Below are 57,671 nucleotides of genomic sequence, written 5' to 3'. Positions count from 1 at the left end.
TGGTAATTTTAGGAATTTTAAAATCCGGGGCAGCTTATGTGCCTATAGATATAAATTATCCTGAGGAAAGAATATCTTATATAGAAAAGGATAGTAAATGTAAGGTGGTAATAGGTCAGGAAGAACTGGCAAAATTTAGTGCAAAGCAACAAGAACTGTCAACAGCAAATCTTGAAAAATATATTGAACCACATCATCTTGCCTATGTTATATATACCTCAGGAACAACAGGTAATCCAAAAGGAACATTATTAGAGCACAGAAATGTTGTAAGACTGTTTTTTACTGATAAACCTTTATTCGATTTCAATGAAAATGATATCTGGACTATGTTTCATTCTTATAGTTTTGATTTTTCGGTTTGGGAAATGTACGGTGCTTTGCTTTATGGCGGTAAGCTAATAGTGGTACCAAAAGAAGTAGCACAAAACACACCGGAGTTTTTAGAATTATTATACGATCAGTCTGTTACTATACTTAATCAAACCCCATCAGCATTTTATAACCTGATAGATTGTGAAAAGTCAATTAAAAAGCGTGATTTTAAACTAAGAAACATAATTTTTGGAGGAGAAGCACTAAATCCGTTTCTGTTATTTAATTGGCATAAAAAGTATCCTACAGCAAAGCTTATTAACATGTATGGCATTACAGAGACGACTGTTCATGTTACTTATAAAGAGATTGGCGAAAAAGAGATCAATTTTGAGCAGTCAAACATAGGAAAAACTATTCCTACTTTAAGCTGCTACATATTAGATGCCTCAAAACAGCTGGTTCCTGAAGGCGTGTTTGGAGAACTGTATGTGGTAGGCGCTGGTCTGGCACGAGGATATCTTAACCGTCCGGAACTGACTTTGGAGAAATTTACAAATAACCCTTTTATTGCGGGAGAACGCATGTATAAATCAGGTGATATTGGGCGATGGATATCTGGTGGTGATATTGAATATAAAGGCAGACAGGATGATCAGGTAAAGATCAGAGGTCACAGAATTGAGTTAGGTGAAATTGAAAAAGCCCTTTCACTCGAAAAAACAATACGCCAGTCTGTTGTAATAGTAGATAAGGATAAAAATATTGTGGCGTATTACATTTCGGATATTGTTTTGGACAAAAAGGTTTTACAGCAAAATTTAAGCGCTCTTTTACCTGATTATATGCTTCCGGGTTATTATGTTCAAGTAGAAGAAATTCCTTTAACAACAAACGGAAAGGTCGACAGATCATCTTTGCCGGCAATACAATTAAAGGATTTAATTAAGGAAGAATATGTTGCGCCAAGAACTAAAGAAGAGAAACTTTTGGTTTCTATTTGTTCAGATGTTCTGAAACATGATATGATAAGCATAAAGGACAGCTTTTATAATTTGGGAGGCGACTCTATTAAATCGATTCAAATAATTACGCAATTAAAAAGTGCCGGCTTTTATTTGAAAATCACAGATCTTCTGCATCATCCGGTTTTAGAAGATTTGGCAAAAATGATAAAATCTGATGTTAGTACTATTGAAAATACTGGAGATAACACTTTACAAAACGCTGTGGCAGGTGAAATAAAAATCAATCAGCAATCTGAACTTTCATTTAACCAGCGCGTTTATACAAAGCTTGATTTTTCGCAGGTAGTATTAAAATTTAAAGTTTCGGAATTTCAGGAAAATAATTTTGAAAATGAATTTAGGGATTTAATTTCCAGATTTCCATCCTTATGTATGCGATATGAACTTGAGGATAATAAGCTGGTTCAAAGATTTATTTTAGCGAAAGATCAAAAAATTAAATTCACCATTTTGAATAATAATGATGAGGATGAGATTTCTAAACAAATTGTTTCAAATTATAATAAAGCCTACGATATACTTAATGAAGAATTAATAAGAGTAAACCTTTTAGTAGATGCAAATACAGGTACGGCAGAGGTGTATTTATGTATTCACCATTCTTTACTGGATGATTATTCAACAAAAATAGTACATAAAGAATTAACAGATTATTTTGAAAATCATATCAATCTGCCAGGTGTTGCTTATGTCCATTATTTTAAATTCATCGAATGGCAGAAAAATTTTCTTGCTTCTGCAGATGGACGAAGAGAGAAAGAATATTGGACAAATACGCTCAATACTGGATTCTTATATGACCATGCGAGCAGCATTGAAAAAAACAATCATCCTGTTTCGCAAAAAATCAGGATTACAGGTGCCCGATTTGATGAAATAACAGCGCTGAGCAAAAAAATGAATTTGCCTGTTAATGCCTTATGTAATGGCTTATATCAATTTTTACTAACTAAAGCTGCTATCGAATTTAAAGATTTGTTTACAATTTTAGTAACCTGCCGTGAAGCCGTTATTCCGGGAATTAATTTAGAGTTATTACCGGGTGTTATCAATAATGGATTGCCTGTACCTTATAAAAAACTGAAAGGCCATTATGATTTTAATCAGGATTATATCTTTTCTGCTTACGAGAATTATTTAGAAGCAAGATTACATCAATTGACTCCTTATGAAATTATTAGAGAAGAAGTGCAGCATAATTTGCAAAAGGATATTGACCAAAATGTGGTGGGAAGTTATAATTTTTTACTAGATGAAAATTATGTTAAAGAAACAGGGACAAATGAGGTAAAAGTAACTGCAGAACACTATAAAACGTTATCAAATACGGTTTCGATGAAAGCTATTTTATTTAAGAACGCTTTAGAAATTGAAATTTTGTGCAGCAATGATATCTATGAAAAAAAGAAAAATGAGATTTCACTCGACAGCGGTTTAAAAGCATTGTTGGAACTGGTAACGGAGAAAATCGCAATATATTAATTCTACATTAATAATAAAAAGATATAAAAACATTGACATTCATAAACTAAATAAACATGGATACAAATAATCGGTTTCAGCTATTTCTACTCCACTTTGCCGGTGGCAGCGTTTACTCTTATGATTTCCTTAAAAAACATATAGATCCAAATATTGAATTTATTGCTCTTGAACTGCCCGGACGAGGAAAACGGTTCAGTGAAAAATTACTGAAAACAAAAAGTGAAGTAATCGAGGATTATTTTTCTCAGATAAAAAAACTTAGAAACAATGCTCCTTATGTACTATTTGGGCATAGTATGGGAGCCACGATAGGTCTTTCTTTAACTAAGAGACTGGAAGCAATTGGTGATCCTCCTGAAAAATTGATTGTATCAGGAAATCCGGGACCCGGGATAAAAAAAGAAGAAGATATCATTCGGTATTTATTAGATGATTTCCAATTTAAAGAGGTTCTCGAAAAACTGGGAGGCGTACCCAGAGAAGTGCTGGATAATGATGAGCTCTACGAATACTTTGCTCCAATAATGCGTGCCGATTTTGAATGTCTTGAAAAATACTTTTTTTCAGAAAAAGGAATACGGATTAATGTTCCAATTTTTGCGATGATGGGCAATGAAGAGGAACTCTATACCAGAATCGAAAATTGGGGCAATTTTACGAACACCGATCTTGAATTTAAAATTTTAAAAGGAAACCACTTTTTTATTCATGAACATCCTTTTGAATTAGGAAATATAATTATGAACTGTTGTCAGGCTTCTATTGAAAAATAAAGCAAAACCTAATATTGATTTAAAAATTAAAAAAATGCTAAAATTAAAACTTTCACAAATTCTTTATATACTGCTTTATGCGTTTCCAAATACCATTCTGAGTTTCGGAATTGTCTACATTATCAATAATGTAATTTCTGGAAAAGAAGAATTTCAAACAGATTATATGGGAATAGTTTTCGTATCAATTGTTATATATACGTACTTATTGAATATATATTTTCAAAAAAAGCTGAACATATATTCCTACGAGATATTATACAACAATGAAAAGAAAATTTTTAATAAAATACTAAACACTCCCCTGATAACATTAGAGAAAATGGGGTCTCAAAGATTTTACACTGCTATAGAAGACTTAAGAATATTTTCATCCCTGCCAGAAGTAGTTACACATACTATTAATTCACTGCTCATGCTGTTACTGTGCATTGTGTACTTATTTACATTATCTGTTTATGCCGCACTTGTAGTTATTGTTTTGATAGTCGTAATAGGAGGTATTTATTTTGTCGTAATCAATGCAATGTCGCAAAAGGTTAGTGAACTTAGAAAATATAATGAGCATTACTATAAATATGTAAATGATGTCATTGAAGGTTTCAAGGAATTGAAAATTAATATAGAAAGAAGACTGAATTTACTAAATGTTCATTTAGGCCCCAATAGAGAACAAGCAAAAGAACTTGACTTTAAAGTAAATTATATATTCTTATCGATTAATTTGATAAGTCAATACGGTTTTTATCTTGTCATTGCTGTCATTCTTTTTCTGCTGCCAAACCTTGATTTACTTAAAAAAGAAGATATAGTTTCTTACGTTGTTATTCTATTATTTATTACAGGACCTATCAATAACCTGATAAATATGCAAAATATTTATACCCGTTTTATTGTTGCAAACAACAGAATAATAAAGTTTCTGGAAGATTTTAAAAATGATAACAGTGAGGTTTCGGTTACACAGAATCTTGAATTTGATTCGCTGGAATTTAATGCAATTGGTTTTGACTACGAAGACAGTGCTAAAGAAAAATCTTTTTGTCTGGGACCAATTGACCTGACCGTTAAAAAAGGAGAAATGATCTTTATTGTGGGCGGAAACGGTAGTGGTAAAAGTACTTTTATTAATGTTTTAACCGGTTTATATAAACCTTCAAAGGGAGAAATACTATTAAACGATGCTCCCATTAATTCCGCTGTAGAATTACAAAATTTAACAGCAGCAGTATTTACAAACAATCACATTTTTTCACATAATTATGATAATTATAAACTAAAGGATAATGAAAAATACCAGGAACTTTTAAAGCTGTTGGAAATGGATAAAGTTGTTTTGGATGATAAAGAGGAATCTGCCAGACGAAATTTTTCTAAAGGACAAAGTAAAAGAATGTCATTGATATTCGCCCTTTTAGAAGATAAACCTATTCTGGTTTTAGATGAATGGGCAGCCGATCAGGATCCTCACTTTAGAAAATTTTTCTACGAAAATTTGCTAAGTAAGTTAAAAGCAGAAGGAAAAACCATCATTGCAGTTACACATGATGACACCTATTTTAAACATGCTGACAGGATTTTAAAATTTGATTTCGGAAAAATAATCAAGGACACAGCGGTTAAATCCACTGATAACAGAGCACTTGAAACGTTATGGCATTAAATATCATTTAAAAAACATTTTTATGAAATTAACACTATCACAACAGGATATTTACTTTGAACAGTTAATATATCCTACTGAACCAATATATAATATTGGTGCAAAAATTGAAATTAAAGGATCAATAAACAGTCAAATATTCCAGAAAGCATATATAGAGCTTATAAATCAACATGATGCTTATAGAACAAAACTTGTAAAAAATCAAGACGATGTTGATGTAACAATAATGCAAAATCATAATTCTGAACTAGGTTTTGTAGATTTTTCAAAAGATAAAAATCCTTATGATAACGCCAATCTGTACATGCAGGAAGAATTCTCTAAACCCTTTGATTTATTTGGAGATGGTCTTTTACATGTTTTTACTTTAGTCAAAGTAGACGAAGACTTTCATTATTTGTTTTCTGTATACCATCATATTATTACAGATGGCTGGGGAACTTCATTAATGTTTCAGCGATTGGTTCAAAATTATAATGAAATTTTAGAATTTGGCGCTGTACAAACTATTTATCCTTTTAGTTATGAGGAGTTTATAGAAGATGATGCGGTATATCAAACTTCAGACTCTTTTAGACAAGATGCTTTATATTGGAAAGATAAGTTTAAAAATTTACCGGAAAATTTGTTTGATAGAACGGCACATCAAACGGGTGTCAACAAAAGCCGCCGCAAGGAATTAATCATTAAAAGAGCGGTTTATAATCAGTTAAATGAAGTAGCAGCGGCATATAAATGCAGCACTTTTCATTTGATATTGGCGATCGTATATACTTATTTTGGAAGAAAACAGCAAAATGATGATTTTGCAATAGGCCTGCCTGTTTTAAACAGAAGTACAGCTAAATATAAAAAAACAGTTGGACTTTTTATGGGAATCTCTCCTTTGCGAATGAAAATTGATTTTAATCTGACAGTACAGCAATTTACTCAGGAATTAAAAAATCAATTAAGAAATGATTACAGACATCAAAGATTTCCATTAGGAAAACTTGTTCAGGAGCTTCAGCTGTTTCAGGAAAAAGAAAAATTGTTCAATATTACACTTTCATACGAAAAGCAAAATTATTCTAACGATTTTCAAGGTACAAAAACACAGGTTATTCCATTGAGCCATCAATCAGAAAGAGCAGCGTTGGCGATATACATCAGGGAATTTGATGAATTGAAAGATGTAAGAATTGATTTTGATTATAATCTGAATTATTTTGATGAATCAGCGATAATAGAAATTACCAATCATGTTGATAATCTAATCGTTGAGGTTTTAAACCATCCTGAAAAAAAACTTAGAGACTTAAAATACCTTTCTGAAAATGAATTGAAAAAAGTGCTGGATGCATTTAATGATACACAGGTAAATTATCAACAAGAAGAAACTATCGTTAGCTTATTTAGAGAAAAGGCCTTTAAAATGCCGGGTAAAATAATATTAAAAGATCATTACAGATCATATTCCTATTTCGAACTTGACAAATTATCCAGTCAAGTCGCAGAAAAACTTATGGGTATCTATGGCGAGGACGATCAATCTCCAATAGCTGTTTTAATGAGCAGATCTGCCAATATGGTAGTAGTTTTATTGGGAATATTAAAAGCTGGCAGATCATACATTCCTCTTGATCCTGTTTTTCCAGAAGACAGATTGCGCTATATTATTGAAAATAGTGCCAGTAAAGTACTCATTAAGCAAAGAGGATATGAACTGGCCGGATTAGAGAATGTAGAAGCACTTAAGTTAGAAAATATCTTTGACGGATTAGAGGAACTTCAAGGCGTGGTAACAAAAAAAATTACACCAGCTGATACGGCATATATTATTTATACATCTGGTTCAACCGGAAATCCAAAAGGAGTCGAAATAGGGCACAGATCATTGCTGAACTTTTTAACCAGCATGCAACAGAAGCCTGGAGTGACTATTACTGATATTTTATTTTCGGTTACGACATACTCTTTTGATATCTCAATTTTAGAATTTTTTGCCCCTTTATTGTCTGGTGCCACTTTGTATATTGCAAGTCAGGAAACATTGCAGGACCCTAATTTAATCATTGAAAAATTAGAAGAAATCAAGCCTACCATAATTCAGGCAACACCTAGTTTTTATCAAATGCTTTTTAATGCAAATTGGAAAGGAGATCAGGGATTAAAAATATTGTGTGGTGGCGATTTGTTAAGCGAGTCATTAGCCGAGAGGTTACTAAACAGCACTTTAGAAGTATGGAATATGTACGGCCCAACAGAAACTACTATATGGTCCAGCATAAAAAAAATAGAACAGCCTAAAGACGCTTCAAATATTGGTAAACCAATAAATAATACTAAGATTTATATACTCGACGAATATTTATTTCCACAGCCAGTAGGCACCCAGGGAGCAATTTATATTGGCGGAGATGGATTGGCAAAAGGATATTACAATAATATCGCACTCACAAATGAAAAGTTTATTGTAAATCCATTTGATCATAATGGTTTATTCTATGAAACAGGCGACGTAGGGAAATGGAATTATAAAGGTGAAATTGAATTTTTAGGAAGAAATGACAACCAAGTCAAAATTCGAGGATATAGAATTGAATTGGGTGATATAGAAGCGCAGCTGAACACCATTTTTGGAATAAAAGAATCAGTTATAGTGGTAAAAAAGGGGAGTCAGGAAGAAGCCTTTTTGGTAGCTTATATTTTAACAGAAAATCAGGAGCCTGATACAGAGGCAATCCTTAAAGAGTTAAAAACGAAACTGCCTTATTATATGATTCCAAATGCAGTGGTTGCATTAACAGAATTCCCGCTTACGCCAAACCAGAAAGTAGACAGGAAATTTTTGTCACAAAAGACGGTAGAACAAAATCTGGATAATTTTAAAGAACCAGTTTCAAGTTTAGAAATTCAACTTTCTAAATACTGGAAAGAAGTATTAAATGTTCAAGAACCAATAAGTCTAAATGATAATTTTTTCGTTCTTGGCGGACATTCACTAAAGGCACTTAAATTAACAGGACTTATAGCGAAGGAACTTTCGTTTGATATTTCCTTAAAGACTATTTTTGAATATCCAACAATCGAATTGCTTGCTAATCATGTGCAAGAGCTGCGTCCGGAACAATCATCAGTTATACCAACAGCCCAAAATAAAGTTTTTTATGATCTGACGCCTTCTCAATACAATATCTGGCTGGCATCTCAGGAAACTAATTTTTCAATTGCGTACAACATGTTTTCTGCCTATAAAGTCGAGGGCAGCATAGATTTAAACCGAATCACAAATGCCATCAATAGCATAATTCGCAAGTATGAGATAATTAGAACAAATTTTGTAGAATTCAACGGAACGCCTTACCAAAAAATTAATTCTTTTGAGAATATAAATTTTTCAATTCCTGTTGTTAAGTCAGTAAATAAAGGTGTTGAGAAAGCGATATCGCAATTTAATACGACAGTATTTGATTTGGAGACTGATTTATTGGTGAGGGTGCAATTAATACAAACTGATGAAAACCGTTTTATTTTACTTTTCTGTACACATCACATTATTATGGATGGGTTATCGTTAGAACTATTTATCGAAGAACTAATCAAAAATTACAATGAAAACGCCTTATTAGCAGATATTGAAAAGGAGGATTTAAAACTTCAATTTAAAGATTACTCAGAATGGGTTAATAAAAAGACAAAAGATAATTATGGCAGGAATATGTCGTTTTGGACTGAATATCTTCAAAACTATGTTTCAAAAGATTCGTTTGATAAAGATTTTGAAATAGACACCAACCTACAAAATGGAAGTGCATTAGATTTTGAATTAACACACGAAACTACTTTGGCGCTGAAACAATTAGCTTCAAGACAACAGGTTACCTTTTATACCATTTTAATAACAGCATTAAATGTTTTAATACATAAATATTCAGATCATAATGATATTTTAATAGGTACAGTAAATTCCGGAAGAGAGTCTCCTGAGTTAATGAATCAAATAGGAATGTTTGCCAAACCGCTAATTCTTCGAACACAGATTGAAGCAAAACAAACTTTTAGTGATCTGTTAAAAACTACACAAAAAAATATAGTAGACATTAGTGGATATGAAGAAGTTCCTTTTGAGGCAATAAAAAAATCTTTTTCGGATGTTATGCTGGTTTATCAAAATCCGGAGTTTTCTTTTGAAAGCATAACTGACCTGAATGATTTTAAACTGAGCATTTACAACACTGAAAATAAATACAGCAGAATACCTCTTGTTTTTAATTTGTTCGAAAGCAATCATAAACTAAAAGGTACAATTGATTACAACTGTAATTTATATAAAGAAGATACAGTGAAAATTATCGCAATTAAATATTGTGATCTGTTAAATGAAATAATAAACACCACTCAAGTAGAAATCCATTTACTGGATATTCAATTGGAACTGGAGAAAAATACAGTATTTGATTTTGAATTTAACTTTTAAAGCTATTAGTTATGATTTACATTTATTATTCATATCTCTCAGAAGAAAACCATGAGAGTCTGTTAAAAGATCATTTACCAAAATTTTCAGCAGACTTTCAGCAGAAAATAAAAAAGTATAGAAGATGGCAGGATGCACAGTTGTCACTTATGGGAAGAGTATTGCTTTTTAATGGAATTGAAGAAATCAAAAAGACAGACCTTCGAGATCAGGAAATTAAATACACCAAATTTAGTAAACCTTATTTTGAAGGAGATTCAGTCAATTTTAATATTTCGCATTCCGGAGAAATTGTAATATGTGCTCTTTGTAATGATTACGAAATAGGTATTGATATTGAAGTTATTACTGATATGAAAATTAACGATTTTAAATTTCAGATGACAGAAAGCGAATGGAAAAGAATTTCGCTTTCAAACAATAAGAAAAATGCATTTTTTGATTACTGGACGCAAAAAGAAGCCGTTATGAAAGCGCACGGTCAGGGATTATCAATGCCCTTAAAATCATTTGAGATTTTTGAAAATACAACAAACATACGGGAAGAAAAATTCTACCTGAAAGAAATTGAAATTGATGAATATTATAAATGTTATGTTTCGTTAAACGCAAACATTGATAATGTCGTCCTAAAAAAATACAATAAAAACTAATAATTTAAAAGTTAAAATAAAATGAAAAAACTCGTAATACTGTTTTTGTTAGTAGGAATGATACCTGTGTATGTATTCGCTCAAACCAAGAAAATTAAACTCGAAAGTACAAACTCCTTTTTTTCTAAAAATGAAAAAACAGATGGTAGTAATGTCGAATTTAAATATCTGACTGTTTCTGAAAATTGGAATGAAAATAATGGTAAAGAAATTAAAATTGCCGTAACAATTTTAAAAAGTAAGGCTAATAATGCCAAAACCATTTTGTATTTAGAAGGTGGTCCAGGAGCTGGAGGTATCGCTAGTATAGACACCTGGCTTAATAATCCTTTAAGGAATACTTATAACATCGTTTTAGTAGATGCCAGAGGAACCGGAAATTCTTTACCTAAACTATGCCCCGATTTAGGAAATAAATTTTTAGAAATACTGGCAAAAAATCAAAGCAGTATGGCAGATGAACAGCAAAAAGTTACAGAAGCCATTAACTGTAAAGAAAGCTTAATTCAACGAGGCATTGATATATCTCAATATAATAGTACTTCGATTGCCAGAGATTTAAATGCCCTTAAAACAGCACTACACCTAAAAAGTTGGAATGTGTACGGAACATCTTACGGTACGTATGTGGCGCAGGTATATGCAAACAATTACCCGCAAGATATTCAGTCGTTGATTTTAGATTCGTCGATTTCGGATATTGCCCAATACTATGATCAAAATACGGCAAACTACATGACCAGTCTGGATAAAGTATTCGATGCTTGTAAAAACGATCCTAATTGCAATCAACAATATCCTGATTTAGAAAAAGTTTTTTATAGCACTATTGAAAAATTATCTAAAAATCCGATAACAGTAAACGTTGACAAAAAAATGATCCCAAGTGGAAAGTTTACCTATAATGCCGAAGATTTTAAAATTTCAATTCAACAAGCACTATACAGTAAAAAACTAATTCAGGTATTACCTTTGTTAATCACAGAATTTAACCACGGAAATAAGAAAGCACTTAGCTCGCTTGTAACCGCTTTTTCCGGAGCTTTGGGTTTAGATTATGGTATGTATTATTGTGTAAGCTGTAATGAAGCCTTAAATTTTAATTCCTTGGATGAGTTTGACAAGAAATCTTTAAATTATAAAAACTTAAAAGGCGGATTATCCTTTTATAGATCTGATTTCAAAGTTTGTGAAAAATGGAATTTAGGAATGACCCCAAATAAATCTGAGAATGACTTGTCTAAATTGTATGCATCAAATATACCGGTATTGATTTTTTCCGGAGAATTTGATCCAATAACACCTGCTAAAAATGGATTAACACTTTCTGAAAAATTTAAAAATAGTTCTTTTTTAACCATTCCGGCTGCTGGTCATGTTCCGGGTTTTACAATGAGCGCTATGAAAATCATTAACGATTTTATGGCTAATCCCAATCAAAAACCAAACTTTAAAGATGTATTGTCAGATACAAAAGTGCATTTTGTTACAGGAGTAAAATCAAGTACAGCAATCTCAAATATGTCCAACAGTCTCAATGATTTTAATCTATTATTTTTTACACCATTTTTGATTGCCATAACTATTTTATTAATCGCTGTATTTAACTTTGGTTTTTCCTTTTTTAAAAATAAAAAAGAGGTAGTAAATGCTAAACTATTAAAGGTATTAATTGTAGTAACATCAATTCTGGGGATTTTTATCTTTATTGCATTTCTATTTGCGATCAACAGTACTGCTCAACAAAATTACTATATACTCGCTTTTGGTATACCGGATAAATTTAATTATTTATTCACTGCTTTATGGATTTTTATTGGTCTTACAGCTATTTCATTACTCTATTTTGTTACTAATTTTAAGAATATTTCAAATGGAAGCACTACAATTACAATTCTGTTTTCGATTCTCCTTGTTGGTGTTTATTTTAATTATTGGGGATTTTTATTTTAAAAAACCGAATTGTAATTCAACTTTTGCATAAGAAATAAAATCTTGAATCAGGAAAAGTTTCCAGAAAGGAGTTTGTAAATAATTCTGATTTTAGAGACAACCCAAAAACTCTTCTTTTTTAAAGGAGAGTTTTTGTTATATAGAAATTACTTAAATCTTAATCCAAAATGATTTCAAAACAGCTTTATAAAGATTAATTAATCAATTAATTATTTTGACGTGTTTTGTCTAATTTAATAATCATTTTTTTTGCTGTATTGTTTTTAGGATCTAAATTCAATGCTTTTTTATAATTCAATAAGGCTGAAACTAAATTGCCTTGCCCAAAATATGCATCTCCCAAACCAGAATAAAGTATAGAGGAGGAACTGAATTTGGCCATATTTATATTAAATATCTTAATAGAATCCTCGAAACGATCGTGATCTGTTAAATACTGCCCAATATCATTTAATGCATCTGCCTTATCCAAATCATAAAGATTCTTCTCGTCTGATTTCGTACTATTATACAGATTGATTATTTCAGTACTACTTAAACTATTCAATTGTTTTTCATAATGGATAAAAAATGATTTTTTAGGTAAATTATAACTTTCGTTTTTTAATATTGACCTGATGGTTTGTGCTATTTCAGTCACTTTTCCATTATGATTATTGTCTAATAAAATTATCGTAATTTTTTCTTTACGGTCTGAAAGTAGTATTGCCTCAAAATGTCCGGCCCTGCCATCGTGCAAATGAAACTCTAAATTGGTTCCTTTAAAACTGGCCTGACCCAATCCTGACTGAGCATCAGTTATATCAAAGCTTTGTCCTATTTCGAATAATGATTGTTTAGTAATCAGTTTATTAGCGTAAAGACATTTTTCCCATTTCAGTAAATCAGCAGCTGTTAGATAAGTTCCTCCTGTTAAAGGTAATTCTACAGGATCGTTGATAAAATCATTATTAAATCCTTTTGCTACATTATTTTCATTGACAAAAGGAGTCATTATAGAAGAATTCATGTTGCAAGGCTTAAAAAGATATTCTTCAACATATGATTTAAATGAAATTCCAGTGATACGTTCAATTATAAATTGTCTTAAAAAAACGTTGTTCATATTATAATCATAATCAGAACCAGGTTTGAAATCAAGATTTTCAATTTGACTTAAACCATCAAAGAGGTCTTTATCATTTTTTATTTTCTTCCACACAACATTCGGTAAGCCACTGGTATATTGTAGTAGATTTTTGATTGTGATATCATTTGCCCATTCTGGAAATTCAGGAATAAATTTTGAAACTTTATCCTCTAATTTTAATTTGCCTTGTTCTTGCAATTTAGCTAATGCTAAAGCACTAAATTCTTTGGTAATCGAGCCAATATGGAATTTATAATCTGTATTGAGCGGGATAGTTTTTGAAGCATCACTAAAGCCAATTGATTTATTGTAGATAATTTTATCATTCTTTGAAACAAGAACATTACCATTAAAAATTCCTAGTTTTTGAGACCATTGCATTAAAGAATCGATCTGTCTTGTTTTATCTGATTGCGCAAAAGAACTAATAGTCGAAAAAAAGGAAATAACAACAAACAGATACAGTTTATAATGGATCATAATTTTTAATGATTGTAATTGTTTAAAAAAACTTTAGGCATTGTCAGAAATAAAAACAATGTTTACTCATTTGTAAATATAACCATTTACAAGAATAGATCTAAATATCTGCAATTATCTTACATCTGTATAATGGAATAAAAAAAATCGGAACAAATTTTATTTTGTCCCGATTTAATTCATCTAGTGAAAAGACTCATATAATTTTGAATTATTTTTACTTCCCAATACAGAAATTTCATCTCTTTTTTGAATTATATACTAAGTTATTTTAGTCACAAGTAGTTCTTTTTCAGTAATGTATTAATAATTAAACTACATTTGTGCTCAACAAATAATTAATAAGATGCAAGAAGGTACAGTAAAGTTCTTTAATGAAGAAAAAGGTTTTGGATTTATAACACCTAAAAATGGCGGGAGTGAAATCTTTGTTCACGTTTCAGGTTTGACAGAAAATATTCGTGAGAATGATGAAGTACGTTATGATGTGGCAGAAGGAAAGAAAGGTCCAAACGCAGTAAATGTTGTTGTAGCTTAACATTCGACAGACAATATAAAAAAAAACCTGCCAAAAGCAGGTGTTTTTTTATGCCTTTATAAATAAAAAGCTCAGGATTTCTCTGAAGCTTTACTAAATTGCGAGACCACGATGTGAACCATAAGCCTGAAACCCGCATACTTCCTGCATTTCTATTTTTTTAAGCCCGATGTTGCTATGAAATACAACTACAAAATTATTGTGTTGTATTTTTAATTATTTAAGTGTTTGATTTTTGCTATTCTTTGTACTTTAATTTGAGTAATTTTTTATTAAATTGATTGTTTTGTCCTGTATTTTAATTCAATCTATCTAGAAATTCAAATAAAAACGCCTTAGTTTTTTGTGTCAAAAAGGAATCCACTTCAAAATGTTAATTCTTTTTTGCCGCCAGTATAAAGGCTGTCCCAAAAGCTAGTCCAGCAATTACTGCTAAATTCAAATTGTTAGATCTTTTTACAGGTATTTTACCGTGTATTCTTAGAGGTTCTTTCGAGTTTGTCAAAACATTTCCACTCTCATCATCCTTAAACTTATTAACTTTCATTTTCATTCTGACAGCCGCAGATGCAGCATTTATTAAAAGTTTAGGAAATAATCTGTAAGTGTTAGTAATTACTGTAGCTCTGAAATCTGGAAACACGTCTTTTTTTGGAGACAAAGCCATTTTAACCATTACAGCGGCGGTATCAAGCGGATCAGAGGCAATAAATGGGATTTTCATATCAAAACCAGAATACTTAGCCGAATGAAGATTACCTGTTGAATTTTGTAATTGAGGATACAAATTACAAATATGGATATGTTTATGGTTTGATATTTCTCCCTGAAGGCATTCCATCATTCCTCTAATTCCGTGTTTAGTGCCGGAGTACACAGCACTATAAGGAGCCGGCATATACCCGCCTATAGAAACATTGTTGATTAATATACCATGGTTTTGGTTCTTAAAGATTTTTATGGCGTTATATGCTCCATGCATGTATCCAAATAAATTGGTTTTAATTACCTGTTGGTGAATTTCCATTGGAATTTCTTCAAATTTGCCACTGGCCATCACTCCGGCGTTATTCACCCAGATATCGATTTTTCCATTCATTTCTAAAGCCCTTTCAACAATATTTTCTACTTCTTCAGCAATCGACACATCCGCACAAACGCCAATGGCTTGAATACCTAATTCCTTGCAATAATCTACTACGTCATCTATACCTTTTTTGCCTCTTGCTACTGCAACGATATTACATCCTTCTTTTGCAAAAGCTTCTACAGCTGCACGGCCAACACCGCTACTAGCCCCTGTAATAACAACAAGTTTTCCTTTTAGACGGTTACTAAGTCTGTGTATATTTTCCATTTTCTTAAATTTATTATTTTCAATCCTTAATTACTGTTATTGGCATGAATTACTCAAAGAAACTTGTTGTAAAAAAAATATTTTTGTTTGTTCTGTATGCAAGTGCTTTTTAATATTTGGCTGCTAATGTTTAATTGTTTTATTTTCAGTCGGTTATAATTTCCTATAGTCAGTAATTCCCTGTAGTTTGTCACCTTGGAAGCGGTATTAAATCTGAATGCTTTAAAATTTTCTTTGGGAAGGTTTATAACTGCCGGGCGCAGCGCCATTTGTTTCATCACGGGTGCGTTCATCTTCTCGAAGCTCCTCACTACCAAGCTGCCCAATTTCGAATTCCCTGTTCACGGGGTTGTTTTTGTCCGGTTCAATGGTTTTAAAGGTGTCGCTTTCAGCCTCATCGCTCTCAGGAGTATCAATGTCAGTTTCAAACCCTTCAGAGGGATCATTATCTACAAGGTCCTTTTCAATGTCCTTCTCGGTGATATCTTTGGATTCACTGTCGGATTCATTGTCAAGATTCTCTGAATCATATGGGTTGCTAATCTCATCGCTGCTCAGATCATCTCCGTAATCGGGCTCGGCATTATATGTAATGGGATGGCCTGCAGAGGAGGAAGCTTTCTGTTGCCCCTGATTCCCTTTGTCTGCATTTTGAAAATTCTTGTCATCCTGACCGTAATTTTCGCGTGTATCTGAATTCATGATTTTATTTTTTAGATTACATTTTACTATCGTTTTTAAAGGAGTGGCCGTGACAAGACTGCCGGTATTTCCGCGTTTGTTAGCATTTTACCCTTCTCTATTCTTTGTGGATTGTCTTTTATCAAATGTAAAGAGGATAGTTACGATTTTTTTTACAGAATTATGATTTGCATTTATAAAATAGCTACCAGACAACTAGATAGGTTGTATTATTTGAAAAAATGTTGAAAGTCAATTTTTCAGATTTTAATGGTAATTGCGGAAAATCGATTGAATCAAAGGTATAGACGGATATAGAGCATATTTTTACGTCTGTGCCGATTACAGGTTTGAATACCGGCTGATTTAATTCAAAACCGAAAGAGTAAATTTGGGGATTTCAAGTCTGTCAACGAAATCGACTATATTGAATTACAAATTTGTGAATTTTATTGATAAGTAAAAATTATAACTACTTTACTATCTTCCCGTCAATCTTAATGCTTTTCCAACCATCATCTAAACCTTGTCCTTTAATATACGTTATCTGATGTGATTCACCTTTCATATTATCATGGTAAATCATTTCAAAAGAAAAGGTTATTTTTTTATCAGTTTTTTCAATTACAGTAACTTTATAATCATTAGTAGTTCCGTCATTAAGGGTAAAGAAACTATCGCCAACTTTGCTGTTAAACTTTGCTCGGGTATATTCCTTACCTGTTGAATCTTGCCATGATTCCATTAATTGATTATTCTCATCGATTCGAAGGTATGCTGTGGAAACAGCGTCACCACCTATTAAAGAATAGAACTTGTAGTACAATTTACCATTGATCCTTACTGTATCTTGTATTTCTGTAAAATTTTGTGAATCAATTGTCCACTGATTTCCGATTTTCATCGGTAAAAAAGAACTAGCAGTTTCATTATTCATTTGTGGCGTCTTGCAGGATACAAAAAGAAAAATAGCAAAGTATTTCAGAATAGTTTTTTTCATGATTTATTAGGGTAAGAGATGTTAAATTAGATGTTATAAAATTTAGTTTTAGCCCGATAACAACTGCATGCTGAACATAAAGTAGAATTTTTTCGTTCACTTACAAATTTAGAAAACGAAATTGACTAATAATTGGTTATTATTAACCATTTTAAGAATGAATAGCCCGGTGTACATTTGATGATCAGAAAAAAAATCAAATTGTAAATTATTTTGAAAAACATAAAAGATCAATTTGAAAAAAGTATGATTCATTTATGTAGTGGCGAATTAGCTTCTGCGACCAAAGATTTAGCGATTTTCTTTCAGTATTTGTTTGAAGGCAAAATAATAAAAGATAAAAAAGTCTTATCCGAAATATACACTAACCCAATCGAACTAAATAATAATTACCGCTTAGGACTTTACAATTTTCCGTCATTTTATGGATATATAGGCTACTACTACGGTGGATGGTAGGGAACAGACGTTATGTATTTGTCGGATCTAAATACAAGGATTTCTGTTTTTACTTTACCAAAGGAAAAACTAGGTGTTATCCCTGAAATTAGTCGTAAAAATAATAGATATAGTTAAGCAATTTGATCATGACTATAAACAAAACCAATTTAATAATACAATAAAAATATGAGAAAAATAATAGTGATTTTGATAGTGCTCTTTATTTCAGTTTCCAATCTTACAGCTCAAAACATCAAGACAGAATTAGATCATTATTTTTCTGCTTTAGCTGAGAATAAGCAATTCAATGGCAATGTTTTAATTGCAGAAAATGGGAAAGTGTTGTACCAAAAATCTTTTGGGTATGCTGATTTTTCGACAAAACGAAAAAACGCTTCTGATTCCTCTTTTCCGATTGCCTCGATTACAAAGACTTTCACTTCAACCGCTATTTTACAGTTGGTTGAAAAAGGGCATTTAAAACTGGAAGATCGGGCTGCAGAATATTTGCTTGATTTTCCGTTTAAAGAAGTTACGATAAAACAATTATTGTCTCATACAGCTGGTTTGCCGATTTATGATTCTTTATTTTTCCCTATAATAGCGAAGCATCCTGATGCAGTTTTTACAAATAAAGATCTTATCCCTGCGATGATTTCACAGAAGTCAACACTGTTATTTAAGTCGGGAGATGATTTTTCCTATAATAATGTGAATTATAATATTCTGGCACTTGTCATCGAGAAGATTTCAGGCTTATCTTATGGTGCATATTTAGAGAAAAATATTTTCGGTCCTGCAGGAATGAAAGATACTTCATTGTCAAAATTCTTTAAAAGGGTCGATAAAAATCTTTCCGAAAGATATGTTGTCAAATATCCATATTCAGAAGAGATGCAAAGTGCAGAAACCATTGAAGAATTTAAAGTTGCCAACCATTTTGATTTTCAGGGACATGGTGATTTGATCAGTACCTGTGAAGATTTACTGAAATATGATACATCATTATACAATGGCAAATTACTGAAAATATCAACTCTAAAACAAGCTTACACACCTGTGTTGCTCAGCAATGGAAATGATAATATTCAGAGATATGGCCTTGGCTGGATTACAAGAGAAAATACTTTGATGGGGGAAATCGTAAAGCACGATGGTGGAATACCTGGCGGTCGTACGATGTTATTAAGAAATCTGACGAAACACCAAACAATTATTCTTTTTGATAATACAGCAAATAATGTTATTCCAATTTCAGATAATGCTTTAACGATTTTGAACGGTGGAAAAGTTGATAAACCCAAGAAAAGTGGTGCGAAAATTTATGGAATTGCTTTGGCCGAAAAAGGAATTGAATCTGGTGAAAAGACTTTGAGAAAAATACAGAAAGACTCCTTAAATTATTATATTAGTGAAGGTGAAATTAATTCATTGGGATATGCTTTAATGTTTAATAACAAAGAAAATGAGGCAGAAAATGCATTTAAACAAAACACCCTTCTTTTTCCTTCCAGCTGGAACACCTATGACAGTTATGGAGAAATACTGCTAAGGCACGGCAAAAAACAAAACGCGATCAAAATGTATCAAAAATCTATTGAACTTAATTCTGATAATGAAAATGGAAAGAAAATTTTGGAAAAAATAGCTGATTAAATTATTTCTTGTTCTCCACTAGGAAATAAATAATCCTTACCCTTATCATCAAAAAATAAATGAAAATTATATTACTCATTTCAGAACTACTTTTTTCAAATAGTATTTTTACGCAATCAGAATTTTTTTTTGGATAATTGCCAAATTTCCAAAAGAAAAAGCAATTAAAAAACGAGTTAAATATTATTTATCAATACTTTAACTCGTTTATTTGTTTTTATTTTGTGTTATTTTGTCTAACTATTTTCCAATACAGAAATTAGCAAAAATATTCCCCAGCAATTCATCATTAGAAACCTGACCTGTAATCAACCCAAATTGGTATAAAGCTTCACGGATATCAAGTGCAATCAAGTCACTTGAAAGATTCGTTTCGAGACCAAATTTTACTTTTTGTATTTCATCTAAAGCTTTTAATAAAGAATCATAATGCCTTGTATTAGTAACGATTGTTTCATTATTACGAAGAGCACCGGTATTTACAAAAGAAAGTAATTCATTCTTTAAGTCTTCAACACCAATTTTCTCTTTAGCAGAAATCAATAAAAGTTTTGCGTTTAGGTTTTCAAGCTTAGTTGTAATGTTTGAGACTTCATCAGCTGACAAAATATCTTTTTTATTCACTACAATTACTAAGGGTTTCAGCGGATATTTATTCTTGATTTGTTCAATTTCAGAAACAAACTCAGAGCTTGAAACCTGAAACTTTAAACCATCAAACAAATAAATTACAACCTGTGCCTGTTCTATTTTTTCAAAGGTTTTTTTGATTCCAATACTTTCTACAACATCCTTAGTTTCGCGAATTCCTGCCGTATCAATAAATCTGAAACCAATACCGCCAATCACTAATTCATCTTCAATAGTATCACGGGTTGTTCCTGCAATATCAGATACAATGGCGCGTTCTTCGTTTAATAAAGCATTTAGTAATGTCGATTTACCTACGTTTGGTTCACCAACAATAGCAACCGGAATTCCGTTTTTGATTACATTTCCAACAGCAAATGAATCTATTAAACGTTTCAGCACAAATTCAATTCTGTTTAATAATTCATGAAACTGAGTCCTGTCAGCAAATTCGACATCTTCTTCCGCAAAATCCAATTCTAATTCAATTAGAGAGGCAAAATTCAGCAGTTCTTCACGTAGTTTGGCAATTTCATTACTAAAACCACCGCGCATTTGCTGCATGGCAATTTGATGAGAAGCCTCGTTATCAGATGAAATCAAATCAGCAACAGCTTCAGCCTGAGATAAATCTAATTTTCCGTTCAGGAAAGCTCTTAAAGTAAATTCTCCCGCATCAGCCATACGACAGCCTTTTCGCAATAATAACTGAATAATTTGCTGCTGAATATAAGTTGATCCATGACAAGAAATTTCAACTGTATTTTCGCCTGTATAGGAGTTTGGACCTTTAAAAACAGAAACCAATACTTCGTCAAGTGTTTTCGAACCATCAATAATATGACCTAAATGCAATGTATGCGTTTTCTGCTTTGTTAAGTCTTTATTTTTTATGGATTTAAAAACAGAATTTCCGACAGCAATAGCATCAGCACCTGAAATTCGAATTATAGCAATAGCTCCAGCTCCGGAAGGAGTCGCTAATGCAACTATAGAATCTTGATTTATCATGGTGCAAAGGTATAAAAAAAGCCCTAAAGTTGTCTGCCTGAACACGTATTCAGGATGTGACTTTTACAGAATTATAAAATGTTAAAATACTGATAATTGTAAGAGCTTTTTGTTTTTAGAATGACTAAATTTGAGAGAACAACTTCTAAAAACTGAATCAAAATGAAAAAAATATTATTTCCCACCGATTTTTCTGACTCTGCTACAAATGCATTTGTACATGCTTTAGAATTTGCTAAAATTGTTAATGCAGAGCTTATTTTGTTGCATACTTTTGAAATACCGGTTTACGATAGTCAGTTTTTCCCAGAGAATTATGCTACAATTTATAACTCTATCGAATTGGCTAAATTTGAGATGTTTAAAGATGAAATTCCAAAATTAAGAACCATCGCCATAGAACGAAATTTAGAAGATATTATAATAAAACACCGCCTGATGGATGGTGATTTGATTTTTAATTTAAAAAATGCCGTAGAAGATGATCATATAGATTTTGTTATTATGGGAACATCTGGAGTTTCAGACTGGACCAAATTCTTTTTAGGATCAAATACAAATTCCGTTATTTCAGAAGTTAAAGTACCCGTTTTATGTATTCCGGCAGATGCAAAATTCAAGAAAATAAAAACAATTGGTTTTACCACCCGCTATCGTGAAAAAGATAAAGTCGAACTTAGAAAAGTTTTGAATATTGCTCAAAAAACAAACGCAAAAGTTAAAAGTTTATATGTTAAAACTTCAGGTTCAGATGTTTCTGAAGTAACGATTAAAGAGTGGGAGAAAGAATTTGCAAATGAAAATGTTGAATTTTTGGTATTGCCAAGCGATGAAATAAAAGAAACGATCCTTGACTTTATTTTGTATAAAGACATTGATATTCTTACCACTATAACTCACAAAAGATCCTTTTTTGAAAGTCTTTTTGAATCCAGTTTTACAAAAAAAATAGCCAAAGAAGTTTCTGTACCAGTATTAGTAATGCATGAAACCTAAAATTATGTTTAGATAGTAAATTTGTAAGTGTAAAACCTATATTTGTATTTCATTAAATTAAAAAAATGGAAGCATATCAAAATAAAGTTGAGTACTATACTGCAATTTTCAATAAAATCAATAAAAGATACAATAGCATAAGTATCCTGCGTCTTTTAAGTGTTTTTCTTTGTTTGTTTTTATTGTTTTATTACATAAAAACAAATGAAATCTTATACGCCGCTTTTGCTTTTCTGTCTTTTGTTGGTTTTCTTTTTTTAATGAGAATCCATTCTAAATTGTCTTTTCAAAGAGAGCTTACAAAAGCGATTCTAAAAATTAATAAAGATGAAATTACGTATCTAAAAAGAGAAAAAATCCGTTTTGAAAACGGAATCGAATTCAACGATTTTCATCATCCTTATGCTTACGATCTGGATATTTTTGGAGAACATTCTTTATTCCAGAACATCAACAGAACCGCCACTTTTATCGGGAAAAAAACATTAGCCAATCAGTTATTGAACTTGTCTTCTAATGAAACCATTCTGGAAAATCAGCAAGCAATCGATGAACTTAAAACCAAAATCGACTGGCGTCAGGATTTCCTGGCTCTGGCAATGATTAGTAATGATTCTAAAAATTCATACGAATCACTACTTTACTGGAATTCATTTAAAAATAATACACTACCTAAAGTTATAGTTGCATTATCCGTTATTCTTCCAGTCCTGTTTTTAGGTTTTTTGGCAGCCTATTTTATAACTTCAAAAACAATTATTTTATCCTATCTCACGTATGTTTTTATCGCAAATATGATTGTTTTAGGACAATCTTTTAAACGTATTCAATCTGAGATTGCAAAAGCAGATAACGTAGATAAAATCATCAAACAATACAGTTTATTGGTTCAGAAAATCGAAACCGAAACTTTTCAGTCAAAGAAATTAATCGACCTGCAACAACAGCTTGTTTTTAAAAACGCAACGGCAACCAAACATTTAAAAGACTTGTCTGAATTGTTTTCGAGAATGGATACCATTAATAATCTGGTAACCGCCATTGTTTTCAACGGAACATTTCTATTTAATCTGCATGTTTTAAAAGCACTTTTAAAATGGAAAGACAATTATTCAACAGAACTCGAAAAATGGATTACAATTATTGGCGAATTTGAAGCCCTGAACAGTCTGGCAAATCTGGCCTATAATAATCCTGATTTTGTTTTCCCCGAGATCAATTCAGAATATAAAATTGGATTCTCAGATCTAAGCCATCCGTTGCTGAATCCTGCAACAAGAGTAGGGAATGACACCCATTTTTATCCGGAATCGTATATGATTTTAACCGGTTCGAACATGTCCGGAAAAAGCACTTTTTTAAGAAGTTTGGGAATCAATATGGTGCTTGGAGGAATAGGTTCAGTTGTTTGTGCTTCAAAGGCAAACATGCATCCACTTCCAGTTTTAGTTTCAATGCGATTATCAGATTCTTTGGCCGATAGCGAATCGTATTTCTTTGCTGAAATCAAGCGTTTGAAACAAATTATGGACGCCTTAGAAGAACGTCCGGCTTTTGTATTATTAGACGAAATTTTAAGAGGAACAAATTCTGATGACAAACGTAACGGAACAATAGAAGTAGTCAAAAAAATCATCGCTAAAAATGCCATTGGCGCCATTGCCACACACGATATCGAAGTTTGCCTGACAACAAACGAATACCCTGACATTCTAACCAATCAATGTTTCGAAGTAGAAATTCAAAACAACGACCTCCATTTCGATTACAAACTCCGCAACGGAATCTGTAAAAATAGAAGCGCCACTTTCTTAATGCAAAAAATGGGAGTTATTTAAGGATTTTAGATTTTAGAGTATAGATTTTAGATTGTTTGGAATTTGGATTTTTTAAACTTGGAATTTAAATTTTAATCAGGAGCTATTTCCTGCTATCCGTTCCAATCTTTTGTTTTTTAAAGAAAAAAGCAAAAGGATTTCCCCTTCTATCAGGGCTAGGGCATTCGTTTTCATGAAAAAAATCTATTCTAAAACGGATATGATTTATCAGCTTGTCACTCTGAGCGAAGTCGAAGAGCGCAAAGTAGCCACAAAGAAAAAATCTAAAATCTAAAATCTAAAATTACTTCAACCCTTCTTTAATAGTATTTACAAAAGCTTCAACCGGCTGCGCTCCTGAAACTGCATATTTTCTGTCAAAAACAAAAAACGGAACTCCTTGCACACCAATTTCCTGAGCTTCAGTAATATCGTGTTGTACATCTTTTAGATATAAATTTTCATCTTTTAGAACTTCTAAAACGAGATTCTGATCTAAACCAGCTTTTACTGCCAATTCTATTAAGGTTGGGCCATCATTTAAATCTCTTCCTTCTGTAAAATAAGCTTTAAAGAAAATTTCTTCCATTTCATCGCCTAATTTTTTGGCTTTAGCCAATTGTATAATACGATGTGAGGTTAAAGAATTTGAAATTACAGCTTTGTCAAAATGATAGTCTAAACAAACGCTTTTTGCGCGTTCTGTGACTCCTTTATGCATTTCTATTGATTGCTCAACTGAAATGCCTTTTCGTTCGGCTAAAAACGTAAAAACGTCTTTGCCTGATTGCGGGGTAATGGTTGGATCAAGTTGAAAACTTTTCCATTCAATTTCAAATTCATCATTTGGAAATTCAGCTAAAGCTGTTTCCAGTTGTCTTTTTCCGATATAACAAAACGGACACATGATGTCCGACCAAATTTCTATTTTCATAATACAAAAATAAAGAAAATTTGTTTCAGGTTTGCATTTGTTTCAGGTTTCATGTTTTCTGAACAACAAACCCGACAGGTTTTTAAAACCTGTCGGGTTTAAGATAAAAATCATCTAAAAATAAAAAACCGCAACTCTTTGTCAGAATTGCGGTTTCCAGGTATAAAAAATGGTTGGTTAATAGCGATGTTTTTTTTACAATGATATGTCTTTAATTTGAAACTAAAAAAAATCCCTGTAACAAAAAGAAGTTTTGATGTTAACTATTTAACATCACAGGCATTACCAACATTGTAACAGTTTCACCTTCTTCTAAACCATCTACTGGTGTTAGGATTCCGGCTCTGTTAGGTAATGACATTTCTAACATAATCATGTCTGATTGTAAGTTGGTCAACATCTCTGTTAAGAAACGCGAGTTAAAACCAATTTGAAGATCATCTCCCTGATAATCACAAGTCAGTCTTTCTTCGGCTTTATTGGAGTAATCGATATCTTCTGCAGAAACATTAAGTTCTGCTCCGGCGATTTTTAAACGGATTTGGTGTGTTGTTTTGTTTGAGAAAATTGCCACACGACGAACAGAACTTAAAAATAAAGAACGATCGATCATTAATTTATTTGGGTTTTCTTTTGGAATTACTGCTTCGTAATTAGGATATTTCCCGTCGATTAAACGACACATTAAGATGTAATTGTCAAATGAGAAAGTTGCATTTGATTCATTATATTCGATTTTTACTTCAGCATCAGAACTTCCTAAAATACTTTTTAAAATATTCAAAGGTTTCTTTGGCATAATAAAATCAGCTACCTGAGATGCTTTTACATCTGTACGGGCATATTTTACTAATTTGTGAGCATCAGTTGCAACAAAAGTCAAACCTTCTGGAGAAAACTGGAAGAAAACCCCTGACATTACCGGACGTAAATCATCATTTCCGGCAGCAAAAATAGTTTTACTTACAGCAGTTGCTAAAACATCAGCAGGAACAAGTGTTACAGAAGGATCTTCAAGACTTACTGATTTAGGAAATTCTTCTCCTGCAGCATATGCTAAAGCATATTTACCAGAATTTGAACTAATCTCAACTGTATTGTTTTCTTCAACTGTAAAAGTTAAAGGCTGTTCCGGAAACGTTTTCAAAATTTCAAGCAAAAGTTTAGCCGGCACAGCCACGCTTCCTTTACTTGTAGAATCAATTGATAATGTAGCAGACATTGTAGTTTCAAGATCTGAAGCCGAAACTGTCAATGCATCATTGTCTAGTTCAAATAAAAAGTTATCTAAAATAGGCAACGTATTGTTACTGTTGATTACACTACCTAAAACTTGTAATTGTTTTAATAAGTACGAACTCGATACTATAAATTTCATCTCTTTTGTTTTATTTTTTTGCACTTTTTCTTAGTATTTCTTCAACTAAGATAGGTTTTACAAATATATCGTAAACAATCTTAGTTTCGCAATTTTTTTATTAACATCTATTTACTGTATTTTCTTTTTCTGATGTAAGTAAATACGAATCCAAAAACTAATAAAATTAGAATTGGAAGTCCGATAGTTATGAATTGCGTCAGGCTATAATTCTCGTAAACTTTCTCTTTATCCAATAATGGCAAATTGACATCTTTACTTCTAATGTTAATAAGTCCGGTATCATCCAACAAATAATTAATACAATTCATCATAAAATCTTTGTTGTCGTACAAGTTTCCGGTGCGTTGATCATAACCCAATTCAACAGGCATCATGTTTTTATCCAGTTGATTTCTGGCCAGATCTCCATCAGCAATCACAATCATTTTGTTTGGCTTTCCCTGTGCTAAAAATGAGTTTTCCTTAAATGGCAAAACACGATTCTCAAAAGCCGAATGAAAAGAGCCTTCTAATAAAACAGACAACGGAATATTACCTTTATTCAGATAATCCTGAGGTGTCGTTTTTTCAGTTACAATATTCAAATTGATTTCTACAGGTGTTCCAATTGTTTTAGAATATGGAGAAGATTGTAATAAAACTGTTTTTTTGATTCTGTTTTTTAAAGTGTCAATCGGACTCGCAAAATCAAATCGTATTCCGCCCAGATTTTTTACAATCGGATGCTGGCTTGCCGGATATACTTGCGGAGCATATTTCCATACAAAATCCTGATATTGTGTTGCACTTCCTTGTTCTCCTGTAGCCAGTTTTATTGGGCTTCCTTGTTCATCTTTTACCAGATCAGGATTGATTCTGAAACCGTATTTAAAGAATATATCATTAAGGTTTAAATCTCTTGGATAAGCCAAAGTTGCACCTGCCTGATTGTATAAACTATCCATATCTGCCGCAACCTGATCGATTAACCACAACGTTTTCCCGCCATTCATGATAAACTGATCCAGAACTTGCTTTTCTTCATCAGAAAAAGTTTCTGTTGGTTTTGAGATAATCGCAAGGTCATATTTATTTAAGGCATCCAGAGTTCCTGTTGGATTTTTTGCTACTGAATCTAATGTAAAAGGTCCAATGTAATAGCTTTCGCGAATTTGCCTTAATAATTTAGCAATATGAATTTCGCTTAGTTCACCATTTCCTTTTATAATTGCAACTTTCTTTTGTCTGTCTTTGCTGATTTTATTAATAGCGTCAGCAATCGAATATTCTAAATGCTGAATTGATCCTATAACTTTTTGTGTTGTAGAAGCGCCCATTATATTTTTCAATAAAGGAATATTTACTTCTTTATTGTTATAAACAGCAACAGCCCAAGGAAAAACCATTGCCTGAGATTGTTTTCCTTTATCATCAACAGTGATGTTTATTGGTGTAAGCCCTTTTTGATACAAAGATTTTACAACATCCAGATCTTCTTCTCCGTTTTCTAAAGGATTTACAAATTCAAAAACGATATTACTGTTATAAGCCTGAAACTCTTCGAGTAATTGTCTGGTTTCCTGTTGTAAACGCTTAAAATCTGCCGGCAAATCGCCCTGCATGTAGATTTTGATTGACAAAGGGTTCTTAACTTGTTTTACAATTTGTAAAGAAGTTTCAGATAAAGTATATCGTTTGTCTTTGGTTAAATCAAAACGGTGGAAAAACAAACTTCCTAACACATTTAAAACGATTAAAACAAAAACGGTAATACCTAACGTTTTGATATTTTGTTGAGTAGATGCTTTCATTACGCTTTAAAAGATTTTAATTGATAAACAGTAAGAGACAAAAATAATACTGTGATGCTTAAAAAATAAATGACATCGCGGGTATCGATCACACCCCGACTCATACTTTTAAAATGATCCTGCATTCCAAACAAAGAAATAATAGTAGACGATCCCGGAATCAATGAGGCCAAACCTTCAAAACCAAAATAAAAGATAAAACATAAAAAAACGGCAATAATAAAAGCCACAATTTGATTTTCGGATAGGGTAGAAGTAAAAATTCCGATAGCAGAATAAGCGGCAATGAGGAATAATAATCCAAAATAAGAACCTATTGTGCTTCCCATATCGATGTTTCCTTCCGGAGAACCTAAGTTCGAAATTACTTTTACATATATAAATGTTGGTATAATTGCCAAAAGGATTAATAGGAGAGAACCTAAAAATTTTCCGTTTACAATTTCCCAAACAGATAATGGTTTGGTTAAAAGCAATTCAAGTGTACCTTGTTTTTTTTCATCAGAGAAACTTCTCATGGTAACGGCCGGAATCAGGAAAATCAAAATCCAGGGCGCCAATGTAAAAAACGGAGTCAAATCAGCATAACCGGTATTCAGAATGTTATAATCTCCTTCAAATACCCATAAAAATAGTCCGTTGCTAATTAAGAAAATAGCAATGACCAAATAGCCAATAGGAGAACCAAAAAAGGATTTTATTTCTCGTAAAATGATTGATTTCATTTATTTTTTATTTAATCGTTTAATCAGTAATTTGTTTTTTTTTGATCGTTATCTAGGACGTATTATTCCCTTTTTAGATAGTATAATTAATATGCTTCCAATTAATAAAAATAGTATCCCAGCATATATATCAAAATATTTCTTTTCTTCAGCTATTGTATCTTTTAGAGATAAATAAGTATTTTTATTATCACTTAGCGACATGACTATTATCTGTTCATTTTTATAAAGTTTGTCTTTATCTTCTGAAGGAATTACTATTTTAATTGAATCTCCATTTTTTTTTGATTTTTCAAATTTACTTTTTTCAAAGTAGTTTAAATAATCAGCAATTATTTGAAATTTGCAATTATATCCTTTAACCCAAATATAAAATTGTCTTGATATTGCTTTGCCTCCAGAGACGTATTTAAACGAATAATCTTCGATTTTTCCTTCAACAACTTCTAAATCATTTTTACTTTTAATTTTCGGTCTTTGAGTTTGATGAAATAAAAAAAATATTCCAACTGCTGGAAACAACAGTAAGACAAGCCATTTCTCAAATTGCTTAAAAATAGATTTCATTATTAATTTTTATAATTTTAAAGCAAAGAAACCAATTTATCCACACTCCACGCTTCCGGTTTTGCATTGAAGAGTTTTTTTGTAAAACTCCAAACACTATTAAAAAGTTCAGATTGTCTGTAATTTTCTAAATCTTGTTCGGTTGCCCAATAGCTGTAGGTAAAAAATATGCACTTGTTATTTTTATCCTGATACAATTCTAAAAAACGATTTCCTTCTGCATTTCGTATTTTGTCTTTCACGGTTTCAAAATTTTCCAGAAAATCAGGAATTTTTTCTTCGTGAAAACTCATTTTTACTATTCGAACAAACATATTTCAATTTTAGATTTTAGATTTTAGATTGCAGATTTTAGATTTTTGAAATGTCTAAAAGCTTACAGGTGCGCAAAAATACCAATTTTGATTGTTCTTTTTAGGAAAATTTAAAATATTATGAAAAGCTTATTTTTTTATTTTATTCTGGTTTGTCATTTCGATCGAAGGGAGAAATCACACTAGAAGCTCCGCAATTAAAATCGCCAATCTTTGTCGAGTTACGAGTGTGATTTCTCCCTTCGATCGAACGAAATGACAAAAAAGTCGAAAATCCGCTAATCAGCATATCGTTTTTCAGGCATTTCAAAAATCTAAAATCTGCAATCTAAAATCTAAAATATTAATTAAACTTTATCGTAATCACATCGCGATAATTCAATCCTAACAAACTATTTGCAGAACCTACTTTTGAAGGATTACTTCTGAAAATGGCAATTTCAAGAAATCCGGCTTCGTTAAAAATGGCTAGTTTTTCACCTTCATAGGTTTTGATTGGGTATTTATCTGAAGTCGCAATTGCAGAATAATTAGGTAAAATTGTCTTGATACTTTTCGGTTTCATTACAATCTCATAAGGACGTCCTTTTGCTATTTCCAGAAACTGTCTTTTGGAAATATTAGTTACAACGTTTCCAAAATGATCAATGTAAATTACATATCCTTTTATAGAGTTTCCGTCGTTCGACACTACAGGCTGCAATTCTGTGATTTGCTTTATTTCTGTAATTTCTTTTCCAATAACATTCAATAAGCCGCCTTTGGAAATGTGACAGGCAACCTGAATAAAAATATCTAAATCACTTGATTCGCTCGGAAAACGATCATGTATATTAATCGCAACAATTTTTTGCGGAACAATCTTCTGCGTAAGCATACTTAAGATCCCATTATCAGCACATATAAAGTAATGATCATTCCATTGCATGGCAATATGCTGATTTTCTTTATTGCGTTCAATATCTACACCAATTAAGTGTACGGTCCCTTTTGGGAAACTTAAATACGATGCTCCCAGAATGTAACTTGCTTCTGCTGTGTTAAATGGATCAATATCATGCGAAATGTCAATAATTGCAGCCTCCGGATACTCAGATAATATTTTACCCTTTAGAGAACCAACAAAGTGGTCTTTTAAGCCGTAATCGGTAGTGAGGGTAATTATTGACATAATTTTGTTTATAACTATTGGTAGTATTTAAATCTAATTTTCATTAAATTTGAGAAATGCAAAGCTAATAATAGTAAATGCAAATTGAAAGAAAGAAAAGACAAATTGCGATAAAATATATAGTGTCTTAGTTTTCAGTTTCAGTTTTCAGTATTTTAACAAAAATGATTTTAAAACTGTGACAGAGATTAAAAACTGCGACTTTTTAAAACAAACACCCGACAACCACAGATTATAAAACTGATTTATTTTTAATTTAAAATTAACTCATTTGAACGAAAGAATTATCGAGCTCATAGACATCGCTCCAAAAGACTTTTGGGGCGCTCAAGACACTCATCTTGAAATAATTAAAAAGTATTACCCAAAGCTTAAAATCGTAGCGAGAGGTACCACTTTGAAAGCATTTGGCGAAAAAGAAGTTTTAGATGAATTCGAAAAAAGATTTCAGAGGCTTATGCTTCATTTTACCCGATACAACAACATTGATGATAATGTAATTGAACGCGTAATTATGAGTGATGGTCAGGATGAAAAAAAATCATATGATCATGACAAAATATTAGTTCATGGTGTTGGCGGTAAATTAATTAAAGCCATGACGCCTAACCAGCAGTTACTTGTAGATACCATCAAGAAAAATGATATGGTATTTGCTGTTGGTCCGGCCGGAACAGGAAAAACGTATACAGGTGTAGCAATGGCTGTAAAAGCGCTTAAAGACAAAGAAGTAAAAAGGATCATATTAACGCGTCCGGCGGTAGAAGCAGGAGAAAATCTTGGTTTTTTACCCGGAGATATGAAAGAAAAACTGGATCCGTATATGCAGCCTCTTTATGATGCTTTGCGCGATATGCTGCCAAACGAAAAGCTCGAAGATTACATTTTAAAAGGGATTATACAAATTGCGCCATTGGCATTTATGCGTGGACGTACGCTTGATAATGCCTTTGTAATTCTGGATGAAGCACAGAATACAACACATTCGCAAATGAAAATGTTTTTGACCCGTATGGGAAAAAATGCCAAATTCATGATTACAGGCGATCCCGGACAGGTCGATTTACCACGCAGAACTATTTCCGGACTTAAAGAAGCTATTTTGGTTTTGAAAGATGTTGACGGAATTGGTATTATTTATCTGGATGATAAAGATATCGTACGTCACAGATTAGTAAAAAAGGTAATTGATGCTTATAAACAAATAGAAAATCACGATTAATTTTGTGAAATGATTTTTTTGTGAAATGTCAAATGTAAATCGTGAAGTGTGTTTTGATGTTTAATAATATTCGTTTTATACATATCTTTTATAAGGAATGTGTAAAACGAATATTTTTTTTGATAAAGCTCTAAAAAGCAATTAAATGAAAATTAGAATATTGGCTTTCGTATTAGTTATCTGTTTTATTTCATGTAGAAAATCAGAAATTCCTCTCAGTAAATTTGTTGGGACTTGGCATGATACAGAATATATTATTCCAGGAAAATCAAGTATTGTAATTAAAAAAGATAGTTCTTTTTATTATAAAAGTGCAGGTTGTGATTGGAGAGTTGTTTCTAAAGGGAATTGGAAAATAATTGGTGATTCGATAGAATTAAATAGTACAACTAGTGATACATGCTATAAAATGTTTCCGTTCGTTGAATGCATTTTTTATGAAGAAAATAATAGAAAAGATATTCTAACAATTCCAAATTGTGACCCAAGAAATAATGCTTCTTTTGCAATATTTTCAAAAGAAAAATTTTATATAAAAAATGATTCATTAATTTATAAACTTAAATCAAGTTCAAAATGTCCTGATACATTAAAAATTATTTTTGCCAGAACTCCAAAGATTAAAAAATGAAACAACTAGATGATTTCTACCTAAAACAAGAAGAACCTATAAAAGGAATATTTCTTGCCTTGAAAGAAATTATTCTAAAACATGACCCAGACATTACAAATGTCCTAAAATACGGAATGCCATTTTTTTGTTATAAACAAAAAATGTTCTGCTATTTATGGATTCATAAAAAAACGAAACAACCCTATATTGGTATTGTTGAAGGAAAACATTTTGATGAACCTTTTTTGATTCAGGAAAATCGTTCACGAATGAAAATTATGATGCTGGATAGTAAAGAAGATTTTGATGTGAAAAAAATAGAGGACATTCTTCAGAAAGCTTTGAATTTGTATAAATCAGGAATTATTAAAGTTTAAATTGTTTAAAATTCAGTATTTGATGAAATAGTTAAATAAATAATAAACTTACTATAATATAGGGTTTAAAGCATGTTTATCTTTGTTCTGCTTGAGGTAAAACCTTAAATTTGCATATCATAAATACTTGATCTTTAATATGACAAAACTTAAAAATATAAAAGTTGTAGTAAGCGACCTTGACGGAACTTTGCTCAACCCACAGCATAGAATATCAGATTATACCAAATCAATTTTTCAGGAACTTCACAATCAAAATTATCTTATTGTTGTTGCCACAGGCCGTCATCATCTTGATGCAATGGCCATTATCGAAACACTTAAGGTCCCGGTTTATCTGGTAAGCTCAAACGGAGCCAGAATTCACTCACCTGAAAAAGAAGAATTATTTTCATTTAATTTAGATAGTGATGTTGTAAAAGCAGCATTAAATGTTGAAATAGATCCTGAAATCACTGTAGTTTTATTCAAGGAAAATGTTTGGCAAACCAATAAATGGAGTGAAAAACTGAATGCTTTCCAAGCTGATTTAAAATATCATCCTGAATTGGTAGATTATAAAACACTGGAAGATTTTGGTGCTATTAAAATTTTCTTCTCGTGTGATAATCACGAAAAATTAGTAAAATTAAAAGATGCTGTATTGGCCAATTCTTCAGAACATTTGCATCATGCTTTTAGCCTCCCAACTTGTTTAGAGTTTATGGATAAATCTATCGATAAAGCAGTTTCAATTGAGCAAGTATTAGAAAGAGAAGGTTTTACTCTTGATGAAGCGGTTTCTTTTGGAGATGGTTTTAATGATGTTCAAATGTTATCTGCATCAGGAAAAGGGCTGATTATGGGCAATGCACCTGCTTTATTAAAAGAAACTTTGCCAAACTTAGAAGTAATAAAAACAAATGCCGAAGATGGTGTAGCAAGATATATTGCCTCAAAAATTTTAAATAAAGAATTAGCTTCGAGTTAATTAAAACGATATAAATTTTAGTGTTTTAAAATTAGAATTTTAGACTTTTAATAAAAATTAGATCCTTGGAGATATTTCTTCAAGGATTTTTTTTGTTGAATGCATATAATGCAAAGAATTTCGCAAGCAATTGATAAAAACATTTTTTTAATAATTTTCAAAGTGTATTTTTGTTTTCTCAAAAAACTAATACCATGACAAAAAACATTTTTATCCTTGCCTTTTTAATTTTTTCAATTTCGGGCAAAAGCCAAACATTGAAATTAGAAGAAATAATGAAAGGCGAATCTTTTATTGGCAATCAACCCACAAACGGACGCTGGTCTCTGGATGGTAAAAAGGTTTATTTTGAATGGAATCCTACAGATGATTTAGGCGCAAATACCTATTCATGGCAAAAAGGAGCAGTAAAACCTATTTTGGTTGAACCTAAAGAAGCTGCTTTTTCTAAACTTGATTTTAAAAGAAAAACAAATTCAGATATTGTTTATTATACAGATAAAGGAGCTTTGTATTCTTATAGCATAACTACAAAATCTGTTAAAAAAATCATGCAGCAAAGCACTCCAATTACAAATCTTGAATTAGGAAAAGATGCCGGAATACTCTTCTTTGAGCAAAACGATAATATCTTCAAATACAATGCTAAAGAAGGAACAGTTCTACAGATTACAAATTTTAATAAAGGCGTTAAGAAAGAAAAAACTCCTGAAAAAGATTCTTTTTTAAAAACACAACAGAAAGAATTGTTTCAATTTATAAAAGATAAAGAAGCTAAAAAACAATGGAATCTGGCTAAAAGCAAAGCTGTTAAATCTGATTTTGCTAAAGAATATTTTTATGGAAAAGATAACTTCTATAATCTAAAAGCAAATCCAAACGGAAATTTTGCAACTTTTAGTTTAGTAGAAGAATCAGATGTAAAGAAGGAAAAAATGGAAGTTTTTATAACTGATGATGGTTATAATCAGACTCCGGATACAAAAACCAAAGTTTCTACAGCAAATTTTGTAAAAACCAAATTCGGAATTTATTCTGTTGCAAAAGATACTGTTTACTTTGTTAATTTTTCGACTTTAAGTCATATTCAGGACGCACCAAAATACTACGATGATTATGAAAATTTAAAAAGTAAAGCTAAAGAAGATAAGCTGATTGTAGCTCAGGCTCCGGTTTATAATGAAGATGGATCTTTGGGAATAGTCGAAATCAGAAGCCAGGATAATAAAGAAAGATGGTTGGTAAGCTTAAACCTTGAAAACGGAACATTTAAAGAAATCGAACATCAGCATGATGATGCCTGGATTGCAGGTCCCGGAATTCCGTCGTATTCTTTTGATTCAGGAACTCTTTGTTTTCTGGCAGACAACGAAACTATCTATTTCCAGTCTGAAACTACAGGATATTCACATTTATATACTTATAATTTAAAATCAGGTAACAAAACACAATTAACAAGCGGAAATTGGGAAGTTCGTGATGTCACTTTATCAAAAGATAAAAAAACATTCTACTTAACTACAAATACAACACATCCCGGAAACAGAAATTTTTATAAACTTGCTACAACCGGTGGCGTTTTAGAACCAATTTTAACAAAAGACGGAGCGCATGAAGTTGTCGTTTCTCCAGATGAAAAATCACTTTTAGTACGTTATTCATATAAAAATATTCCATGGGATTTTTATATTGCCGATAATAAAAAGAATGCAACACTACAACAAATTTCCTCTTCAGTTTCTGAAAGTTTCAAAAGCTATAAATGGAGAGAACCGGAAGTAATTACATTTAAAGCGCAAGACGGAACTCCTGTAAATGCAAGATTATATACGCCAAAAGCAGAAAACGCAAACAAAGCTGCTGTAATTTTTGTTCACGGTGCCGGTTATTTACAAAATGCTCATAATTACTGGAGCAACTATTATAGAGAATATATGTTTCATAATATGTTGACTGATTTAGGTTACACTGTTTTGGATATTGATTATAGAGGAAGTGATGGTTACGGACGTGATTTTAGAACTGGAATATACCGTTTTATGGGAGGAAAAGATTTATCTGATCACCTTGACGGGAAAAAATATTTAGTAGAAAAATACGGAATTGATGCGAATAGAGTAGGGATCTATGGTGGTTCATACGGTGGATTTATTACTTTGATGGGAATGTTAACAACTCCTGGTGAGTTTGCATCTGGTGCTGCATTGCGTTCTGTTACAGATTGGGCACATTACAATCACGGGTATACAGGAAATATTTTGAATTTCCCGGAAACAGATCCTGAAGCTTACAAGAAAAGTTCTCCTATTTATTATGCAGATAATCTAAAAGGAAACCTTGTAATGTTGCACGGAATGGTCGATGATAATGTTGAATATAAAGACATTGTTCGCTTATCACAGCGTTTTATAGAACTGCAAAAGAAAAATTGGAGTCTTGCTTCCTTCCCGGTTGAATCACACGGATTTAAAGAAACGTATTCCTGGATTGACGAATACAGCAGAATTCTGAATTTATTTAATTCGACGCTTCTGAAACAGTAGTATTCAGTGGCAGTATTCAGTCTGGGTGTGAAACAGTTGGTAGAATATTTTGAAGACTACAGTAATTTTGTTAAAGTTTTAAACTGTAACAAAGCTCACGCAAAGATTTTCACTGAGACTGAATACTGAGACTGAGACTGCACACCGAGACTGTAAACTGTAAACTGCGACTGAATACCGCGACTGCGACTGCAAACTGAGACTGAAAAACTTGCTTGCTCTTTTAATTAGTTTTAAATTTGCATGGATAAAAAACAACACAACAAACAATAATGAGCAATACAATCACAACTACAAATTTTAATTTTCCAGATCAAAAATCAGTTTACCGCGGAAAAGTTAGAGAAGTTTACAACATAAACGATGAACTTTTGGTAATGGTAGCAACAGACAGACTTTCGGCTTTTGATGTGGTTTTACCAAAAGGTATTCCGTACAAAGGACAAATCTTAAACCAGATTGCCACAAGATTCATGGAATTAACAGAAGATATTGTACCAAACTGGTTGATTGCAACTCCGGATCCTAACGTTGCTGTAGGACATTTATGTGAGCCTTTTAAAGTAGAAATGGTAATTCGTGGTTATGTTTCAGGACATGCTGCGCGTGAATATGCTGCGGGAAAAAGACAAATATGTGGTGTTACAATGGCAGAAGGATTAAAGGAAAATGATAAATTTCCGGAACCAATTATTACGCCAACTACAAAAGCAGATAACGGTTCTCATGACGAAGATATTTCTCGTGAAGATATTTTGTCTAAAGGAATTGTTACTGAAGAAGATTATATTGTATTAGAAAAATTTACTCGTGATTTGTTTCAAAGAGGTACTGAAATCGCTGCAGAACGCGGTTTGATTTTAGTAGATACAAAATATGAATTTGGTAAAACCAAAGAAGGTGTTATTGTTTTAATTGATGAAATTCATACACCGGATTCTTCTCGTTATTTCTACGCTGATGGATATCAGGAGAGACAGGATAAAGGAGAGGAGCAAAAACAATTGTCTAAAGAATTTGTACGCCGCTGGTTGATCGAAAATGGTTTTCAGGGGCAAGACGGACAACAAATTCCAGATATGACAGATGAATATATCGAATCTGTATCTGAAAGATATATTGAATTATATGAGAATATATTAGGCGAAAAATTCGTAAAAGCTGATATTGATAATATCGATGAACGTATTAATAATAACGTATTAGAATATCTTAATAACAGAGATTAATTTTCGGGTTTAAACAGAACTATTAAAAAATAAAATGCCTTGCTGTAAAGCAAGGCATTTTATTTTTTAAACTGATTACTAAAAACTGTCACTGCGACTGTGACTGTCACTAAACAAAAGGGAAACTAATTTTCCATTTTATTCTTGAGATTCTCCAGTCCTTTTTGTAAATCATTTCCAATCATCTGATCCATTTTCATCATGGGCAGCATGATATTCATTGGGTACGGAATAACTCCATTAATTCCCCATTTTACTTTTGTCTGATTTCCTGTAACAGCTTCTGTAGACATAAAGCCTACAGCAGTATCTTCCATTGGTTTTTTGAAACGCAAGGCAAAATCAATACGTTTGTTTTCTGTGATTTTTGTAATTTCCTGTTCGCCAGCACCTACTTCTTTTACATCACTTTCCCACGCAGCTATAGATCCAACAGTTCCGTCAGTACCTTTATAAATTGATTTCATTTTTGGGTCTATAGAAGCCCAAACGCTAAAATCGTTTTGATTTTTTAGATACTTCACATAATTAAAAACACTGTCAACAGGTTTATTGATCGTAATTTCTCTTTCGACTGAATATTTTTTAGGCATAAAATATGCACCAATTAATACGATGGCGAAAACTAGAATTAGGATAACCAGAATTTTTTTAATGATTCCCATAGTTTTTTGGTTTTAGGTTTATTAATTATTTTTTGTTTTTACGGTTGCTTATAACACTCATTAATAGAGTATTTATAAAAGTAAAGTTAAAAAAACTAAACTTTCAATTTATGACATCTTAAAATTTTAAAAGATTTTTTTCAGAAATTTTCATTTTAATGTAACATTTTTGATTTTATGGCGTCTATTGTATGGAAGCTTAGAATAAGATAACATAAATTTTAAGCTAAACGGATCTTTATTATTTAAAGGTTAAGAATAAGTTAAAACATAGTACTTTGTTATACATAATAGCATAATTTGAATTACATTTACATAGAATTTAAAAAATCATCATTAATCAATCAAATCAATCACCATGAAAAAATCAGTAATTTATTTAGGAGTAGCTTTAGTAGCATTCGCGAATGTTGCAATGGCATCAAATCAAAAATCATTTGTACAGCCACAAATCGAAAACGTAAGCAGTTTTGCAACCCCACTAACTGTAGCAGTTAGTAAAGGAGATCTTGAGTTTGTAAAAAAACTTATAGAATACGGAGCAGACGTTAATGAAATCTCTGAAGATTTAACACCTTTAATGATAGCAGCACGTTATAACAAAGTTGATATTTTGAGAGTATTATTATCAAATGGAGCAAATCCGTCTGTTAGAAATGAAAAAGGTTTTACAGCTTTAAAATATGCACAATTATCAAATGCAACAGAAGCGATAGCCATTTTAAAAGATTTAAAATAATAGTTTAAGTTTAAATCGAGTTTTTGAGTTAGTATATAAAACGACCTTCCTTGAGCAGAAGGTCGTTTTCATTTTGGTGTTTTTCATCTCCTAAAAGTCTATTTTCTGAATGAACTTATCCTGAATTTTAGAAAATAGAATTAAGCCTGTAATCGCTCCAATAGTTGCAAAAAGCATATCAGATTGTGTATCCCAGACATATCCCTGAGTTCCTAAAAAAGCGTCGCCGCCATCACCGGTTGCAATTGATACAAACCATTCTATAAATTCGTAAGCGGCACTAATAGCCAAACAAATACAGACAATAATAAAGTTGAAAAAACTTTGATTGCTGATTACTTTTTTACGAATAAATAATTCTCTTATAATCATTGCCGGAACAAAACCCTGAGCAAAATGACCTACTTTATCATAGTTGTTTCTGCTTTGATGAAATACCTCTTTTATATAGTCAAAAAGCGGAACTTAGGTGTAATGACCACCAATAAACAGAATGATACAGTGAATTAAAATCAGTGTATAAGTAAAATTGGTAAATCTGAATCTTTTGAAAGTAAAAGCCAAAATCATAAAACCTATTATTGCCGGAATCACTTCAAGAAAACAGGTAAATCCTTCTTTTGGATTTATAATTGATGCTATTAAAGAGATTGAAAAAAGGCTTAGCAAAAAGTATATGTATTTCATAAATCTTGTTTGTATTGATTACATGCAAGATATTAAACTAAAAGATATTGAAATCAAAAAAGCACCATAATTATGGTGCTTTTTCTTTTTTAAACCAAACCAAATTAATTTAACCAATCAATTTATTTTTAAATTTCCTTATTCAATTGGAACATGTTTTTTACGGTTAAAGACCCAGAAAATAATTGGGAAAACCAAAAGTGTTAAAACTGTCGCAGTAATTAATCCTCCAATAATAACAATAGCTAAAGGTTTTTGCGATTCAGAACCAATTCCGGTTGAAATTGCTGCTGGCATTAAACCTATTGATGCCATAAGTGCGGTCATGACTACAGCTCTTGTTCTGGCTTTTACTCCTCTAAATATCGATTCTTCGAGTGTGAATTTTGCTTTTAGATTATGATGAAATTCAGATATAAGGATAACTCCATTTTGTATACAAATTCCCAACAGCGCTATAAAACCAACTCCTGCAGAAATTCCAAAGTTCATTCTGGTAAGGTGCAAAGCAATAATTCCACCAATAATAGCAAAAGGCACATTGGCTAAAACAAGCAAAGAATCCTTGATATTTCCAAATAAAATAAACAGCAGCACAAATATACCTATTAGACTTATAGGAACAACCTGAGCTAAACGCGCACTGGCACGAACCTGATTCTCAAATTCACCTGTCCATCCTACAGTATATCCTGTGGGAAGCTTCATTTTGGCAACTTTTGCCTGTGCCTCTGCAATCGTGCTTCCTAAATCACGATCTCTTACAGAAAATTTTACGCCAATAAAACGTTTGGTGTTATCTCTGTAAATAAAAGCGGGACCGGTAATTGTTTTTAAATCACTAATTTCTTTTAAAGGAATTTTAATACCGCTAATTGTTGGTACTTTAAGCTCTGCAATATCATTTTCATCTTTACGGTATTCTTTCGAAAATCGAACTCTGACATCAAATTTCTTATCGTCTTCGTATTTTTGAGTAGCTGTTTTTCCTCCAAATGCCAATTCTAAAACTGCTTGGGCATCACTTAACGTTACTCCGTAAGCAGCCATTTTATCGCGGTCAAGTACAACACTTATTTCCGGCTGTCCAACATTTCTAAGAATTCCGGCATCTTTTATTCCCGGTATATTTTTTATCTGAGCCAGAACCTCATTAGACAATTCATCTAATTTGTCGAGATCATCTCCGTAAATTTTTACTGCATTTGATGCTTTAAACCCCGCCACAGATTCTGCTACGTTATCAATTACAGGTTGTGAATAGTTATAGGTTATACCTTGATGAACTTTTAATTTTTGATCCATTTGGTTGATCAAATCATCCATAGTGATTTTTCTTTTCCATTCAGATTTTGGTTTTAAATCTACCTGAAGTTGTATAAAACCAAAACCATTAGGATCTGTTCCGTCGTTACTTCTTCCGGTTTGAGATAAAACATTTTTAACTTCGGGAAAGCTTTCCAGATCTTTTCGAATCATTGCAGCCGTTTTTACACTTTCGGGCAGAGAACTGCTCATTGGCAACTCAGCTGTTACCCATAGAGCACCTTCGTTTAATTGTGGTAAAAACTCTGTTCCTAAAAATGAGGCAGAAAAGAAAACAGCGACTAAAAGTGCTATTGAACCTACAAGGGTTTGAACTTTATGTTTAAAAGTCCACGCAAAACTTTTACCCACGATTCGATCCCAGAAATTTACAAACGGATTATTCTTTTCTTTTACATTTTTATTTAATAGGATGTGTGATAAAACCGGCACCAGTGTCAAGGTAAAAAGTAACGCACCCATTAAGGCAAAACCTAAAGTGTAGGCTAGGGGAGAAAACATTTTTCCTTCGACTTTCTGGAAAGAAAATATAGGTAACAATGCAGTAATAATGATTAATTTAGAAAAGAAGATTGCTTTACCCATTTCAGCTCCTGTTTTCTTAATCAAACTTCCTTTTGCAATTTTATTATAAGCTGTCATTCCTAACTGATGCGCCCTATGATCTAAAACCACAAACAATCCTTCGACCATTACGACGGCACCGTCAATAATGATTCCAAAATCGACTGCTCCCAAACTTAGTAAGTTAGCGCTCATTCCCATCATTTTCAAACATAAAAATGCGAATAATAAGGATAACGGAATAACAATCGAAACGGTAAAAGTAGTCCTCCAGTCGGCCATAAAAAGAAATACGACACAAGTAACCAGAATAATTCCTTCAAATAAATTATGCATTACTGTTTCGGTCGTGAAATTCATCAAATTATCACGATCATAAAAAGTCTCAATTTTAATATCTTTTGGCAGTACATTTTCATTAAGATCTTTTATTTTTGCTTTGATTAAGGCTAAAGTTTCCTGAGGATTTTCTCCTTTACGCATTACAACAATTCCTTCGACAGCATCATCATTATTGCCTAAACCGGTTTGTCCAACTCTTGGCATGGAACTTTCGTAAACCGAAGCCAGGTTTTTAACCAAAATTGGATTTCCGTTTGCGTCGTCTACGATAATGTTTTCAATGTCCTGAATAGATTTTAAAAGACCAACTCCGCGAACTACAAAAGCCTGACCGTTTTTTTCTATAATATCACCGCCAACATTCAAATTACCACCATTTACAGCATTGTAAACCTGAAGTGGTGTAATATTATATTTGGCTAATTTTATAGGATCAACACCTACTTCATATGTTTTGGTTTGTCCGCCAAAAACATTTAAGTCTGCAACTCCGGGAACAGAACGAAGTTGTTTGTCTATTACCCAATTTTGATAGGTAAGTAATTCACGACTGTCTCTGCTGTCACTTTTTACGATATATCTAAAAATTTCACCCGTAGGACCATAAGGCGGCTGAACATCTGGTTCTACATCATCCGGGAGTGAAACATTCTTTAATAAGTTATTTACCTGCAAACGAGCAAATGTATCATCGACGCCATCATCAAAAATGATTTTAATTACTGATAATCCAAACATGGTAATACTACGAACACTGGTCTTTTTTTGAACAGAGTTCATAGAGATTTCGATTGGCGAAGTCACAAAACGTTCGACTTCTTCTGCACTTTTTCCGTTCCATTGTGTAATAATGATAATCTGAGTATTTGTTACATCAGGAAATGCGTCAATAGGCATATTTTTGAAAGAAATAAACCCGGCAACGGCCAATAATCCTACCCAAAAAAAGGTAAATGCTTTATTCTTAAGCGAAAAAGCAATAATATTTCTAATGAATTTGTTCATGTCTTATTCGTTTAAAGCGCGATAAATAAATAACTGGTTGTTGGTAATGACTTTTTCATTGTCTTTTAAACCACTTGAGATATACGTTATATCCCCAACCACCCTAAAAACTTCAACTTGTCTGGTTTCGATGTTGTTACGGTCTTTAAATACCATTACAAAGTTTTTACTTTTGTCAAAAACAATTGCTTTACTAGGTACGGCTATCATAGACTGTCCTTCGCTGTAGGATAGTTTTATATTTGCATTCATATCAGGTTTTAGCATATAATCCGGATTATGTAGTTTTATACGCGCTTGCATCGCTTTAGTTTCAGGATCTATAACATTGAATATTTTATCTACTTTTCCTTTAAAAACTTTATCAGGATAACTTAAAGTAGTTACATCAGCGTCTATACCTAATTTTACTTTATTAATATCAATTTCATTAATATTTGCCAGCGCCCAGACTTCACTGATCTCAGCAATATCAAAGATGTTTTCAGAACGGTCGTTTCTTAAAAGCATGTCCTGATTAATACTTTTTTGAATTATAAAACCACTAATAGGAGCGGTTACTTCATAAATAGAACCGGCTTTAATATTATAAATTTTATAGGTTTCCTGAATCTTGCTTAATTGAGACTGCGCTTTATTAACCTCAGATTTTGCCTGAAGGACATCACTTTCAGAATTTAATTTTCCGTCAAATAATTCCTGGGCAACTTTCATATGGTTTTTTGCTACTAATAAATCATTTTTGGCATCGATCGATTGCTTTTCAAAATCGGCAATATCAGTACTTTTTATAGTAGCGAGAACTTGACCTTTGCGTACATAATCCCCAAGTTCTACATTTACCTTAATCACATTTCCGCCTACAAGCGGGTATACATCAATCATTTTATTATTATCAGCAGTAATTTTTCCGTAAAAACTCAGTACGTTTTTTACGGGCTGTGTTTTGGCTTCGGCCGTCGTCGTAGTTTTTAGCATCGAATCGCTTAAAGCAAAAGATGTATTTGTGTCTGGATTTTCAACTTCTTTTTTGCAGCTTGCGATTGATAAACTCACAAGAGCAATTCCTATAATTAGTTTATATTTCATTTTGTTTCGTTTTAGAATAAGTCTTTGTTGATGGTACTATTTAATTCTTCGCCTGAAAGCACTACTTTTTTCTTTAATTCATTTACCTGAATAGAAGCCTGATTGTAACTTTCCATAAAATCCGTGAATTCTAATAAACTTATATTTCGTTTTTGAAAATTGGTCAGGATTCCGTTGTAAACTGCTTCAAAATCAGAATTAACAGTAGGTTTTATAACAACATAGTTTTTTCGGGATTCATCCCATTTATTCCATGCCGATGTGATTTCAGTTTGCAGTTGCAGATCAAAATTTTGTTTTTCAACTTTTGACTGTTCTAAAATTGTTTGTGCATACTTGATATTTCCTTTGTTTTTATTCCAAAGTGGTAATGGAATTCCTAAGGTCAGATTAGCTTCTTTGTTGAATGCACCGCTTCGCTGATCATAATTTGCACCAACTGTTATGTCAGGAATCGAAAGTGATTTTTGCCATTTAATATTCAATTCATTGGCTTCAATATCTTTTTGTTTAATCAGATAATCCGGGCGATTGGCAATGGCATCATCCTGAAAAGCTTTAAGATCAAACGGAATTGTCTGAATGTATTTATTGAATTCTTCCTTAGAAACTTCCGGAACTACATTTTCAGTCGTATTTAAGAGTAATTTCAAATTTGCCTGCTCTTCTATATTATCATTTACAACTTCCATACGTTCATTTTTGAAGTTTAGAAATAGAGATTGCAAACGCACAACATCCCGCAAAGGAATATTACCTTTTTGTGCCTGAATAGAGTAGGAGTTAATTAAATCTTCGATGTTAACAAGTTGCTTATCAGTAGTTTCAAGACTTTTTGTGTTGTAATAAACGGTAAAAAAGCTCTTTCGCAATTGTAGTTTTAAAGTCCTTAACAAGTCATTAAATTGCAATTCGGCCAGTTTTTCATTCGCTTGGGCTAATTTTATCTCATTGCGTTTTTTGCCGCCCAGATAAATTAACTGCTCAATACCAAATGCTTTCTGACCTTCTTTTCCAATATCAAAATACTGGTTTCTTTCAGGATTATAAGCATTTAATTCTGCGGTAATCGTTGGATTATCCCAAATTCGAGCCTGAATAGTTAGTGCTTTCGATGCATCAATATTATATTGTGATGCTAATAAAAAGAGATTGTTTTTAAGGAATTGGCTTTCACAGTCTTGAAGCGTAACTGTTTTTTGGGCCAATACTACAGGACCGAAAAGTACAAGTAGGAATGCACAGAGTTTTCTCATTGTATTATTTTTAATTATACAAATATGCTATCACCAGACTTTAAGAGACCTTAAAATCTACCTTAAAAATACCTTAAAAAAAGTTACGAATGAAAAAATAATTGAAATAAATTCGTGTTAATATTTGGAACACTGTAAGTTATATTAGCTTTATGAAGAGTCAAAATTCGCTGAACGATACGTAAACCAAGACCAAAACCAGATGTACCTTTAGAATTTTTACCTCGCATAAAGGGTTCAAAAAGAATTTTTTGTTCTTCTTTATTTAAAGTTTCTCCTGTGTTTGAAATGGCAATAATCAGATTATTATCCTCTTTAGAACTAATAATTACTTTTGCCTGTTTATTGTCTGAGTATACACAGGCATTTTTTAAAACATTGCTAATTGCGATTTCCAGTAAATTTTTATTTCCCTTTATTTCTAAAGCCGTATCGAGATTCTCGTTTTCTTCTATTTCAAATAAAATTACAAACTCAGGATAACTTTTATTCAAATTTTCAATAGCAGAAAATAAGATTTCATCCAAGCGGTGAACTTCATTATTTTCGTGCATTTTATTATCTATTTTAGATAAAATCAATAATGAATTGATTAATTCTGTTAGTTGATTTACATCTGATAAAATGTTTTTAAGAAAGCTTTTCCTTTCATCACTTGTTTTGCTGTCTGCAATTACATTTTCGATTTGAGAAGTGATTCTGGATAAAGGAGTCCTAAGCTCATGAGAAGCATGTGCGGTGAATTCTTTTTGTTTTTGATAGGAAATCTCAATTCTATCCATCATAAAATTGAACTCATTGGCAATCAAATCAATTTCGTCTTTATTACTTTTTGATTCAACGCGGGTATCAAGATTGTTCTCGTTTATGTTTTTTATTTTCTGATGAAAAGTATTGAGTGGACTCATCAATTTTTTTACTGTAATCGAGGTAACTACCCAGCATATACAAGTAAAAAGGATATAAGAGACGACTAATGTATATCGAAGAAAAAGTAATCTTCGCTGTCCAAAGTTATCTGTGGCTGATATTAGCGCATAAAAATCCCTGTCTTTAGTATCATAAAAAACACCGTAGACTTCATAGTTTCCTTGTTTTTTAAAAAAGGTTTTATTCTTTTTTAGGTATTTTAAATCATCAATCGACCATTTAATTTTGGCATCGTCAATACTGCTGTATATAAGTTTGTAATTAGAATCAAAAACCAATGTTTTTTCATCATATAGCTTATTAATAGAGTTTTGATCAATCATTTTTAAAAGCTGATTGTCGACTTCTTTTACATTAACTAAAAGTTTAATGTTTGAGAGTGCTTTAATTTCAAGACGATCACGAAATTCGTCTTTTCTAAAATTAGAATATAAAACAAATATCAATGTAGAAGCCAATCCAAAGAGGATTGTAAATAATAAACTTACTAAAAGTGATATTCGGTTTTTTAATGTCATTCTTCGTTGCTCAAGTAATATCCATAACCAACTTTGGTTCGAATAAGTTTTGTCTCGTGATCTTTATCTATTTTTTTTCTTAAAAAATTAATGTAAACCTCAATAGTATTTTGATTGGTTTCGATATGATAGTCCCAAAGTTTTTCGGCTATAAATTGTTTTGATAAGACTTTTCCTTTGGCATGAGCCAAGATCAAAATTAACTTAAATTCCTTTGGAGTGAGTTTTATTTCTTCACCTGATCGAAAAACTTTCATATCATCTTCCAGAATTTCCAAATCATTTATAAGAATCTTTTTCTCTACTTGCTGCGGAATATCTTTTCGGCGTAAAAGTGATGATATTCTGGCATATAACTCTTCAAAATGAAAAGGTTTTACTAAATAATCATCTGCACCATTATCAAAAGAAGCTAGTTTGTCTTCGATTTCGCTAAAAGCCGTTAACATAATTATTGGCGTCTTTTTATCCAGTTCCCGAATGCCTTTACAAACATCAATTCCGTTAATTCCGGGAACATTAATATCCAGAACAATTAAATCATAATCGTAAGGAAAATATTTTTTTAATAATAAAGATCCATCATAATAAGCGAAACACTCGAATCCTTTTGAAGTAAAGAATGCTGAGATTTCTTTAGATAAAGTAAAATCGTCTTCGAGTAGTAGTATTTTCATTTAATTTTTATTTACAAATTCGGTTATTTATAAAACAACCGAATTTGCGTTTTAGATCTTATCTTATTTAAAATAAGAAAAAGTTTCATTGTTTTCAATTTTCAGTAATGACTCATAAATAAGGTGAATTACATTTTCGACATCATCTCTGTGAACCATTTCTACAGTCGTGTGCATATAACGCAAAGGCAATGAAATCAATGCAGATGCTACTCCGCCATTACTATAAGCAAAAGCATCAGTATCTGTACCTGTTGCGCGAGAAGTAGCATGACGCTGAAAAGGAATTTTGTTTGCCTCAGCCGTATCAACAATTAAATCACGAAGTTTATTTTGTACCGCCGGAGCGTACGCAATAACTGGTCCTTTACCCATTTTAAGATCACCTTCTACCTTTTTATCAATCATAGGTGTAGTTGTATCGTGACAAACATCAGTAACAATAGCAACATTTGGCTTAATAGTTTGAGCGATCATTTCAGCACCACGAAGGCCAATTTCTTCTTGAACCGAGTTTACTATATATAAACCAAACGGAAGTGTTTTTTTGTTTTCATGAAGTAAACGTGCAACTTCAGCAATCATAAAACCACCCATTCTGTTATCAATTGCACGGCAAACGAACTTATTTTCATTCAAAATCATGAACTCATCCGGATAAGTAATTACACAGCCTACGTGAACACCCATTGCCTCAACCTGTTCCTTAGTTTCGCAGCCTAAATCAATAAAAATATTGCTGATTTTTGGAGATTCTTCCTTATCACGCAAACGTGTATGAATTGCCGGCCATCCAAAAACACCTTTTACAATTCCTTTTTTAGTATGAATATGAACTCTTTTTGAAGGCGCAATTTGGTGATCAGAACCACCATTTCGTATTACATATAATAGACCATCTTCAGTGATATAATTTACATACCATGAAATTTCATCTGCATGACCTTCAATAACTACTTTAAAAGGGGCGTCTGGATTAATAACTCCAACAGCCGTTCCATAAGTATCTGTTATAAAAGTATCTACATAAGGTTTTAAATAATTCATCCATAATTTTTGTCCTTCACTTTCGTACCCGGTTGGAGAGGCGTTATTTAGGTAGCTTTCCAGGAAAGCAATTGAGGTATCTTTTAAGATAGATTCTGTGCTCATAAAATATTTTTTTGCTAATTTATAAATTTGGTATTAGAGTTGTATATAAATATATAATTTTACACTTAAATTATGATTCAATGAAATTTACCTACTGCATTTTATTCTTAATATTGATTTCTTTTAAAAGTCAAGCTCAGGTTACACCCAAAGAAAACCAACAAATGGGGTATATATTGACCGAACAGGATTCTATCCTGAACGATACAATCGAATTGCCTGAAATTATTATTTCGAAAGAAAAGCTTGATCCTGAGGCACAAAAGCAATTTTTAATTCTTCAAAACAGGGTCTACAAAGTATACCCGTATGCAAAGTTAGCTGCAGATCGCTTGACAGCTTTAAATAGCGGAATGGCGCGTTTAAAAACCAATCGTGAAAAGAAAAAGTATTTCAAGATCGTAGAAGATTATCTTAATAATGAATTCGAAGAAAGACTTAAAAAACTTTCCCGCAAACAGGGACAAATTCTCGTAAAACTGGTTCACAGACAAACCGGAATTACTACTTATGAATTGATTAGAACCTTGAAAAGTGGCTTTAAAGCTTTTGTTTCAAACACGACAGCCAACTTATTTGATATTAGTTTAAAAACAGAATATAAACCATATGAATCAAATGAGGATTATCTAATAGAAACTATTCTTCTCAGAGCATTTGAGTCTGGCAGATTAGTGAATCAGAAACCAGCCAATCCTGTAAATTATGACGATTTGATGAATCATTGGCAAACAAAAGCAAAACAGGTAAAAGAGCCTAAATAATATTTACATTAAATTTACATTTGAAGACTTACAGAAAATTTTTGTAAGTCTTTTTTTGTGAAAAATAAATTTTGGATTACATCAAATTTTCAAAATAAAAGAATTTACTTACTTAAATAAAAATTTTATTTCTACCGGAATAGTCGACTAATGCTGTGTTTTTGTTAGATATTTGTTTGTAAAGATGTAATTGTGTTCTTTTTTTAACAAATTTCATGTAAATATTATTTGTTATTGAAAGTTTAATTTGTAGGTTTACTCTTCGCAACCATTTGTTAACCAAAATATATTACATTATGAGAATAAAATTACTTAGTCTATTTATGTTGCTATTGACCATCTCGTTGTGGTCGCAAAAGGGACCTACCGATTTTACAATTTCCTTAAATGGAAATAAAATTGAAACGACCGCAAATTTTAGTAAACAGTTTAAGGACAAAAAAGCTACAAGCAAACAAAATACTAAAACCGAGTATACTTTGCTGCAGTTTACAAAAATCCCGTCTGTAGAAGAGCAGGAAAAATTGAAATCTCAGGGAGTAACCTTACTGAGTTATTTATCAGGGAATGCTTATTATGCTGCAATTGCTCCTGAATTTTATAGCAAAAGCAGTGTTTCTGATAATATCAGAACGACAATTACAGTTGATCCAAAGTATAAATTAGATCCTATGATTGTTGACAATGCAATCCCGGATTATGCTACAGGAGGTACTAACGGGATAAAAGTTGTTATCAGTTATTTTAAAGGCGTTGATACTAAAATTATTGAACAAGATTTAGCTTCTTTGTTTATTAAAGGCAGTAAAAATGAAGCTTCTTTTAATGAAGTTTATATAGAAGCTACCAAAGAAAAATTACAAGAAATTGCCAAATTTAATTGGGTACAAAACATAGAATTAGTTGCTGCGCCGGTTGAAAGCGATAATAAGCCAGGAGTAAGTTCACATAAAGCAAATGTTTTAGGATCTGTAATCCCGGGCTTAGGTTACGGATTAACTGGAAAAGGTGTAAAAGTTGGTATTTGGGATGGTAATCTTGAACAACATAAAGATCATACTGGCAGAGTTATTAATAGAGAGTATGAATCAAATTCTTCACATGGAGATCACGTTTCAGGAACTATTGGAGGAGCTGGTTTACTAGATCCAAAAGCCAGAGGTATGGCACCAGAAGTTCAAATGTATGGTTGGAATTTTAATACGCAGTCAAATGGTCTTCCTGTTTATGCTGAAAGAGAATTAGCAGCTGTTCAGGATGGTATTGAGTTAACATCAAATTCTTATGGTGTAAACTTAACTTCAGGATATAATACAGGCAGATACAATGTTGGAGATCGTGGAGATGATAATATTACTACTTTGTTTCCTTATCTTTTAACGATATATTCTAATGGAAATGCACAAACTGCGTATCCTGGAGGTTTTAATACATCAACAAAAAACTCAAAAAATGCTTTGCACGTAGCTGCAAATAATCCTGATGACTTAATCAGTAGTTATAGTAGTTTTGGACCAACAATTGACGGACGTTTAGTGCCTCAAATTGCTGCTGTTGGTACAGATGTGTATTCATTAGATTATAGTAACTCGTATCAGGTAATGAGCGGAACATCTATGGCAACACCTGGAACAACAGGAACCATAGCTTTACTTTATGAAAGATACAAAAACATTTATGGTACAAAACCACTGGCTTCATTAATGAAAGCTTTAGTGACAAATACTGCAAAAGATGCCGGAAATCCTGGTCCTGATTATAAATATGGATTTGGTAACTTAAACGGTTTAAGAGCGGTTAAAGCTCTGGATAATAAATTGTTTTATACTGCAGCTGTTGCTAACGGAGCAACTTATGAGAAAGATATTGTGGTTCCTGCAGGATTAGTAGCTTTAAAAGTGATGCTTGCTTATTCAGATTTGCAAGGTACACCGGGAGCAACTGCGGTTCAGATCAACGATTTAGATATTAAAATTATAAAAGATGGTGTAACCACTTTACCATGGGTTTTAAATCCAACTGCACCAAATGCAAATGCTGTTCGTGGAGTAGATAATATGAATAATATCGAACAAGTAACTTTAGACAATCCTGCACCGGGAACATATAAAATTGTTGTTACAGGTTCAAGAGTGCCATTGGCTACTCAGGAATTTTCTGTAGTATACGATTATGTAGCTCCGGAATTGATTTTGACTTATCCGGTAGGAGGTGAAAAATTTAATACAGAAACTACAGAATATATCCGTTGGGATTATGAAGGTGAAGCTAAAAACTTTACATTAGAATATTCAGTTGACGGAGGAGTTACTTATCAGATTATAGCAAAAGATATTCCATCTGCAGCTAGAAATTTTGCTTGGAAAGTACCTGCCGGAATCGTTGCTAATGCCAAAATAAGAGTTAGCGCAGGTACAAAAGTAGATGCTTCTACAGCAGTTTTTAATATCATTACAGAACCTAAGAATTTGGTGATTGCACCATCAGTATGTGGTACATCTTCTTATCAAATGAATTGGGATCCAATCGCAGGTGCGAAATATGAAGTATTAAAGATGAATGGATATAAGTTTGATGTTGTAGCAACAGTTACAGATCCTACTTATACATTTACAAATCTTACAGCAGGAGAGGATAACTGGTTTTCAGTAAGAACGGTTGACATTGCAACCGGAATAGTTTCTGAAAGAGTTAGAGCTGTAAATGTAGAACCAGTTTCTCAACCCGTTCTTAACGCATTGAGTTTACCATTTTTAGAAAATTTCAACAATAGAAAAGCAAGTAATTATGTATTTACTGAAGGTGTAACAGGAACAATAAAATATGAATATATTGATCCTACTTTCTTAGATGGAGCAAAAATGTCTGGATCTGGCGAAGCACCATCAGCTCCTTGGGTAGCAAGTACAACTGCGAATGCTTTTACTAATAATCCAAATTTTATTCAAAAAGTATCTTTCTGTGATATAGACGCCTCAAGTCTTGCCGGGAAAGCACTTCGTCTTAAATTTAATTTAATTTGGAGTAATGTTGGACCAGCAAATAAAAACTTTTTTAGAGTTGTAGTAAATGGTACTCCTATCAACAGTTACGAAAATGTAGGTGTATATGGAGGAACAGCATTATCAGGTAATACTGAACTGGTATATGACTTATCAGCTTATGCAGGAACTACATTTAGTATCGCTTTTCAATCAGTTATTGATAATGATGTAGTTGTAGTGAGTAGTGAGAATGTTTATAATTCAGTATTTATTGATAACGTTTCACTTTTTGAAGCTACAGCAACAGATCTTGCATTATCTTCGCTTATTCCTAACACAGGTCTTACAGCTGCTGAAACGGTAAAAATAAAAGTGTACAATCATTCTCCGGTTGCAGTAAGCAATATACCGGTTTCTTATAAAATTAATGGTGGGACAGAAGTTGTTGAAACTATTCCAGGTCCTGTAAACCCGCTAAGTGAAGTATCTTATGACTTCGTTCAAAAAGCAGATTTTTCAGCTCCGGGCGTATATACAGTAATTGGAAGTGTAAATTACACTGGAGATGCTGTTGTAGATAATAATACACTTGAAAAAATAGTTACCAATGCAGGATCTGATATTTTAATGGGATCAACTGCCACTGTAACTACTTGTTCAGCTGTATTTACAGATGCAGGAACTCGTTATGCTAATTATGCAGATCAGCTTACTCAAACCATAACTTTTAAACCAGCAACTGCAGGAAGCAGTATCAACGTTAATTTTACTGACTTTGATCTGGAACCGGATTATGATTTCTTATATATTTATAACGGACCTACGACTGCGTCTACATTATTAGGTACTTATACAGCAAGTACTTTACCACCATCATTAACTTCTACAGCAGTTGGAGGAGAATTAACTTTTAGGTTCACTTCAGATCAAATAGAAAATGCCAGAGGATGGATTGCAGATATAACTTGTGTTGCAAAACCAGTAGTAAATGATGCAGCAATTGCTTCTATAGTAACACCGGAAGTTTTAGGTAAAAAAAGCAATGCACACGATATTACGATAAGAGTTAGTAATTTAGGACCAAATGTTTTAACAAACTATCCTGTTTTTTATCAGGTAAATGGCGGAGCAAAAGTTACCGATGTTGTCCCTACAATCGCAGCTTATGCAACTGCAAGTTTTACTTTTACTACCAAAGCTGATTTGTCAATTGTTGACGCGACTTACACAATTAAAAGTGGAGTTGATATAGCAGATGATAATGCGACTAATGATACACGTGAAAAAATTGTATACAATAAAAATGAGTTACCGGTTCATACCAATACAAATGGATATGCAATTTCAAAATTAAAATGGAATGATGTTGTAAACAATTCAGGAACTACAGCATATTCTGATTTTAAAAATGTAAAAATCCCGGTTTATGCTGGTTTTACTTATCAACCGGAAATTACAATTACTAAACCAGAAACTCCAATTACAAGAGATCAGTCAGCTTCAGCAGTTGGAGTATTTACAATGATTGTAATCGATTTAAATGGAGATGGTAATTTAACAGATGAATTTTATGCAGGAAATTTTTGGGTAAATACAACTCCAACTTCTGCATCGCCAGCTATTCCGTCAACAACAAGTACACATTACTTCAGAAATAATGCTACATTAGTAGGAGGTCTAACGATTCCTGCAGGTACAACTTCTGGAGAAAAATTAATGCGTGTATTACACATGTTCCGTTCACCATCAGAATATTATAACGTTAATCTTGGACCAACTTTTGACGGATTAACCAGTTCAAGAAGTGATTTCGAAGTAGAAGAGTATACTATTAATGTATTGCCATTTACTGCTGCAGATGCAAGCGTAGAAAGAATTGTTGCGCCTATTAAACCAGGTAATGCGCCAGTATCAGTTACAGCTTTGATTCGTAATTTTTCAAATTCAGCGATTTCGAATTTTCCAGTTGCCTACAAAATTAATGGAGGGACAGAAGTAGTTCAGAATTTTACAGCTACAATTGCTCCGGCTGCAACTGCTAATTTTACATTTACTACAAAAGCTAATTTAGGAGCTCCTGGAGATTACACAATTGATGTTTATACACAATTAGTAGGAGATACAGATCCTACAAATGATGCAAAATCAGTAACACTTTCGCATGCAGCAAATTATGCTACAAATGTTACCGGAACTTTTGATGGAGTAAATGATTTCATTAAAACAGATGTTACTCCAGCTTTAAACCTTACTAATAATTATACATTTGAAGCTTGGGTGAATCAAAAAGCACCATCAGTTTTTGGTAGGCTTTTAGATAAAAGTACTGCATTGGCATTTATACATAATAATAGTAGTTTGTCAATATACAAAGAGAATAGTTTAGTAGTTTCTATTACAACTGCGGCCGGATCATATGTAATAAATACAGGATTAAACTCTATAAAACAAAATACATGGCACCATATTGCTTACACCGTAAGTGCTGCTAACGTATATACTGTTTATATAGATGGAGTTTCAGTTCCTTATACAAGTACGGGTACAGCAGGTGCAGCTTCTTCTAATGCAACAGCAGCAGCTTACATAGGAAATAATGCAGGTTTAGCTCGTGGTTTAAACGGAAATATTGATGAAGTTCGTATTTGGGCAGGAGTTCGTAGTCAGGCAACAATTGCAGCTAATGCAATGACAAAATATATTGGAAACGAACCTGGGTTATTAGCATATTACTCTTTTTCAGAAGGAGATAAACAATTTGTGTTTGATGGCACAATAAGTGATAACACAGCTGTAGTAACAAATGCGGATACTAACGGAGTTGGAGAAGGGAAATTCTGGAATGTACCGGTTTTATTACAAAAATTAGATTTTGTAAACCAGCTTTCATCTTCTTATGATGCGCCAACTAAAACATTTTCAGTTTTATTAAATGATGGTGCTGACATAACTTCAGCAATTGCTAATTATTCATTAGGAATGAAGAGTATTGCAAAAATAAGCGGGACTACCCAAGTTAGTGGAGTAACAGCAAACGACTACACAAATCCTGTTACTGTAACAGTTGAAGGTGTTGGTTTCAATACTGGAATTACAGAGACATATACAGTAAAAGTAATCACAGGCCTAAGCAATGAAAGCAAATTACTTTCTTATGATTTTAAAACCGTTTCAAACCCTGGATTACCACAAGAAATCAATACTGATATTGTAGGTAATAATGCTACTAAAACAGTACCATTTGGTTATGACGTAACAAACTTAGTAGCAGATTTTAGCGTTTCTCCGGGAGCGGAACTTTATATTGATGGAGTAAAACAATTGAATTCAAAAGTAATTGCTTCAAATTACACTAATAGCTTTTTGGTGACAGTAATTTCAGAAAATAAACTTTCTCAAACCAATTATACCGTTACTATTAATGCTAAGAATAGCTTGGCAAGTATTATTAATTATTCAGTAGCCAATCAGGTAGGAACAAGTGTTGTTGATCCTACATTAAAAACGGTAAAAGTTTTGGTTAATAACAATGCTAACCTGAGTGCGTTGGTTCCTAATGTTCAAATTTCAGATTTTGCAACGTTGCGTATTGGTACCTATATTCAAAATAGCGGAGTAACAACATTAAATTATACTGCACCTGTAGTTTATAATGTAACAGCTCAAAATGGGACTATCGAATATTGGACAGTGACAATAGAAGTTGCTAAACCTACAATAACACTGTTAGGAAACGCAGTTGTTTCTATAGACAAAGGTTGTGTTTATACAGAACCGGGTTATACAGCAACTGATAACTTAAATACAGATATAACTACAGGAGTTGTGGTTTCTGGTAGTGTTGATGTAAATACAACAGGTCAGTACATTTTGACTTATACGGTAAAAGATGCATTGCAAAATGAATCAACAGTTACTCGTACCATAAATGTATCTAGTACTGATTGTACTTTGGGATTACCTACAAATACAATAAAAGGTTTTGTATTATATCCAAATCCTGTTGTAGACGGAAAAGTACATATAGAAACAGCATCAAATAGCACAAAAAACATTTGGATATCTGACATGTCAGGAAAAAAACTTCTTTCTGTTCAAATAGAAAAGAATGAGTTAAATGTTTCAGCTCTTTCAACTGGAGTATATATAATAAAAGTAGAACAAGATGGTAACACAACAGTTCAAAAACTAATTATCAAATAAGAACTTTTATTAAATAATTTAAACGGCTACATAAAGTAGCCGTTTTTTAGTATAATTTCTCTCCTGTATATAAGGTAAGATTTCAACAATACACCCCGACAGTTTTAAAAAGCTGTCGGGTTTGTTTTTTGTACCTATATATAAGAGTGACTATTGTCCGGCTGATCGAAGTCGAAATATTTAAATTTGGAATTTGGGTTTTGAAAAAATTTGAAATTTAAGCATTAGGAGCTATTTCCTGCTCCCGAAGCCTCGGGACCGGCATAAAAGGATTTCCACTACTATCAGGGCTAGGGGAAGTTGTTCTTATAAGAATTGTATCTCTGTATAAGTATAAGGTAGAACTTTTGTATTGTTACCGAAAGCGAAAAACAATTCAAACCAATCAAACCAAATCCTGACATATGGTGTAAATAGGAGATAACAGGTAAAAGGGCATAAAATTGACATTGAAAAGTAACCATTAAAGAATTATAAATCTGTGAAATCCCTAAAAGCGGGAGTTTTTGAAAGCGCTGGATTGCGAAAAACACATTCGGTTTAGGAAAATCCCTATAAAGTTAAAAAAAGAGTGTTTTGTAAGTTTGGTGTTATCAGTATGTTAAGGAAAAGTTTTAAAAAACATTGAAATTATACAATAAAAAAGCTTGTAAATGTAAATAAAGGGTCTACTTTTGCACCCGCAACAGCGATAGACGTTCACAGAAATACCGGCAAGCTAAAGAGATCAAAACGGGAATTTATTTTCAAAAAAAGATTAAAAAAAGCTTGTGGGAATTGAAAGAAAGTTTTAAGTTTGCACCCCGCAAAACACGGAAAGTTCATTGATAGGTTGGCAGATAAAGAGAAGAAAAACGAAATGAAAA

General features: G+C 32.3%; 40 protein-coding genes and 1 pseudogene (1 of these 41 running past the window's edge). 21 read left to right on the top strand and 20 right to left on the bottom strand.

What is annotated here, in order from left to right; genetic code table 11:
• The 6 genes in view from RC62_RS05775 to RC62_RS05750 are tightly spaced (at most 56 nt apart) and all read left to right on the top strand, a layout consistent with a single transcriptional unit that may run on beyond the window.
• Window positions 1-2,825 carry the 3' portion of a non-ribosomal peptide synthetase gene (locus tag RC62_RS05775; RefSeq protein ID WP_055093495.1) on the top strand. Its footprint begins 1,801 nt before the window's first position, so only the last 2,825 of its 4,626 coding nucleotides appear in the window; the start codon falls outside the window, past its left edge; the stop codon is at window positions 2,823-2,825.
• A gap of 56 nt (window positions 2,826-2,881) precedes the next feature.
• Complete coding sequence (locus RC62_RS05770; RefSeq protein ID WP_055093493.1) at window positions 2,882-3,601, top strand: thioesterase II family protein; 720 nt, start codon at window positions 2,882-2,884, stop codon at window positions 3,599-3,601.
• A gap of 34 nt (window positions 3,602-3,635) precedes the next feature.
• Entirely contained in the window at window positions 3,636-5,264 is a 1,629-nt protein-coding gene (locus RC62_RS05765; protein ID WP_055093588.1) for a cyclic peptide export ABC transporter, read from the top strand.
• A 22-nt stretch (window positions 5,265-5,286) separates the two neighbouring features.
• Entirely contained in the window at window positions 5,287-9,726 is a 4,440-nt protein-coding gene (locus RC62_RS05760; protein ID WP_055093491.1) for a non-ribosomal peptide synthetase, read from the top strand.
• An 11-nt stretch (window positions 9,727-9,737) separates the two neighbouring features.
• A complete protein-coding gene (locus RC62_RS05755; protein ID WP_055093489.1) occupies window positions 9,738-10,379 on the top strand; it encodes a 4'-phosphopantetheinyl transferase family protein in 642 nt (213 codons plus the stop codon).
• Between the two features lie 21 nt (window positions 10,380-10,400).
• The gene (locus tag RC62_RS05750; RefSeq protein ID WP_055093487.1) at window positions 10,401-12,332 is read left to right on the top strand and encodes an alpha/beta fold hydrolase; all 1,932 of its coding nucleotides are present in this window, start codon (window positions 10,401-10,403) and stop codon (window positions 12,330-12,332) included.
• Between the two features lie 205 nt (window positions 12,333-12,537).
• Here the strand turns inward: RC62_RS05750 and RC62_RS05745 are convergent, their stop codons facing one another.
• Entirely contained in the window at window positions 12,538-13,941 is a 1,404-nt protein-coding gene (locus RC62_RS05745; protein WP_082421229.1) for a serine hydrolase, read from the bottom strand.
• 346 nt (window positions 13,942-14,287) lie between these two features.
• On the opposite strand from RC62_RS05745, the gene RC62_RS05740 reads away from it, so the two are divergent.
• Entirely contained in the window at window positions 14,288-14,479 is a 192-nt protein-coding gene (locus RC62_RS05740) for a cold-shock protein (protein WP_055093485.1), read from the top strand.
• 373 nt (window positions 14,480-14,852) lie between these two features.
• Here RC62_RS05740 and RC62_RS05735 read toward each other — a convergent pair whose 3' ends face one another.
• The 3 genes from RC62_RS05735 to RC62_RS05725 form a co-directional block, all read right to left on the bottom strand.
• Entirely contained in the window at window positions 14,853-15,836 is a 984-nt protein-coding gene (locus RC62_RS05735) for an SDR family NAD(P)-dependent oxidoreductase (RefSeq protein WP_055093483.1), read from the bottom strand.
• Between the two features lie 222 nt (window positions 15,837-16,058).
• A complete protein-coding gene (locus tag RC62_RS05730) occupies window positions 16,059-16,538 on the bottom strand; it encodes a hypothetical protein (RefSeq protein ID WP_055093481.1) in 480 nt (159 codons plus the stop codon).
• A gap of 451 nt (window positions 16,539-16,989) precedes the next feature.
• Window positions 16,990-17,517, bottom strand: coding sequence for a hypothetical protein (locus RC62_RS05725; RefSeq protein ID WP_055093479.1), 528 nt, complete (start codon window positions 17,515-17,517; stop codon window positions 16,990-16,992).
• A 246-nt stretch (window positions 17,518-17,763) separates the two neighbouring features.
• On the opposite strand from RC62_RS05725, the gene RC62_RS05720 reads away from it, so the two are divergent.
• Together RC62_RS05720 and RC62_RS05715 are read left to right on the top strand one after the other, a co-directional pair.
• Window positions 17,764-17,976: a hypothetical protein gene (locus RC62_RS05720; protein ID WP_157472378.1), complete on the top strand. Its 213-nt coding sequence runs from the start codon at window positions 17,764-17,766 to the stop codon at window positions 17,974-17,976.
• 168 nt (window positions 17,977-18,144) lie between these two features.
• Window positions 18,145-19,614 carry a serine hydrolase domain-containing protein gene (locus RC62_RS05715; RefSeq protein ID WP_055093474.1) on the top strand — a complete coding sequence of 490 codons (1,470 nt, stop codon included), beginning with the start codon at window positions 18,145-18,147 and terminating at the stop codon, window positions 19,612-19,614.
• Window positions 19,615-19,854: 240 nt separating this feature from the next.
• Here RC62_RS05715 and mnmE read toward each other — a convergent pair whose 3' ends face one another.
• The gene (mnmE, locus tag RC62_RS05710; RefSeq protein WP_055093473.1) at window positions 19,855-21,255 is read right to left on the bottom strand and encodes a tRNA uridine-5-carboxymethylaminomethyl(34) synthesis GTPase MnmE; all 1,401 of its coding nucleotides are present in this window, start codon (window positions 21,253-21,255) and stop codon (window positions 19,855-19,857) included.
• 162 nt (window positions 21,256-21,417) lie between these two features.
• Here mnmE and RC62_RS05705 point away from each other — a divergent pair, with 162 nt between their 5' ends.
• Window positions 21,418-22,251, top strand: coding sequence for a universal stress protein (locus RC62_RS05705; protein WP_055093471.1), 834 nt, complete (start codon window positions 21,418-21,420; stop codon window positions 22,249-22,251).
• 65 nt (window positions 22,252-22,316) lie between these two features.
• A complete protein-coding gene (locus RC62_RS05700; RefSeq protein WP_055093470.1) occupies window positions 22,317-24,089 on the top strand; it encodes a MutS-related protein in 1,773 nt (590 codons plus the stop codon).
• A 283-nt stretch (window positions 24,090-24,372) separates the two neighbouring features.
• On the opposite strand, the gene RC62_RS05695 is transcribed toward RC62_RS05700, so the two are convergent.
• The 7 genes from RC62_RS05695 to RC62_RS05665 form a co-directional block, all read right to left on the bottom strand.
• Complete coding sequence (locus tag RC62_RS05695) at window positions 24,373-25,002, bottom strand: DsbA family oxidoreductase (protein WP_055093464.1); 630 nt, start codon at window positions 25,000-25,002, stop codon at window positions 24,373-24,375.
• A 259-nt stretch (window positions 25,003-25,261) separates the two neighbouring features.
• The gene (gene dnaN, locus RC62_RS05690) at window positions 25,262-26,380 is read right to left on the bottom strand and encodes a DNA polymerase III subunit beta (protein ID WP_055093586.1); all 1,119 of its coding nucleotides are present in this window, start codon (window positions 26,378-26,380) and stop codon (window positions 25,262-25,264) included.
• Window positions 26,381-26,487: 107 nt separating this feature from the next.
• The gene (gldG, locus tag RC62_RS05685) at window positions 26,488-28,173 is read right to left on the bottom strand and encodes a gliding motility-associated ABC transporter substrate-binding protein GldG (protein WP_055093462.1); all 1,686 of its coding nucleotides are present in this window, start codon (window positions 28,171-28,173) and stop codon (window positions 26,488-26,490) included.
• Window positions 28,173-28,898: a gliding motility-associated ABC transporter permease subunit GldF gene (gene gldF / locus RC62_RS05680; protein WP_055093460.1), complete on the bottom strand. Its 726-nt coding sequence runs from the start codon at window positions 28,896-28,898 to the stop codon at window positions 28,173-28,175. The genes gldG and gldF overlap by 1 nt, the downstream gene beginning before the upstream one ends.
• A gap of 48 nt (window positions 28,899-28,946) precedes the next feature.
• The gene (locus RC62_RS05675; protein WP_055093458.1) at window positions 28,947-29,465 is read right to left on the bottom strand and encodes a hypothetical protein; all 519 of its coding nucleotides are present in this window, start codon (window positions 29,463-29,465) and stop codon (window positions 28,947-28,949) included.
• 17 nt (window positions 29,466-29,482) lie between these two features.
• Complete coding sequence (locus tag RC62_RS05670) at window positions 29,483-29,779, bottom strand: putative quinol monooxygenase (RefSeq protein WP_055093457.1); 297 nt, start codon at window positions 29,777-29,779, stop codon at window positions 29,483-29,485.
• A gap of 343 nt (window positions 29,780-30,122) precedes the next feature.
• The gene (locus RC62_RS05665; RefSeq protein ID WP_055093455.1) at window positions 30,123-30,950 is read right to left on the bottom strand and encodes an S-adenosyl-l-methionine hydroxide adenosyltransferase family protein; all 828 of its coding nucleotides are present in this window, start codon (window positions 30,948-30,950) and stop codon (window positions 30,123-30,125) included.
• A gap of 271 nt (window positions 30,951-31,221) precedes the next feature.
• Here RC62_RS05665 and RC62_RS05660 point away from each other — a divergent pair, with 271 nt between their 5' ends.
• The 6 genes from RC62_RS05660 (at window position 31,222) to RC62_RS05635 (ending at window position 37,904) form a co-directional block, all read left to right on the top strand.
• Window positions 31,222-32,172 carry a PhoH family protein gene (locus RC62_RS05660; protein WP_055093453.1) on the top strand — a complete coding sequence of 317 codons (951 nt, stop codon included), beginning with the start codon at window positions 31,222-31,224 and terminating at the stop codon, window positions 32,170-32,172.
• A gap of 145 nt (window positions 32,173-32,317) precedes the next feature.
• On the top strand, window positions 32,318-32,803 hold the full coding sequence (locus RC62_RS05655; RefSeq protein WP_055093448.1) for a hypothetical protein: 486 nt from the start codon (window positions 32,318-32,320) through the stop codon (window positions 32,801-32,803).
• Window positions 32,800-33,162 carry a DUF1801 domain-containing protein gene (locus RC62_RS05650; RefSeq protein WP_055093447.1) on the top strand — a complete coding sequence of 121 codons (363 nt, stop codon included), beginning with the start codon at window positions 32,800-32,802 and terminating at the stop codon, window positions 33,160-33,162. The genes RC62_RS05655 and RC62_RS05650 overlap by 4 nt, the downstream gene beginning before the upstream one ends.
• 139 nt (window positions 33,163-33,301) lie before the next feature.
• Window positions 33,302-34,132 (top strand): Cof-type HAD-IIB family hydrolase, encoded by an 831-nt coding sequence (locus RC62_RS05645; RefSeq protein WP_055093446.1) that lies wholly within the window; start codon window positions 33,302-33,304, stop codon window positions 34,130-34,132.
• Window positions 34,133-34,326: 194 nt separating this feature from the next.
• Entirely contained in the window at window positions 34,327-36,675 is a 2,349-nt protein-coding gene (locus RC62_RS05640; protein ID WP_055093445.1) for a S9 family peptidase, read from the top strand.
• Window positions 36,676-36,947: 272 nt separating this feature from the next.
• Window positions 36,948-37,904 (top strand): phosphoribosylaminoimidazolesuccinocarboxamide synthase, encoded by a 957-nt coding sequence (locus RC62_RS05635; protein ID WP_055093444.1) that lies wholly within the window; start codon window positions 36,948-36,950, stop codon window positions 37,902-37,904.
• A 125-nt stretch (window positions 37,905-38,029) separates the two neighbouring features.
• On the opposite strand, the gene RC62_RS05630 is transcribed toward RC62_RS05635, so the two are convergent.
• Window positions 38,030-38,569: an SRPBCC family protein gene (locus RC62_RS05630; protein ID WP_055093443.1), complete on the bottom strand. Its 540-nt coding sequence runs from the start codon at window positions 38,567-38,569 to the stop codon at window positions 38,030-38,032.
• A 358-nt stretch (window positions 38,570-38,927) separates the two neighbouring features.
• Between RC62_RS05630 and RC62_RS05625 the strand changes: the two genes are divergently transcribed.
• On the top strand, window positions 38,928-39,308 hold the full coding sequence (locus RC62_RS05625; protein WP_055093442.1) for an ankyrin repeat domain-containing protein: 381 nt from the start codon (window positions 38,928-38,930) through the stop codon (window positions 39,306-39,308).
• A 90-nt stretch (window positions 39,309-39,398) separates the two neighbouring features.
• On the opposite strand, the pseudogene RC62_RS05620 reads toward RC62_RS05625, so the two are convergent.
• Window positions 39,399-39,878, bottom strand: a pseudogene (locus RC62_RS05620) (DUF2238 domain-containing protein).
• Between RC62_RS05620 and RC62_RS23080 the strand changes: the two are divergent.
• Window positions 39,856-40,065: a hypothetical protein gene (locus RC62_RS23080; protein WP_245176794.1), complete on the top strand. Its 210-nt coding sequence runs from the start codon at window positions 39,856-39,858 to the stop codon at window positions 40,063-40,065. The pseudogene RC62_RS05620 and the gene RC62_RS23080 overlap by 23 nt on opposite strands.
• Before the next feature lie 68 nt (window positions 40,066-40,133).
• On the opposite strand, the gene RC62_RS05615 is transcribed toward RC62_RS23080, so the two are convergent.
• The 6 genes from RC62_RS05615 to RC62_RS05590 all read right to left on the bottom strand — a co-directional run bounded on the left by RC62_RS05615 (window position 40,134) and on the right by RC62_RS05590 (window position 48,854).
• A complete protein-coding gene (locus RC62_RS05615) occupies window positions 40,134-43,232 on the bottom strand; it encodes an efflux RND transporter permease subunit (RefSeq protein ID WP_055093441.1) in 3,099 nt (1,032 codons plus the stop codon).
• A 3-nt stretch (window positions 43,233-43,235) separates the two neighbouring features.
• Window positions 43,236-44,321 (bottom strand): efflux RND transporter periplasmic adaptor subunit, encoded by a 1,086-nt coding sequence (locus RC62_RS05610; RefSeq protein WP_055093439.1) that lies wholly within the window; start codon window positions 44,319-44,321, stop codon window positions 43,236-43,238.
• Between the two features lie 11 nt (window positions 44,322-44,332).
• Complete coding sequence (locus tag RC62_RS05605) at window positions 44,333-45,577, bottom strand: TolC family protein (RefSeq protein ID WP_055093438.1); 1,245 nt, start codon at window positions 45,575-45,577, stop codon at window positions 44,333-44,335.
• An 83-nt stretch (window positions 45,578-45,660) separates the two neighbouring features.
• On the bottom strand, window positions 45,661-47,025 hold the full coding sequence (locus RC62_RS05600; RefSeq protein WP_055093437.1) for a sensor histidine kinase: 1,365 nt from the start codon (window positions 47,023-47,025) through the stop codon (window positions 45,661-45,663).
• Window positions 47,022-47,702 carry a response regulator transcription factor gene (locus tag RC62_RS05595; protein ID WP_055093436.1) on the bottom strand — a complete coding sequence of 227 codons (681 nt, stop codon included), beginning with the start codon at window positions 47,700-47,702 and terminating at the stop codon, window positions 47,022-47,024. Before RC62_RS05595 ends, RC62_RS05600 begins: the two co-directional genes overlap by 4 nt.
• Window positions 47,703-47,765: 63 nt before the next feature.
• Window positions 47,766-48,854, bottom strand: coding sequence for a M42 family metallopeptidase (locus RC62_RS05590; protein WP_055093434.1), 1,089 nt, complete (start codon window positions 48,852-48,854; stop codon window positions 47,766-47,768).
• An 80-nt stretch (window positions 48,855-48,934) separates the two neighbouring features.
• On the opposite strand from RC62_RS05590, the gene RC62_RS05585 reads away from it, so the two are divergent.
• A complete protein-coding gene (locus RC62_RS05585) occupies window positions 48,935-49,618 on the top strand; it encodes a DUF4294 domain-containing protein (RefSeq protein ID WP_055093433.1) in 684 nt (227 codons plus the stop codon).
• Between the two features lie 296 nt (window positions 49,619-49,914).
• Complete coding sequence (locus tag RC62_RS05580; protein ID WP_082421228.1) at window positions 49,915-56,805, top strand: S8 family serine peptidase; 6,891 nt, start codon at window positions 49,915-49,917, stop codon at window positions 56,803-56,805.
• The last annotated feature ends 866 nt before the right edge of the window (window positions 56,806-57,671 follow it).

This window comes from Flavobacterium aquidurense, from assembly GCF_001404985.1.
Classification (GTDB): Bacteria; Bacteroidota; Bacteroidia; order Flavobacteriales; family Flavobacteriaceae; genus Flavobacterium; species Flavobacterium aquidurense_B.
The sequence above is the reverse complement of the archived record's forward strand: the minus strand, read 5'-3'. Positions and strand labels throughout refer to the sequence as shown.

What these genes read in the sequence shown, in the direction of transcription:
- RC62_RS05650 (WP_055093447.1), top strand. Translation starts at nt 32,800, where the DNA reads ATGAAACAACTAGATGATTTCTACCTAAAACAAGAAGAACCTATAAAA.
- RC62_RS05645 (WP_055093446.1), top strand. Translation starts at nt 33,302, where the DNA reads ATGACAAAACTTAAAAATATAAAAGTTGTAGTAAGCGACCTTGACGGA.
- mnmE (WP_055093473.1), bottom strand. Translation starts at nt 21,255, where the DNA reads ATGATAAATCAAGATTCTATAGTTGCATTAGCGACTCCTTCCGGAGCT.
- RC62_RS05630 (WP_055093443.1), bottom strand. Translation starts at nt 38,569, where the DNA reads ATGGGAATCATTAAAAAAATTCTGGTTATCCTAATTCTAGTTTTCGCC.
- RC62_RS05725 (WP_055093479.1), bottom strand. Translation starts at nt 17,517, where the DNA reads ATGAAAAAAACTATTCTGAAATACTTTGCTATTTTTCTTTTTGTATCC.
- RC62_RS05665 (WP_055093455.1), bottom strand. Translation starts at nt 30,950, where the DNA reads ATGTCAATAATTACCCTCACTACCGATTACGGCTTAAAAGACCACTTT.
- RC62_RS05605 (WP_055093438.1), bottom strand. Translation starts at nt 45,577, where the DNA reads ATGAGAAAACTCTGTGCATTCCTACTTGTACTTTTCGGTCCTGTAGTA.
- RC62_RS05625 (WP_055093442.1), top strand. Translation starts at nt 38,928, where the DNA reads ATGAAAAAATCAGTAATTTATTTAGGAGTAGCTTTAGTAGCATTCGCG.
- RC62_RS05585 (WP_055093433.1), top strand. Translation starts at nt 48,935, where the DNA reads ATGAAATTTACCTACTGCATTTTATTCTTAATATTGATTTCTTTTAAA.
- RC62_RS05765 (WP_055093588.1), top strand. Translation starts at nt 3,636, where the DNA reads ATGCTAAAATTAAAACTTTCACAAATTCTTTATATACTGCTTTATGCG.
- RC62_RS05595 (WP_055093436.1), bottom strand. Translation starts at nt 47,702, where the DNA reads ATGAAAATACTACTACTCGAAGACGATTTTACTTTATCTAAAGAAATC.
- RC62_RS05580 (WP_082421228.1), top strand. Translation starts at nt 49,915, where the DNA reads ATGAGAATAAAATTACTTAGTCTATTTATGTTGCTATTGACCATCTCG.
- RC62_RS05735 (WP_055093483.1), bottom strand. Translation starts at nt 15,836, where the DNA reads ATGGAAAATATACACAGACTTAGTAACCGTCTAAAAGGAAAACTTGTT.
- RC62_RS05695 (WP_055093464.1), bottom strand. Translation starts at nt 25,002, where the DNA reads ATGAAAATAGAAATTTGGTCGGACATCATGTGTCCGTTTTGTTATATC.
- RC62_RS05590 (WP_055093434.1), bottom strand. Translation starts at nt 48,854, where the DNA reads ATGAGCACAGAATCTATCTTAAAAGATACCTCAATTGCTTTCCTGGAA.
- RC62_RS05610 (WP_055093439.1), bottom strand. Translation starts at nt 44,321, where the DNA reads ATGAAATATAAACTAATTATAGGAATTGCTCTTGTGAGTTTATCAATC.
- RC62_RS05740 (WP_055093485.1), top strand. Translation starts at nt 14,288, where the DNA reads ATGCAAGAAGGTACAGTAAAGTTCTTTAATGAAGAAAAAGGTTTTGGA.
- RC62_RS05755 (WP_055093489.1), top strand. Translation starts at nt 9,738, where the DNA reads ATGATTTACATTTATTATTCATATCTCTCAGAAGAAAACCATGAGAGT.
- RC62_RS05600 (WP_055093437.1), bottom strand. Translation starts at nt 47,025, where the DNA reads ATGACATTAAAAAACCGAATATCACTTTTAGTAAGTTTATTATTTACA.
- RC62_RS05705 (WP_055093471.1), top strand. Translation starts at nt 21,418, where the DNA reads ATGAAAAAAATATTATTTCCCACCGATTTTTCTGACTCTGCTACAAAT.
- RC62_RS05700 (WP_055093470.1), top strand. Translation starts at nt 22,317, where the DNA reads ATGGAAGCATATCAAAATAAAGTTGAGTACTATACTGCAATTTTCAAT.
- RC62_RS05730 (WP_055093481.1), bottom strand. Translation starts at nt 16,538, where the DNA reads ATGAATTCAGATACACGCGAAAATTACGGTCAGGATGACAAGAATTTT.
- gldG (WP_055093462.1), bottom strand. Translation starts at nt 28,173, where the DNA reads ATGAAAGCATCTACTCAACAAAATATCAAAACGTTAGGTATTACCGTT.
- RC62_RS05770 (WP_055093493.1), top strand. Translation starts at nt 2,882, where the DNA reads ATGGATACAAATAATCGGTTTCAGCTATTTCTACTCCACTTTGCCGGT.
- RC62_RS05675 (WP_055093458.1), bottom strand. Translation starts at nt 29,465, where the DNA reads ATGAAATCTATTTTTAAGCAATTTGAGAAATGGCTTGTCTTACTGTTG.
- RC62_RS05715 (WP_055093474.1), top strand. Translation starts at nt 18,145, where the DNA reads ATGAGAAAAATAATAGTGATTTTGATAGTGCTCTTTATTTCAGTTTCC.
- RC62_RS05760 (WP_055093491.1), top strand. Translation starts at nt 5,287, where the DNA reads ATGAAATTAACACTATCACAACAGGATATTTACTTTGAACAGTTAATA.
- RC62_RS05655 (WP_055093448.1), top strand. Translation starts at nt 32,318, where the DNA reads ATGAAAATTAGAATATTGGCTTTCGTATTAGTTATCTGTTTTATTTCA.
- RC62_RS05720 (WP_157472378.1), top strand. Translation starts at nt 17,764, where the DNA reads ATGATTCATTTATGTAGTGGCGAATTAGCTTCTGCGACCAAAGATTTA.
- RC62_RS05670 (WP_055093457.1), bottom strand. Translation starts at nt 29,779, where the DNA reads ATGTTTGTTCGAATAGTAAAAATGAGTTTTCACGAAGAAAAAATTCCT.
- gldF (WP_055093460.1), bottom strand. Translation starts at nt 28,898, where the DNA reads ATGAAATCAATCATTTTACGAGAAATAAAATCCTTTTTTGGTTCTCCT.
- RC62_RS05635 (WP_055093444.1), top strand. Translation starts at nt 36,948, where the DNA reads ATGAGCAATACAATCACAACTACAAATTTTAATTTTCCAGATCAAAAA.
- RC62_RS05615 (WP_055093441.1), bottom strand. Translation starts at nt 43,232, where the DNA reads ATGAACAAATTCATTAGAAATATTATTGCTTTTTCGCTTAAGAATAAA.
- RC62_RS05745 (WP_082421229.1), bottom strand. Translation starts at nt 13,941, where the DNA reads ATGATCCATTATAAACTGTATCTGTTTGTTGTTATTTCCTTTTTTTCG.
- RC62_RS05750 (WP_055093487.1), top strand. Translation starts at nt 10,401, where the DNA reads ATGAAAAAACTCGTAATACTGTTTTTGTTAGTAGGAATGATACCTGTG.
- dnaN (WP_055093586.1), bottom strand. Translation starts at nt 26,380, where the DNA reads ATGAAATTTATAGTATCGAGTTCGTACTTATTAAAACAATTACAAGTT.
- RC62_RS05640 (WP_055093445.1), top strand. Translation starts at nt 34,327, where the DNA reads ATGACAAAAAACATTTTTATCCTTGCCTTTTTAATTTTTTCAATTTCG.